Source organism: Mycolicibacterium arseniciresistens, from assembly GCF_030519285.1.
Lineage (GTDB): Bacteria > Actinomycetota > Actinomycetes > Mycobacteriales > Mycobacteriaceae > Mycobacterium > Mycobacterium arseniciresistens.
Map to the genome: position 1 here is coordinate 1 of NZ_JAUMSQ010000027.1, position 56986 is coordinate 56986.

The following is a 56986-nucleotide window of genomic DNA, read 5'->3' on the forward strand; positions in this document are numbered from 1 at the left end:
GGGCATCAACTTCAGCTACACCACGCCCAACATCGCCTTCGACGGTCTGGACTCGGACTTCGAGGGTGGCCTCATCGAGGGCATCCAGACCCCGCCGCTGTTCCCCGGCGTGTCGATCTCGGCTGACCTTGGCAACGGCCCCGGCATCCAGGAAGTCGCGACGTTCTCGGTGGACGTGGAAGGCGCCGACGGTTCGGTCGCGGTCTCGAACGCCCATGGCACCGTCACCGGTGCGGCCGGCGGTGTGCTGCTGCGTCCGTTCGCCCGGCTGATCGCCTCGACCGGTGACAGCGTCACCACCTACGGCGAACCGTGGAACATGAACTGACCCAGCTCTGACGGAAACGGCCCCCGGTGTCATCCACCGGGGGCCGTTCTCGTGTCCGGGTGTCCGTTACTCCTCGGAGTGGTCCTCCCGCTGGCTGTGTGCGCCGGGTGCGGCGCCCGCGCCCGCGGCATCGGCGCGAAGCAGATCGCGGATCTCGGTCAGCAGCGTCAACTCGGTCTCGCTGGTCTCGACCTTCGCGTCCCGCTCCTTGAGCTTCTTGAACGGCAGCACGATCACGAAGTAGATCACCGCGGCGACGATGAGGAAGTTGATCGCGGCCGAAAGCACGGCATTGAGGTCGACGAATTGGTCGCCTCCGAGCGGGATGCGCAAGACGCCGTACTCCGCGTCGGGTCCCGCGCCGATGCGGTCGATCAACGGTTGGATGACGTTCTGGGTGAACGCGGTGACGAGGCCGGTGAACGCCGCGCCGATGACCACCGCGACCGCCAGATCGATGACGTTGCCCCGAGCGATGAATTCCTTGAACCCCTTGAGCATGTGCATGACCCTTTCGTCGTTTCCTGTGGCTCGCTCCAGGGGAACGGTAGCGGTCGATGACCTTGTTCGGACGGCGAAACCGACCCGTCGGCCGTGCTGTCTCCGACGTCGGAGAAAGCGGCGACGACGTGGCCGGACGCCGTCGGCCACAAGCATCCGTATCGCGTGAAAATCGGTGGCCGGCTGGGCAGGCGGGGACGCGTCGGCACTGCTAGTCTTTGGAGGTCGCGAACCTACCGGGCTCCGTCCCGTCTACCAACAAAGGGGAATGCTGATGGCAGCACACGCCAAGGCGCTCACTCGTCGTGCGAAGAAGCTGGGCATCGTGGGAGCCGGGTCGTTTGCCGTCGCCGCTGCCGCCATGACGCTCGGTCTCGGCACCGCCAGCGCCGAAGTCGAAGAGGTCGCACCGTCGCCAGAGGTGACGAGCCGCGCGGCCGTTGCGGTGAACGAGGACGGCATCCGCCTCACCGACATCGGTGCCGCCCGTGGACAGGGTGGAGAGGGACGCACCGCCGACACGACCATCGTTCATGCGCAGACCAACGGTGAGAACGCCGGCGTCCGTGACTCCGTGAAAGCGGTCTCCGGCTCGGCCACCGGCCCGCTGTTTGAGGGCGAGTTCACGCCGGCCGGCGAAGGCCCGCTGACGGGCGGCGGACCCGCCCTCGGCGACTGGTGATCTGACAGTCTGACGATCCGCCCCCGGCCCTGCGGCCGGGGGCGGATTTGTTTTCCCGGCAGTGCCGATCAGTGGAACGTCAAGGTGATCGCGTGTGTCAGCGAGGCGCCCGCCACCTCGTTGGCGTCGTGCGCCGGTAGCGCCACCAGCACCACGCGGTCGCCGGCGCCCGGGCCCTGCTGCTTCCCGGACACGAGCACCACCACGGCCTCACCGGCCACCAGCCTCGGGCGGGCGTCGTCACCGGGCCCCGGACCCGAATCGGGGGCGGCCAGCACGTCGACCACATCACCCGGCCGGACGAGGTCGAGCAGCGCGGTGTCGGTCAGATGCAGCGGCACGATGCGTGCGTTCGGACCGGCGGCCGATTCGGCCAGACGCGGTCCGAGGAGGCGCACGTCGGTGAGCACCTCGCCACGCCGGGCCGGTCCGGCCAGGGTCTTGCCGACGACAGCCGCGGAGTCCGCCGATGCGCCGTCGGGAACTGTTGTCGCCGAACGGCTTTCAACGCGTAGATCGGCGTCCGCCAGCGGCTGGCCGGGACTTAGGTCATGCGCGGCGACGAGGACGTCGACGTGGTCGCCACGCGGATCCGACCGCACCGCGATCAACGCGGCCAACAGGACGAGCACAGCCGCGGCGATCCGGCGTGCCGCCACGGTGCGCGACCAGTCCGGCCGCAGTGCAGCGGTGAGCCGGTCAAGCGGCCTCGGATCGAGCGATTCCCCCATCCCGCCACGCTAGGCAGGGCAGGGACCGATCCGCGCGGTCAATCCGGCGGGCTGTGGATAACTGTCAGCTCGACGCGGCCGCAGCCGGAGCGGAACTCGACGAGCTGGACCCGGACGTCGAGCTCGAACTCTTGCCGGAGTCGCTCGAGGAGCCCGACGAGCTGGAGCTCGAGGAGTCGCTCGACGAGGAGGTGGAGCCGGCCGCGTCGGAGCTCTTCGCCGAACCGTTGCTCGTGCTCTTGGCGGCCTCGCGGCTGTCGGTGCGGTAGAAGCCACTGCCCTTGAACACCACGCCCACTTTGCCGAAGAGCTTGCGCAGCCGCCCGTCGCACTTCGGGCACTGCGAGAGCGCATCGTCGCTGAAGGCCTGCACCACGTCGAACTTGTTGTCACACGCGGTGCACGCATACGAGTAGGTAGGCAAGAAAACCTCCGAGACGGTCACAAAGTTCTTTAGCACTCTATCGTGTCAAGTGCTAGAACCGCTACGCGGCCGCCGTCATTCCGCGGTCAGCGCGGCTGGTGCGCCACACCGGTGAGGGCCAGGGCGGTGATTCGGCGGGGAGTCTCGACGAGAGTTGCGAACAGCGCCGCACGCCTGGGAAGTCGCACATACCGCCTGTTCTTGGACACGGCCTCCACGATCGCGGCAGCCACCGTTTCCCGGGGCATGTCGGCGAGCATGTGCAGCCGGTACATCCGCCGGAAGCTGTCGCGAGTCGGCGCGTAATCGTCGGCCTTCGCGAGCAGGTCGGTGGGCACCGGACCGAGTTCCACCAGCGTCGTGCCGATCGGCAGGCCCCTCAGGTCGACTCGCAAACCCCCGGTGAAGGCGGACAGCGCCGCCTTGGACGCGCCGTAGCTGACGAGGCCGGGAAAGACCGAAACGGCGGCCAGCGAAGAGATGTTGACGATGTGACCGCCGCCGCGGCTCAGCATCCGCGGAGTCGCGCGCCGGCAGAGTTCCGCCGGCGCGAGGTAGTTGACCTGCGTCACCCGCTGCAGTTCGCCGTCCGGCGCGTCCGCAAATCCCGCCGTGCTCTCGATGCCTGCGTTGTTCACCAGCACGTCGACCGGGCCGGCTTCGTCCTCGACCCGGCCGATCAAGGCGTCCACCTGGGCGGGGTCGGCCAGATCGGCGGCGTGCGCGGTGCCGCCGAGGCCGTCGGCGAGCGCCTGCAACGGCTCTGCGCTGCGTGCGACCAGCGCGACGGTCGCACCGGCTTCGGCGAACGACCGGGCCATCGCCTCGCCGATCCCACGCGACGCGCCGGTGATCAGTACTCGTTTCCCCCCGAGATCCATGGCCGAAGCGTACGGCGCGCGGCTAGCCGAGCGCGGTCAATCCGCCACCCGGCGTCAGCGCATGGGTCATCGGCACGTCGTGGGATTCGGCGGGCAGCCGGTCTACGAGTTCGTCGTCGCGGACCACCGCCGTCAGCCGCGCCGCCGGATCGGCCAGGCGCAGCGTCCGGTCGTAGAAGCCGGCGCCGCGGCCCAGCCGGGTCCCTGTGCGATCGACGGCCAGGGCCGGCACCAGCACCAGGGCCGCGGTCGCGACGGTGTCGGCGGGCAGCCATGGCGGTGGCGGTTCGAGCAGGCCGTACCGCGCCTCGACCAGGACGCCCACCCGGTATTCGCCCCAGCTCAGCGGCAGCGCGACGGCTGCGGGATCCTCCCGGGCCACCGGCAGCAGCACCCGCACCCCGAGCGCCGACAGGGCGTCGAGCATCACGACCGACCCGGGCTCCGAGCCGACCGGCACGTACGCGCACACCGTCTGCCCCGCGACCACCAGTGTCGGAAGGTGAGCGGCCAGTGCCTGCGCATCGGCGTCGTGCTCCGCGGCCGTCGTGGCGCGGCGAGCCGACAGGATCTGCGCGCGCAGCTCGGCCTTGGACGCAGTGGGCACGCGTCAACCATGACATCCGGCGACATCCGGCAGGGTTTCAACGGCACCGGCGCGGCTAGTGTGTCAGCGTGACTCGTCCCGAGGTGCCCATTCCGTCCACCGCGGTCGTGCCCGCCGCCGGGCTGGGAACACGGTTCCTGCCGGCCACCAAGACCGTGCCCAAGGAGCTGCTGCCGGTGGTCGACACGCCGGGCATCGAGCTGGTGGCCGCCGAGGCCGCCGAGGGAGGCGCCGACCGGCTGGTCATCATCACCTCCGAGGGCAAGGACGGCGTCGTCGCGCACTTCGTCGAGGATCTGGTGCTCGAGAGCACGCTCGAGGAACGCGGCAAGGACAAGATGCTCGAAAAGGTGCGCCGCGCACCCGATCTGATCAAGGTCGAGTCGGTGGTGCAGGACGAGCCACTCGGCCTCGGTCACGCGATCGGCTGCGTCGAGAAGGTCCTCGGGCCCGACGAGGACGCCATCGCGGTGCTGCTGCCCGACGACCTCGTGCTGCCCACCGGCGTGCTGGAGACGATGTCGAAGGTGCGCGCGAAGCGGGGCGGATCCGTGCTGTGCGCCATCGAGGTCGAGCCCGACAAGATCAGCGCGTACGGCGTCTTCGACGTCGAAACGGTGCCCGACGCGGCCAATCCCGACGTGCTGCGGGTCAAGGGCATGGTCGAGAAACCCAAGGCGGAGGACGCGCCGTCGCCGTACGCCGCCGCCGGCCGTTACGTGCTCGACCGGGCGATCTTCGATGCGCTGCGACGGGTGGAACCCGGGGCGGGCGGCGAGATCCAGATCGCCGACGCGATCGCACTGCTGATCGAGGAGGGCCATCCCGTGCACGTGGTCGTGCATCGCGGTTCTCGACACGACCTGGGAAATCCCGGCGGCTACCTCAAGGCTGCGGTTGACTTTGCGTTGGAACGCGACGACTACGGTCCCGAACTGCGGGAGTGGTTGATCGAACGACTAGGGCTGACCCGACCGTAGGCGAGCACTGCTCCACGGCACGGCCCGCGGATGGCAGAAAGGCGTGTTGTGCGTTCGGTTGAGGAGCAGCAGGCCCGGGTGGCCGCCGCCGCGGTGGCGCCCCGACCGGTGCGGGTGGCCATCGCCGAGTCACAGGGCCTGATGTGCGCCGAGGAGGTCGTCACGGAACGGCCGATGCCGGGGTTCGACCAGGCCGCGATCGACGGGTATGCGGTGCGCAGCGTCGACGTGCTCGGCCTCGGCCTCGGTGATCGGCCCGGCGCCGACGACGAGGACGGCGAGCGCGAGGTCAGCCTGCCGGTGATGGCGGAGATCGAGGCGGGAGCGCGCACGCCCAGCCGGCTGCAGCCCCGCCAGGCCGCGCGGGTGCAGACCGGCGCTCCGATGCCGACGCTCGCCGATGCGGTGCTTCCGCTGCGCTGGACCGACGGCGGTAAGAATCGGGTGCGGGTGTTGCGCGGCGTCCGCTCGGGGGCCTACGTGCGCCGCACGGGTGACGACGTGCAGCCCGGCGACGTCGCGGTGCGCGCGGGCACGATCATCGGCGCCGCGCAGGTCGGACTGCTCGCCGCGGTGGGCCGCGAGCGCGTGCTCGTCCATCCGCGGCCGCGGCTGACGATCATGTGCGTGGGCGGCGAATTGGTCGACATCTCCCGCACACCGGGCAACGGCCAGGTCTACGACGTCAACTCCTATGCGCTCGCCGCCGCCGCTCGCGACGCGGGCGCCGAGGTGAACCGGGTCGGCATCGTCGACACCACCGATCCCGCGGAGTTGCGGGAGATCGTCGAGGGTCAGCTCAACCGGGCCGAGGTGGTGGTGATCGCCGGCGCGGTGGGCGGTGTCGCGGCCGAGCAGGTGCGCGCCGTGCTCTCCGAGCTCGGCGAGATGGAGGTGACCCGCATCGCCATGCACCCCGGGTCGGTACAGGGCTTCGGTCAGCTGGGCCGCGACGGTGTCCCGGTCTTCCTGCTGCCCGCCAATCCGGTCAGCGCGCTGGTGGTGTTCGAGGTGATGGTGCGGCCGCTGATCCGGCTCTCGCTGGGGAAGCGCGCGCCGATGCGCCGCGTGGTGCCTGCTCGGACCCTGTCGCCGATCACGTCGGTGGCGGGCCGCAAGGGGTTCCTGCGTGGGCAGCTGATGCGCGACCAGGACACCGGCGAATACCTGGTGCAGGCCCTGGGCGGCGCCCCTGGATCGTCGTCCCATCTGCTCGCGACGCTGGCCGAGGCGAACTGCCTGGTGACGGTGCCGGCCGAGACCGAGGAAGTCCGCACCGGCGAGGTCGTCGACGTGGCATTCCTGGCGCAGCGCGGCTGACCGGCAGGCGATGAGTTTCCTGCGTGCGAGTCCGATACATCCGGGCTGGCCGACGCCGGCAGGGCCGTTGCGGGTGCCCGCCGGAGTGGTGCGGCTGCGTCCGATCCGGCTGCGTGACGCCGCGCAGTGGAGCCGGCTGCGGTTGGCCGACCGGGCGCAACTCGAACCGTGGGAGCCGACGGCGGCAGTGGATTGGCAGGTGCGACACGCGTTTTCGTCGTGGCCGACGGTCTGCTCGAGTCTGCGGGCCGAAGCGCGCAGGGGCCGGATGCTGCCGTACGTCATCGAGGTCGACGGCCAGTTCGCCGGACAGCTGACGATCGGCAACGTCACCCACGGCGCGCTGCGGTCGGCGTGGATCGGGTACTGGGTGACGAGCCAGCGCACCGGCGGGGGAGTGGCGACCGCGGCGCTCGCGCTCGGTCTCGACCACTGCTTCGGCCAGGTGATGCTGCACCGTGTCGAGGCGACGGTGCGTCCGGAGAACGCCGCCAGTCGCGCAGTGCTGGGCAAGGTGGGTTTTCGCGAGGAAGGTCTGCTCAAGCGATATCTCGAGGTCGACGGCGCCTGGCGGGACCACCTGCTGGTGGCGATCACCATCGAGGAGATGAACGGGACGGCTGCGGCCGCGCTGGTGCGTAGCGGTCGCGCGCACTGGGCCTGACCGATCGGCCGCCGACTTCTGCACGAGGGCTGTGTTGTCGCGGCGATCGCGACCCAGATGTGGAATTCGCGCGCAAATCCGTGACGCGTGTGACACGTGTTACTCGTGGTGCTTGTATCCTGTGAATTACAGGTGTGTAATTGTCCTCGGCGCGTCATCCCCGGACGCGCTGGTCACGGACCTAGCCTGAACGGGGAAAGGAGCCGGCGTCATGCCAAGCATCCCCCAATCTCTTCTCTGGATTTCTCTCGTCGTGCTCTGGCTCTTCGTGTTGGTTCCGATGTTGATCAGCAAGCGCGACGCGGTTCGCCGCACCAGCGACGTGGCGCTGGCCACGCGGGTGCTCGACACCGGACGCAGGTCGAAGCTGCGGCGCAGCGGTCCGGCCGCCGGCCACAACAGTGACCCGGACTGGCAGCCCGACGAGGACGACCTCCGAGACCTCGGCGACCACGACGGACTCGACGAGCAGGAGGCCCGGCCGCAGCGTGCGATGGTGCTCGCGGCCGCCGCCACCACCGTCGATGAACCCGACTATCTCGACGTCGACGTCGTCGACGAGGCCTCCGGCGCCCTCCCGGTGGGCAGGTCCGCGATCGACGAACCCGAGCTGCCGCTCGAGTTCCACGCCCCCGAGCCGGTGGTCGCCGAGGCAGCCGCCGACGTGGCGGAGGCCGCCGAAGTCGACGCCGTCGAAGACGAAGCCATCGAGGACGAGGCCGACGACGAAGAGGCCATCGATGACGACGCCATCGAGGACGAGGCCGACGACGAAGAGACAGACGAAGACCAAGCCGTCGAAGCGGAAGCCGACGACGAATTCGACGGCACAGACGACGAGTACGAATACGTCGCCGACTCCTCCGGTCTGGAGGCGCCGTCGGAGTCCGACCTGCACGTCGCCGACTCGATGAGCGCCGCACGCCGTCGCAGGAACGAGTCGAAGACCGCGGCCGCGGTCAGCGCCCGCAAGTACCGGTTCCGCATGCGGATGCTGGTGTCGATGGCCGTGGCGATCATGGCGTCGGCCGCCGTCGCATACCTCGCCGCACCGTGGGCGTGGTGGCTCTGTGCGACCACCGGCGCCGTCACGCTGATGTACCTCATGTACCTGCGCCGCCAGACCCGCATCGAGGAGCGGCTGCGGCGCCGGCGGGCGCAGCGGATGATGCGATCGCGGCTCGGCGTGGAGAACGCCGAGGACCAGAAGCTGGACGTGGTCCCGGCTCGACTGCGGCGCCCGGGTGCGGCGGTGCTGGAGATCGACGACGAGGATCCGGCGTTCGAACACCTCGACTACACGTCATTCGCCCGGCATTACGATCTGCCGCGCGCTGCCGGCCAGTAGTCGATTTTCGGCACTCGCGGCGCGACTGGTAGCCTTTGTCTCCGCAAGGGGCTATAGCGCAGTTGGTAGCGCGTCTCGTTCGCATCGAGAAGGTCAGGGGTTCGATTCCCCTTAGCTCCACAGAGTATGTGCAGGTCAGACGTCCGCCTGCGGCCGGTCGGCGCCCCTGTTCTCTGACGAGCATCCCCACGTCCCGAGTGCATTCCCTGTGCCGTCGTAGAGGAGCCGAATGATCAGTCAGTGGCTGGTCAGCAGCCTTCCGTCGTGGTTGCTGCTGCTGGGTCTGATCCTGGTCATCGCCGGCGGAGCGGTACTCCTACAGACGCTCGTGCGCCGAAAGTTCCCCAGCCTCAAGGGCGAGGAGCACAACGACGTCATCCGGTTCGCGTTCGGAGTGGTCGGTTTCGTGTTCGCGTTCTTCCTCGGCTTCGTCGTGTCCGCGATGTGGGGACAGATCGGCGATGCGGACGGACGGGCGCGGACGGAGGGAGCGGCGGGCGTGCAGCTCGCCAGGTACGCCACGGTGTTCGACCAGCCGGACAGCGACCGGATCCGCAAGGCGCTACTCGAATACCAGCAGGCGGCGCTGACCGAGTGGGACGAGAATGCCAAGGGCAACGCCTATCCCGAGGCCGACGAGGCGTTGACGCGACTCTATTCGGCCTACGAGGAGATCCAGGCCCGAACCGACACGCAGAAGACCGTGCTCTCAACCTCTTTCAGCAATCTGGACAGCCTCAGCCAGGCCCGGACGCAGCGGGTGCTCCAATCGCGCACGGACGTCGGCCCGCCGTGGTCGCTGTGGGCGGTGATCTGGCTGACCAGTGCCCTGCTCCTGTTGTGCGCGATCATCTACGACGTCGAGAAGCCCTCCACGCACTATTCGATGGTGGCGATCCTGGGCGTGTTGGTCGCGGTGAACCTGTTCCTGGTGATGGAGCTCTCGCACCCGTTCCTCGGCGACATCGGGACGTCCTCGGAGCCGCTGAAAGAGGTCATCCGGCAGTTGTCGTAGAGGCGCCGAAGCAAGGGCCTACGCAGCACGGGGGCGCTGCCCGTAGCGCCGCTCTCCGCCGACGGGGAATGCCCGAATATCCCGCTGTGTTGGTGACACACGCGCGACAATATTGACGCGCGTTGCGAATCCTTGAAACATGAAGAATTAGCCCTGCTAAGCTCAACGTCGGGTCATCTCTCGTCGCTCCGACCCGGAGTCTCGGGATCCGCTGTGCCGCATACATTTCGGTATGCGTTTCGGTGTGCGATGGAAAGGGTCGAGGGTGGGTGATCAGTCCGCGCGGCTGGCGTCGCTGCCACCTGTGCCCGACAACCCCCTGCCGTTCGCGCAGCGGGTGCGTGCCCTGCGGTCGTTCCACACCGGCATAGAGCAGTTGCGCGACGCAGGCGGCCCGGTCACCCGGTTCACGGTCGGACCGCGGTGGCTGATGCCGCCCGTCGTCGCGGTCACCTCGCCACAGGGGATCCGCGACATCCTCAGCAACAAGGACGGCTCGATCGACAAGACCACCCGGGTGTTCACCGAGTTCTGCCGGGTCATCGGTGGCAACCTGTTCGATCTGCCCCACGAGGCATGGCTGCCGCGGCGGCGCACCCTGCAGCCCGTCTTCACCAAGCAGCAGGTCCGCAGCTTCGGCGGGCACATGTCGGCGGCCGCCGAGTCGGTGGCGTCGACCTGGCGCGACGGCGCCACCATCGACCTCGACGCCGAATGCCGGACGCTCACCCTTCGCGCGCTTGGGCATTCGGTGCTCGGCCGCGACCTCACCGACCACACCGACGAAGTCGCGGACCCGCTGCGGATCGCAGTCACCTACGTCGCCGACCGCGCGCTGAAGCCGCTGCGGACGCCGGCTTGGCTGCCCACCCCGCGGCAACGGCAGGCCAGGGCGGCCAGCGCGACGCTGCACCGCCTGGCCCGCGAGATCCTGCACACCTGCCGCGCCGACCCCACCACCGACGCTCCGCTGGTGCAGGCGTTGATCGCCGCGACGGATCCCGAGACCGGACAGACCCTGTCGGACCGCGAGATCGCCGAAGAACTCATCGTGTTCCTCTTCGCCGGGCACGACACCACCGCGACGACGATGACCTATGCGATGTGGCAGCTCGGCCGGAACCCCGACCTCCAGAAGAAGGTCGCCGCCGAGGTGGACGCCCTGCCCGGCCGCGAACTCGAACCCGGCGACATCGCCGATCTGCCGTACACGGTGCAGGTGCTGCGTGAGGCGCTGCGGCTGTGCCCGCCCGGGCCCACCGGTTCGCGGATGACGACCCGCGACGTCGAGGTGGGCGGCTTCCGGGTGGAACGCGGCACCATGCTGATCTTCGGCCGGATGGCCGTGCAGCGCGACCCCACACTGTGGGACGACCCCCTCACGTTCGATCCCGACCGGTTCACGCCCGAGGCGATGAAGAGCCGCGACCGCTGGCAGTACGTGCCCTTCGGCGGCGGTCCGCGGTCGTGCATCGGCGACCACTTCGCCATGCTGGAGGCGACTCTCGGGCTGGCCACCTTCATCCGGCGCGTCGAGGTGACCTCGCTGGGTGACGACTTCCCGGTGGCGGTGCCGTTCACGATGGTCGCCGACGACCACATCTGGGCGCGGGTCCGGCGTCGCGAGTCCGGGGCGTCCCGGTGAGCGTCGACGACGACGGCCTCAACGTCTACGCCGCCCATCTGCTCGACCCCGAGGACTCCGCCGACCGGGCGATGCTCGACCGGCTGCGCGCGGACCCCCGCATCGAGTTCCTCGACCGGCGCGCCCAGCAGCTCGACGACCTGCACCGGCTGCGGCCCGCGCCCGATGCGGCCGTGCTCGACGAGCCCGGCCGGTGGGCGTACTTCCCGTGGCGGCGCAGCGTCGCCGCAGTGCTGGGACCGAAGGCCTTTCGCGCTGTCCGGCTCGACCGCAACCGCAACATCATCACCGCCGCCGAGCAGCAGCGGCTCGGCGCACTGCGCATCGGCGTGGCGGGACTCAGCGTCGGCCACGTCATCGCCCACACGCTCGCCGCCCAGGGCCTCTGCGGGCGGCTGCATCTCGCCGACTTCGACGGGCTCGAGCTGTCCAACCTCAACCGGGTGCCCGCCACGGTGCTCGACCTCGGCGTGAACAAGGCCCACGTCGCGGCCCGCCGGATCGCGGAGGTCGATCCGTACCTGCCGGTCCGCGTCTTCGAGGCCGGGCTCACCTCCGAGACCGTCGACGAGTTCCTCGACGGGCTGGACATCGTTGTCGAGGAATGCGATTCGCTGGACATGAAGGCGGTGCTCCGGCTCGGCGCACGGGCGCGTGGGATCCCGGTGGTGATGGCCACCAGCGACCGCGGGCTGATCGACATCGAGCGGTTCGACCTGGAACCGGACCGCCCGATCCTGCACGGACTGCTCGGCGAACTCGACGTGTCGCTGCTGCCGGGCATGAGCAGCCGCGACAAGGTCCCGCACATCCTGCGCCACCTCGAGGCGTCGCGGTTGTCGTCGCGCACCGCGGCGTCGCTGGTCGAGGTGGACCGGTCGATCTCCACATGGCCGCAGCTCGCCGGTGACGTGGCACTGGGCGCCACGGCGCTGGCCGAGGCGGTACGCCGGATCGGGCTCGGCGAGGAGCTGCGGTCCGGGCGGGTGCGCATCGACGTGAGCGGCGCGCTCGACCGGCTCGCCGAACCCGAGATGGCCCGCGGAGCCCCCGAGCCGCCGCCCGAGCAGGGCGACACCGAACTGCCCGACCTACCCGGCCTGACCGGCGTGCTCGCCGCCGCGGCGATCCGGGCGCCGTCCGGCGGCAACGTGCAGCCGTGGCGCATCGACGTCACGCCCGATGCGCTCACGATAGGTGTTGCGACAGAACGCACCTCGGCGATGGACGTCGGGCACCGGGGCAGTGCCGTCGCGCTGGGAGCGGCCCTCTTCAACGCCAGGGTCGCGGCCGCTGCGCACGACGTCCTCGGCCCCGTCACCGTGACCGAGCACACCGGCGGGGTACCGCTTCAGGCGACGCTGCGACTCGGCGACCGCAGCGACGCCGACCTCGCGGAGCTGTACCGGCCCATGCTCGCCCGCGAAAGCAACCGGCACCACGGCACGCCAGGACCCCTTGACCCGGCCACCGCCGAGGCGCTGCACGCGATCGCCACCCGACACGGCGCAACGCTGCGGTTGCTCACCACGGACACCGAATTGGCGGGAGCGGCAGGAATTCTCGCGGCCGCGGACCGGGTCCGTTACCTGACGCCGCGGCTGCACGCCGAGATGATCTCCGAGCTCCGCTGGCCAGGCGACCCGGACTTCGACGAGGGCATCGACGTGCGGAGCCTCGAGATGGACGCCGGTGACCTCGCCGTCCTCGACATCCTCCGGCGGCCCGAGGTGATGGCGCACCTCGCGGACTGGCAGGCGGGCAGCGCACTCGGCGAAGACACCCATGACCGGGTGCGGGCGAGCTGCGCGCTCGCGGTGGTGACCGTGGCGGGCGATGCCCTGCGCGACTACGCCTCAGGCGGGGAGGCCGTCGAAGCGGTGTGGATCGCCGCGCAGACGCACGGGCTCGGCGTGCAGCCGGTCTCGCCGGTGTTCCTCTACGCCCGCTCCGATGACGAACTGCGCGACCTCTCACCACAGTTCGCCGGAGAGCTCGCCGGCCTGGCGTCGGACTTCGCGCGGCTCGCAGGCACCGGCCCGGACGACGCCATCGCCCTGATCCTGCGACTGGCCGCCACGGGTCCGGCATCGGTGCGAAGCAGGCGCAGACTCGACCGCGTTCGGGCCCTGTCCCGGTGAACACGCTGTCGTAAGGTTTGACACGTGTCGCGCACACTCGAGGAGGTCGTCACCTCGGTCGCCGCTGAACTCATGGCGGCGAACGTCACGTCCGTGGTGCGCAGCAGCGAACGTGTGCTCGAGATCCTGGTGGGACAGCTCGGCGTCGACATCAGCTTCCTGCGGCACAACGACCACACCATCCACGCCACCAAGTTGATCGCGCAGTGGCCGCCCCGGCCCTACATCCCGGATCCCGATCCGATCGGGGTGGTGCACTTCGTCGACGCCGACCCGGTGTTCGCGGCGGCCGAGCACCTCAAGGCGCCGCTGGTGATGCGGCCGGAGCCGGCGAACGACGACTACCAGCGCCGGATCGAGGAGGGCACCGCGGTGCCGGCCAGCTCGATGGCCTGCGTGCCGCTGCTGTCCGGTGAGATCACCACGGGGACACTGGGATTCGTCAAGTTCGGCGATCGTGAGTGGACGCCGGCGGAACTCAACGCACTGCAGACGATCGCCACCCTGTTCGCGCAGCTCCAGGCGCGCATCGTGGCCGAGGAGCAGCTGCACTTCCTCGCCGAGCGCGATGACCTGACCGGGCTGCTGAATCGCCGCTCGCTCACCGAGCAGCTGGACCGGCGGCTGACGTCCGGCCGCGAGGAATCGGTGCCGGTGCTGTTCATCGACCTCGACCGGCTCAAGGCGGTCAACGACTACCTGGGGCACAAGGCCGGCGATACGTTCATCAAGGTCTTCGCCGATCGCCTGCGCGAAGCCGTGGACGGTCCCGCCACCCTCGCGCGCATCGGCGGCGACGAGTTCCTGGTGATGCCCGATAAGGCGATGGACGCCGACGACGCGGAGCTCTACGCCAGGGAACTGCAGACCAGGCTGCAGAAGCGGGTGGTGATCGACGGCGAGACGCTCACTCGCACCGTCAGCATCGGTGTCGCGGTCGGAATGGCGGGCCGTGACAGCACCTCCGACGTGCTGCGCTGGGCGGATCAGGCGGCGCTGTCGGCGAAGAGCGCCGGTGGCAACAACGTCTCGGTGCTCACCCCCGCCCAGTCCGAGAAGCAGGCGCTGATCAACGACGTCGAGTTGCGCCTCGAGGAGGTGATCGACGTCGACGGCGCTCTGGTGCTGCACTACCTGCCCGAGATCGACATGCGCACCGGGCGGATCCTGGCCACCGAGGCGCTGGTGCGGTGGCAGCACCCGACGCGGGGGCTGCTGCTGCCCGACTCGTTCATCGGCGTCGCCGAATCCATCAACCTGGCCGGCCGGCTCGGGCGCCGCGTGCTGCGGATGGCCTGCGAGGAGTTCACCGCGTGGCGGCGCAAGGGCCTCGGCCTGGACATCGTGCTCCGCGTGAACGTCTCGCCGGTCCAACTGGTGTCGCACGGGTTCGTCGACATCGTCGCCCGGACTCTCGGCCACTGCGGGCTCGACCCCGCCAACCTCTGCCTGGAGATCACCGAAAGCGTTGTGGTCCAGGACATCGAAGCCACCCGCAACACGCTGGCCGGCCTGCGCGACGTCGGCGTGAAGATCGCGATCGACGACTTCGGCACCGGGTACAGCGTGCTGACACACCTCAAGTCGCTGCCCGTCGACACCGTCAAGATCGATCGCGGTTTCGTCCGTGACCTGGGTAGCAACCCGCACGACCTGGCGATCGTCCGGGCGATCATGGCGTTGGCCGACGCGTTCGGCCTCGACGTCGTCGCCGAAGGCGTCGAGACCGAGTTCGCCGCGAAAACGCTGATGGACCTTGGTTGTTGGCGGGCGCAGGGCTTCCTCTTCTCGAGACCGGTCCCCGGCGACGCGATGGCGGCCCTGCTGGCCGCGGGTGCGGTACCGGTGCACCACACGGACGTGCAGCCGTCCCCGGACAACGGTCGGCTCTCGGAGAGCTGATCGCGACGGGCGCGGCGATCGTCACGGTGGTTGCCGGTCGGAGGGGCAGGCCGTAGCCTCGGGGCGTGGCCGGTGCGACAGCCGTCCGCGTGGACGAACTCGCGGCACTGGAATTCTTTGCCGGCTGCCCCATTGACGCTCTGGCGCCGCTGGCGGCCCAGTTGCGGCCGCTGACCGCCACGCCCGGCCAGATCCTCATGCGCCAGGATGAGCGGGCGGTGTCCTTCCTGCTGATCGGCTCCGGCCGGGCCCAGGTCACCCACGCGGCGGCCGACACCCATCCGCTCGTCGTCGAGGTGGCGCCGGGCATGATCGTCGGCGAGATCGCGCTGCTGCGGAACACCCCGCGCACCGCGACGGTGGTGGCGCTCGATGAACTGACCGGCTGGGTGGGTGGCCACGAGGCGTTCACCACCATGCTGGACCTGCCACCGATGATGGCCAAGCTGGTGCGCATCGCCCGCCAGCGGCTGGCCGCCTTCACCGACCCCATCCCGGTACGGGTGCGCGACGGCACCGAACTCTTCCTGCGTCCGGTGCTGCCCGGTGACAACGAGCGCACCATCAACGGCCCGGTCGAGTTCTCCAGCGAGACGCTCTACCGGCGCTTCCAGTCGGTGCGGCGCCCCACGGTGGCGTTGATGGCGTACCTGTTCGAGGTGGACTACCTCGACCATTTCGTGTGGGTGATGACCGACGGCGCCGACGGGCCGGTGGTCGCCGACGCCCGGTTCGTCCGTGACGAACAGGACCCCACCACCGCCGAGGTCGCGTTCACCGTCGGAGACGCCTACCAGGGACGTGGGATCGGCACGTTCCTGATGGAAGCGCTCGCCGTTTCCGCGGCGTACGACGGTGTGCAACGGTTCTCGGCGCGCGTGCTGTCGGACAATTTCCCCATGCGCAAGATCCTCGACCGGTTCGGCGCGTTCTGGCACCGTGAGGACCTCGGCGTGGTCACCACGGTGGTCGCCGTCCCCGACGCGTCCCGGCTGTCGTTAAAACCGCGGCTGGTCGAGCAGATCCGCGCCGTCACCCGCCAGGTGATCCGGGCGGTCGGATGACCGGCGCCGCACGCAGACCACCGCTGAGCAAGGACACCCGGCTGTGCATCTCGCTGGCCGGCAGGCCCAGCAACATCGGCACCCGGTTCCACAACCATCTCTACGACGTGCTCGGACTCGATTTCCTCTACAAGGCGTTCACCACCACCGACATCGCCGCCGCCATCGGTGGCGTGCGCGCCCTCGGCATTCGCGGTTGCTCGGTGTCGATGCCGTTCAAACAGGACGTGCTGGCGCTCGTCGACGAGGTGGAACCCTCGGCCCGGGCGATCAACGCGGTGAACACCATCGTCAACGACGTCACGGTGTCCGGCGGACGCCTCACCGCGTCGAACACCGACTACCTGGCGGTGCAGCGGCTGATCGCCGAGCATGGGCTCGACCCGGCGGCCCCGGTGCTGATCCGCGGCAGCGGCGGCATGGCCGCGGCCGTCGGATCCGCCTTCCGCGACGCGGGTTTCCGCACCGGCACCATCGTGGCGCGCAACCGCACCACCGGCGCCGAACTGGCGGACCGGCTCGGCTACGACTACGCCGGCGACGTCGGGTCGCGCACCGCCGCGGTGATCGTCAACGTGACACCCGTCGGCATGGCAGGCGGCCCGCAGGAACGCGACAGTGCCTTCGACACTGCGACGATCGCGCGGGCCGAGACGGTGTTCGACGTGGTGGCGATGCCGTCGGAGACACCGCTCATCGCGGCCGCCCGCGACGCCGGGGTACCGGTCATCACCGGCGCCGAGGTGATTGCGCTGCAGGCTGCCGAGCAGTTCGAGCGCTATACCGGCGTGCGGCCGACGCCCGGGCAGATCGCCGAGGCGTCGGCGATCTCCCGCGCGTGACCGTCAGGGGGTGATGGTGGTCTGCTCGTCGATGAGGTTCATCGCGTCCATCATCGGGCCCTCCTGGCCTTCGGGGCCGTCGGCGTTGAGTTGCAGCACGTACATGCCGTCCTGACCGGGGATCACGACGGTCTTCTGACCGATCAGCCGCGTTGCGCCGTCCTTGACGTAGGTGCCGCTCAGCTGCCACGCGTCGAAGCCGCTCATCGTGCTCGACTGCCCGTCGCTGCCGTCCCAGCCGTCGAGGTTCTTCAGCTCGTTCGGTGCGAATTCGATGATCTTGGCCGGGTCCACGTTGCCGGTCAGCTTCGACATCAGCGCGATGACGCTCGGCGGGTCGCCTGCCGCAGCGGGATCGGCGAACACGATTGCGCCCCAAGCCCATTCCGGCGCGTTCGGGCCGGCGTCCTCCCACCCGGGCGGGATGGGCAGGTCGAGAGCCGGCGAGCCCGGATCGCCGCGGTGGATCGGCGTCTCGACGATCTGGTTCTCCTTGATGTAGTCGACGATCGTGTAGTTGGCGCCATCGGCCGGCGCGGGCGAGGTCTCCGGCGCGGCCTTGGTCGTCTCGGATTTCGAGGTCGCCTTCGACGAGGTCTCCTTGGACGCACTCGGCTCGGTCGCGGTGTCGGACCCGCACCCGACCAGTGCCAGACCGAGGGTCACCGCCGCGATGGCCACGCCACTCGCGCGCCGCGAATTCTTCATGAGTTCTCCCGTCAATTCTGATGTCGGCAAGAGCCTACGGCTGGCAAATGCCCGACGAATGCTGAATCGCCGGGCAGGTTAGCCGACGGCGATTGGAACTCGATTGGAGAGTTCCGGCGCGTCCGCCGCCGGGACCACACTTCTGAACCGATTCCGAAAATCGGCCACTGTTCGCTTGCTGTGGCTGGTGGCGGGCGGTGCGGTATTTCCTGTGGAAAGTACTTGTGGTCGGTAGCCGAAAACTTCGCCGATGTCCGTTGGCAACCTGAGAATCCGATGAGAAAATGGGTTTGCCCAGCACGAAGCGGCTGTCGATTGACTCCGGCGTCATTACTGGGCTCCGGGGAAATCATTGCTGGTACTTCATGGGGGCACTCGCGTATGCGCACAAAACTTCGTTCGCTGGGACTGGCCGGGGGAGCCGTCGCAGCGGCGGTCACATTCGGTCTGGCGTCACCTCTGCCGTCGATGGTCCAACTGCTGGCCACCACCGCACTCATCATGGGCGGCACCGAACACCCGTTGGTGCAGTCCAACCACGACGGCGTCAGCAATGATCCGTTGACCGCTGACGAGCAGTGGGTGAGGGACTACCTCGACGCGATGCAGGACAACTACCTCGAGCCGACCGAAGGCGACCGAGATGACGTATCGAATGAGCCCTACCGCCTGGTGGCCGTGTACACGCCCGAGGAGTTCTTCCCGGTCGTCGGCTCGAAGACCTTCGACGACTCGGTGACCGAGGGCGCGGACAACCTCGACGGCTGCATGACCACCGGCTGTGACTCCCACGTGGTGACCGGTCCCGCCGACCCCGGCGTCAACGACGACTGGGTGATCGTCGGCTACTCGCAGAGTGCCCGCATCGCGTCGATGGAGAAGCAACGTCTGATCGACGAGTACCGCGACGAGTGGCTCGCCGGTGAAGAGACCGAGGACATCTCGTTCCTGCTCCTGTCGAACCCCAACCGTCCCAACGGCGGTGTGCTCATGCGGTTCCACGGGCTGTCGATCCCGTTCCTCGGCGTCACCATGGACGGCGCAACGCCGACCGACAGCTGCGAAGGCGACACCTGCCATCTGCCGACCGTCGACGTGGCGCAGCAGTACGACGCCCTCGGCGGCGACTTCCCGCTCTACCCGCTCAACCTGCTGGCGACGCTGAACTCACTCGCCGCCTATCTGATGCTGCACGGCGACATGCCCTATGCCGGCATGGACGAAGTCGACGAGGATCAGGGGCAGTTCGGGGACACCCACTACTACATGGTCGGCGCCGACATCCTGCCGCTGCTGATGCCGCTCGAGCAGCTCGGTGTGCCGCGCGCGCTGCTGAAGGTCATCGACGCACCGCTGCGCGTGCTCATCGAGACGGCCTACCGTCGCGACATCAGCCCGGGAGAGCCGGTGCCGGCGCAGCTGGTGCCCGTGATCAATCCGGTCTCGCTGTTGGCCAACCTGCTCGCCTCGATCCCCGTCGGCATCGACGACGGTATCGAGGAGATCACCGGAGAGCGGCCGCTCGGCACGCAACCGGCCGGGATCTACGGCGTCGGTGGCGAGGACGAGGATCTCGAGGGTGCACCGGTGGGGTTCATCCCGCTGGGCAAGCCCGATCCCACGACGTCCACGGAGGTCGAGTCGGCCGAAACCGGTTCGCTGACAGCGGGTACCGAGATCGCAGGCGACGAGCCGCCCACCTCGCAAGCGGTCGTCCCTGCGGCTGCGGCCGTCCCCGAGACGCCGAAGGCGGAAGTGCCGAAGGCGGCAGAGGAACCACAGTCGCGCGGCAATCTGCACACGTTCTTCCGGGAGCGCGACAACACCGACGGCGAGCAGGAAAATCCCAAGCCGCGCTCGGAGCGCCGCCCGGGAAGTCACCTGCGGAACTTCGTCAAGCGGCTGACAGGTCAGCGTCCGGAACGCTCGAACACCGGCACCGCACCTGAGTCCGGCGACGCAGAGACCGCCGATCCGTCGAATTCTCCGGACAACAAGGACGCCGCCGCCTGAGTCAGCACTTCGCGGTGAGCAACAGCGTGGCCGACTCGCCGTGGCCCTCGGTGCTCATCGGCTGTGTCGGGCCCCCGCCGGGTTGCACGGCGGCCACCGAGCACTGGTCCAGCGGTAGATCGCCGACCTTGTCCACGACCACTCGGTAGCCACTGCGCTCGAGCACCGCGGCGGTCTCCTCGGCCGACCCGACACCGGCCGGTGCGGCCAACGCGGTGGGCGTCCCGAGTGCCAGTGCAGCCATCGTCCCGCCCACGATCGCGGCGAGGTACAACTTGTTCATTTGTCATGCCTTTCGAGTTCTGATCTTGTAAACGTGGTTTCAATCGAATTGATTCCGAACGAATTTGAGGGCGCAGGCGTGCTCGGCCGTTTACAGCGGGTCGGCTGTGGTATCAACGGCGCGTGCGCCTCTACGCGGCCGTCGCACCGACGGTGCTGTGTCTGGCGGCCTGTGCCGCGCCGGCCGAGGCGCCACCTGCGGCCATCGCCTCGTCCACCCCGACGGTCGGCGTGGTCGACCCGGCACGGGTCGACCGGGTCCGGGCCGAACTGCCCGCGGGCTACGAGGTGGCCGATCTCACCGACCGGCCTGCTCCGGTGGCGCTGTGGGGTTTCGGTCCCGGGTGGATCGCCGATCCGCCGCAGTGCGGTGCGTTGGCCGATCCTGCGCTCGACGCCGCCTCGCTGAGGGGGTGGTCGGCATCGGGTGGCGGCGGCATCGTCTACACCTTCGCCGCGGACGGCGCGGTGACGCCGGATCCGGCGCTCGTCGACGGCTGCACGCGGTGGACGTTGGCGGCGGGACCCACGTCGGGCACGGTCAGCCGCGTCGACGCGCCAGAGGTCGAAGGCGCCGCCACCCTCGCCATGGCCGCCGACGTGGTCACCACCGTCGAGGGCGGCACCGCAACGCGTTCACACGCCGACACGACGTACGCGTTCGTCGACGGCCACGTGGTGGTGGTGGCCGTGGTGACCGATCCGGGTTCGGTCGAGACTCCGCTCGACGCGGGCTTCGCCGCGGCCCTGCTGACGAAAACCGTGGCGGCGTTGCGGGGTTGACCGCCCGGCGGCGGGTAGATTGGCGCCGATGCTGCTTCTGAGGGCGACGATCGTCGCCGGCCTCGCCGTGCTGCTCGCCGCATGCGGATCGGGCGAGCCGACCGCGGACATCAACCGGATCGACCAGGTCGGGTCGAGTTTCGGCCCGGAGTTCAAGGTGACGAACGTGCCGTCGAGCGGCATCGACCCGAAGCTGCTCGCGCCCCAGAAGCTGCCCGCGGGCATCGCCTTCACACCGCCGGACTGCGCCAAGTTCGCCGAGGGTCAGCTGCTGCCCGAGGGGCTCAAGGGCAACATGGCCGCCACGTTCGCCGAGGGTGAGGGCAACCGCTTCATCGCGATGGCCGTCGAGACCTCCGAGCCGGTGCCGTCCGCGGACCCCGGGGAGAACTGCAAGAAGGTCGAGTTCGCGGGTGGGCAGTTCCGCGGGCTGGCCGAGACCGTCGACGTCCCGCAGATCGAGGGCGTGACGACACGGGGCACCCACCGCGTGCTGCAGACGATCGTCGACAGGCAGCCGCGCACCGGGGAGCTGTACAACTACGTCGCCAGCTTCGACGACTACCTGGTGATCGTCACCGCGAACCCGTTGGTGGTGCCCGGCAAACCGGTCGCGCCGGTGAACACGCAGCGGGCCCGCGACCTGCTGACCGCGGCGGTCGCGGCCGTACGCGGGTGAGTGCTCACCGCACGTCGTGCGGGCGGAACTGGATGCTGATCCGTGGTCCCGTCGGCCTCGTGGTCTTCGGCACCGCATGCTCCCAGGTCCGCTGACACGACCCGCCCATCACCAGCAGGTCGCCGTGGTGGTGATGCAGCCGCAGTGACCGTCCGCCGCCGCGGGGACGCAGCGCGAACACCCGGGTGGCGCCGAGGCCGACGATGGCGACCATCGTGTCCTGGCTGCTGCTGCGGCCGATGGTGTCGCCGTGCCAGGCGACGCTGTCGTTGCCGTCCCGGTACAGGCAGAGTCCCGCCGTGGTGAACGGTTCGCCGAGCTCACCGCCGTAGGTGTCGTTGAGGCGCCGGCGCAGCTGTTTGAGCCGCGGGTGCGGCACCGGCCCGTCGAGCAGGTTGTGGAAGCTGACCAGCCGGGGGACGTCGAGCACCCGGTCGTACATCTGGCGGCGCTCCGCACGCCACGGCACGGCGTCGCGGAGTTCGTCGAAGAGGGTGTCGGCGTCGGTCAGCCAGCCGGATCGCACGTCGAGCCAGGCGCCGTTTCCGAGCTGGCGGCGTTCGGCGTGCTCGAACAGCGAGTCCTGAAGGGCCACCTCCATGTTCGCGAGTGTATCGCACACCCGTTCGAAATCTCAGAGTCGAACGGCGCCGGGTCCCTGTTCGGCGAGTACGTCGCCGGGATTGGACAGGATGCAGGTCTTCAGGCTGAGGCAGCCGCAGCCGATGCACCCGGCCAGGTTGTCGCGCAGGCGCTCCAGGTGCAGGATGCGGTCGTCGATGTCCTGGCGCCAGCCCGCCGAGAGCCTGGCCCAGTCCTTGCTGGTGGGGACGCGGTCGTTGGGCAGCGTCCGCAGCGCGTCCCGGATGCGGGCGAGTGGGATGCCCAGGCGTTGCGACATCCGGATGAACGCGACGCGCCGCAGCGTCTCACGCGCGTAGCGCCGCTGGTTGCCCGACGTTCGCCGGCTCTGGATCAGGCCTTCGCGCTCGTAGAAGTGCAATGCCGACACCGCAACGCCGCTGCGCTCGGCCATCTCGCCCGGTGTCAACTCGTGCGTGTCCACACCTGAACAATAGTTGAGGTGACGTTTGGCGCTACGGTGCTAGATGTGACCGGCACCGTGTTGGGCTCCGATTCCGAGGTCGGTCCGCTGCGCGTCGTCATCCTGCACCGCCCCGGCGCGGAACTGCAGCGGCTCACACCACGCAACAACGACGCACTCCTGTTCGACGGACTGCCGTGGGTGGCCAAGGCGCAGCAGGAGCACGATGCGTTCGCCGACCTGCTGCGTTCGCGCGGGGTGGAGGTGCTGCTGCTGGCCGAACTGCTGTCCGAGGCGCTGGTCAGTGGAGCGGCCCGGATGCACGGCATCGCGGCGGCGGTGGACCCGCGACGGCTGGGCATCCCGCTGGCGCACGAGCTGTCGGCGTATCTGCGCACACTCGAACCGGCGGCGCTGGCGCATGTGCTGATGGCGGGGATGACGTTCAACGAGTTGCCGCTGGCCGGCGGTGAGTTCTCGCTCGTGCGCCGCATGCATCACGGCGGTGACTTCGTCATCGACCCGCTGCCCAATCTGCTGTTCACCCGCGACTCGTCGTTCTGGATAGGGCCGCGCGTGGCGATCACGTCTCTGTCAATGGCGGCACGGGTGCGCGAAACGTCGCTCACCGACCTCATCTACGCGCATCATCCGCGGTTCCTCGGGGTGCGACGGGCCTACGAGTCGCGCTCGGCACCGGTCGAGGGCGGCGACGTGCTGCTGCTGGCGAAGGGCGTCGTCGCCGTCGGCGTGGGGGAGCGGACCACGCCGGCCGGTGCGGAAGCCTTGGCGCGCAGCCTGTTCGACGACGACCTGGCGCACACCGTGCTGGCGGTGCCGATCGCGCAGGAGCGCGCGCAGATGCATCTCGACACGGTGTGCACGATGGTCGACGTCGACGCCGTCGTGATGTACCCCAACATCAAGGACACGCTGTCGGCGTTCACGATCCACCGCAACGGCAGCGGCGGGGTGCGGATCGACGACGCCGCGCCGTTCGTCACCGCCGCGGCCGCGGCCATGGGCATCGAGCGCTTGCGGGTGATCGACACCGGCCTCGACCCGGTGACGGCCGAGCGTGAGCAGTGGGACGACGGCAACAACACCCTCGCCGTCGCCCCCGGCGTGCTCGTCGCCTACGAACGTAACGTCGAAACCAATGCGCGCCTTGGCGACTCGGGCATCGAGGTGCTGTCGATCGCGGCGTCCGAGCTGGGCACCGGCCGCGGCGGCCCGCGCTGCATGTCGTGTCCGGCGGCGCGCGACCCGCTTTAGCGTTGGCGCGTTTTTGCGTGTAGGGCTGTTGTGGCGTCGAAGGCACAGCCCTACGCGCAATAACGAGGAGCCCACCCGCGGCGTGCGAAAGCATCGCGGACGCGTCGCAGCGTGAACAGCCTGCTGTGCTCCTTCACCACTTTGATGTCGATCCAGCCCTGGCCCTCGATGAGGTCAGCCCTGCCGATGTCGTAGACGTACTGACCGCGATCATCGAGGTGGTGCGCGCCCTCGTAGTCGAGGCCGACTTTCGGCTCCGCGTAACCCATGTCGATGTAGGCATCCGCGAACCCGTCGCTGACCAGGATCTGGGTGCACGGACGAGGCAGGCCGTCATCGATGAGCATGAGCCGCAACGCCGTCTCTCTCGGTGACTGTGCGCCGCCGTCCATCAGGTCGAGGGCCACACGCGCTCGCGGCAGGCCCCGGGCCCGCGGATGACGCGCGGCCGCTTCGAGCGCGTCGACCGCCGTGACTCCGGACGCGTGGGCGAGCGCGTCGAGATGTCGGACAGCCGCGTTGCGGGGGAGACATCTCGCCAGATCGAGTGCCGTGCGCTGCAGGTTCGTCACGGGAAGACCGGCGATGTGGACGATCTCGTCGGCGTCGATGCGCTCATTGCGCACCGTGACGCCCGGCGGCGGTCGGCCGGAGCTCCAGATCAACTCGATCGGCGTGGCCGCGTCCACCCATCGCGCTCCGTGCAGCGCCGCGGCGGCACGCCCTGCGATGACGCCGTTGCGTCCGGACCACAACCAGGCGCCGACGGTTCTCGCCTGCAGCGACAGCGTGGCAGCCTTCGGCGCGTAGACACCGGGGAAGAGCGGACGGTAGTTCCACCGGAGCTGACCGCGGGTGAGCGTGCCGAGCGCCAGCACTTCGCCGCCGATCACCACCTCGTGCATGCCGCGATGGTCGCCGCCCATGCCGACAATTCGGCCGGCTGAGCGCATTTTTGCGCACAGGGCTGTGGATAACGGCGCGCAGCAGCCCAGGATGCAAAAACCAGCTTCGGCGGCGCCAACCTCGGCGCCAACGAAGCCGCTAGCGCCAGCTGGGCAGCCAGATCTGCATGTTCCACGTCGACTGCGAGATCGGAATCCCCGTCAGGATCGGGTACATCCACGCGAAGTTCGTGATGACGAGCGCCACGTAGATGCTCACCACCAGCAGCCCCAGCGTTCGCCGCTCGGCGTTCTGACGGGGCTTGAGCAGGATGTCGCCGAGGATCATCGCGATCGCCAGCACGAGGAACGGCGCCATCACCGCGGCGTAGAAGAAGTACATCTGCCGGTCGATGTCGGCGAACCACGGCAGGAAGCCCGCCGAGTAGCCCACCAGGATCACCGCGTAGCGCCAGTCCCGCTTGACGAACGCCCGCCACACCGACCAGCCGAGCACCGGCACCGCGATGAACCACATCGCGGGCGTGCCGACCAGCATCACGGCCTTGACGCACGACTGCGCGCCGCAGCCCGCCACGTCCTGGTTGTCGATCGCATAGAGCACGGGCCGCAACGACATCGGCCACGCCCACGGCTTGGACTCCCACGGATGGTGGTTGCCGTCGGCGTTGGTGAGTCCGGAGTGGAACCGGTACGCGGCATGCGTGTAGTACCAGAGCGACCGCAGCGCATCAGGTATCGGCAGCACGCTGTCCTCGCCGATGGCCTGCCCCACCTGGTGCCGGTTCACCCCGGTCTCCGAGGCGAACCACGGCGTGTACGACGCCAGGTAGACGCCGAACGGAATCAGCACCAGCGCGTACAGCGACGGCCCGAGGTCGCGGCGCAGCGCTCCCAACCACGGCCGCCGCACCCGGTACTGCCTGCGCGCCGCGATGTCGAACGCCAGGGTCATCACGCCGAAGAACATCACGAAGTACAGGCCCGACCACTTGGTCGCACAGGCCAGCCCGAGCAGCACCCCGGCGCCGAACCGCCACCACCGCACGCCGAGCCGTGGGCCCCACGCCGTCTCACCGATCCGGCCCTCGAGCATCGCGATGTGCATCCGCTCGCGAACCTGGTCGCGGTCGACGATCAGGCAGCCGAACGCCGCCACCACGAACACCACCAGGAACCCGTCGAGCAGCGCCGTCCGGGACGCCACGAAGCTCACCCCGTCGGCGATCAGCAACAGCCCGGCGATACCGCCGACGATCGTGGACCGGCTGATTCGCCGCCCGATCCGGGCCACCAGCAGCACCACGATCACACCGCACACCGCGCCGGAGAACCGCCAGCCCAGGCCGTTGTAGCCGAACAGCGCCTCACCGATCGCGATCAGTTGTTTGCCGACCGGCGGGTGCACCACCAGTCCGTAGCCTGGGTTGTCCTCGATGCCGTGGTTGTGCAGCATCTGCCACGCCTGCGGCGCATAGTGCTTCTCGTCGAAGATCGGGGTGCCCGCGTCGGTGGGTGAGCCGAGGTTGAGGAACCTCGTCACCGCGGCCAGCGCCGTGACCACGGCGGTCATCGCCCACCCCGACAGCCGGTCCAGCGGACCGAAGTCCGCGGGCGGTGCCAGTGGCGCCGGACTGATGACGGGGACCGCGCGCGGCGCTTCGGTGGCGGGGGCGGTCACGACAGCGATCGTAGGCTGTCGGCTGTGACGAATCCTGGTCGACTACTGCTCGGCGCCACGCCCCTGGGTTTGCCCACGGATGCGTCCGCCCGCCTGATCACCGCGTTGAGCAGCGTCGACATCGTCGCGGCCGAGGACACCCGGCGGGTGCGCACCCTCGCCCAGGCGCTCGAGGTCCGGATCGCCGGCAAGGTGGTCAGCCTGTTCGACCAGAACGAGGCGACGCGCATCCCCGGCCTGCTCGACGCCATCCGCTCCGGGGCGACGGTGCTGGTGGTCAGCGACGCGGGCATGCCGCTGATCAACGATCCCGGATACCGGCTGGTCTCGGCCTGTGTCGACGCGGGTCTGCCGGTGAGCTGCCTGCCCGGGCCGTCGGCGGTGACGACGGCGCTCGCGGTGTCCGGGTTGCCGTCCGACCGGTTCTGCTTCGAGGGTTTCGCGCCCCGTAAGCACGCCGCGCGGGTGTCCTGGTTCGCCGCCCTGGCCGCCGAACCGCGCACCTGCGTGTTCTTCGAGTCGCCGCGGCGTCTGGCCGTCACCCTGCGCGACGCGGCCGAGGCGCTGGGCGGGCAGCGCCGGGCGGTGGTGTGCCGGGAGCTGACCAAGACCCACGAGGAGATCGTCCGCGGGTCGCTGAGCGAACTCGTCGACTGGGCGGAGGACGGCGTGCTCGGCGAGATCACGGTCGTGCTGGCCGGGGCGGTGCCGCAGGCCGACGAGGCGACGCTCGTCGCGGAGGTGACCGCACTCGTCGACGAGGGGATGCGGGTGAAGGACGCCTGTGCGCAGGTGGTGGCGGCCCATCCGGGGTCGCCGTCGCGCCGCGAGCTCTACGACGCGGTGCTGCGCTCGCGGGAGTGATCGGGGTCGACGATCGACGCCGCCTTGTGCAGGCATTCGTCCCACTCGCGGTCCGGGTCGGAGTCCGCGGTGATGCCGCCGCCGACCCCGAGCACCGCCTGTCCCGCGGCGTCGATCTCCACGGTCCGGATCGCCACGTTGAGCTCGCACCCGCCCACCGGTGACGCCAGACCGATTGTCCCGCAGTAGATGCCGCGGCGATGCGGCTCCCAGGACCTCAGCAGCCCGCGCGCCCGCTCCTTCGGTGTGCCGGTCACCGATGCCGGCGGGAACGTGGCGTCCAGCAGCGCCGCCATCGGCACGTCGGGGCCGACCTGCGCCGAGACCGTGGACACCAGATGCCATACCCCGGGCGCCGGCCGGACGGACAGCAGATCCGGCACGGTGACGGTGCCGATGTCGGCGACCCGTCCGAGGTCGTTGCGGACCAGGTCGACGATCATGATGTTCTCGGCGACGTCCTTCACCGACGACAGCAGTGCGGCGGGGTCGGCGGTGCGCGGGAGTGTGCCCTTGATCGGGCTCGACGTCACCGTCGTCCCGTGCCGGCGCAGGAACAACTCGGGCGAGAAGGACGCCACCGCGCCCCAGTCGCCCGCGAGGTACGCCGCCCGCGCGGGCTGAGTGCGCGTGACGGTGTCGACGAAGAAATCGATTGGGGCGCCACGCAACCGGCCGGCGAACCGGGTGCACACGCACGCCTGGTACACCTCACCCGCGGCGATCGCCTCGAGGCAGGCGAGCACACCGGTGCGGTGGGTCTCGCGGTCGGGCGACTGCCACCCGATGTCGGCGCCTGCTGCCGCGGCGGGGCGGTGTAACCCGTCGGTGATCCACTCGGGAAGCGCTGTCTCGGAGAGACTCTCGTACCACCACGCGCCGTCGACGTCCTGGCGGAGCACGCAGTCGGACCAGCCGCCGGCCGCCTCGGGGATCCGCGCACCGAGCCCGTCCGCGCCTGGATCGGGATAGGACAGGTAGCCGAACCAGCCGCCGCCGACCGTCGAACCGTCACCCGCCGCGACGTCGAACACCGAATCGGCCGACACCGACTGCACGTCGACGCTCGGCGCGATCACCGCGCGAGAGCCGAACCAGTCGCCGATCAGCGCGGCGGGCGGCGGCAGGCCGCGGCGGGTGGCGGCGCCGGCGACGGCGGCCAGCACCGTGGGCGCGTCGCCGAGGTCCCCGAGCCGCTCGATCCGCACCCGTGAAGCCTGACAGAAGCTAGCGGGTGATCTCCCGGCGGATGTCGACACCGGCCAGCTTGTCCGGGTTGCGCATCGCGTAGAAGTTCGTGATCCGGCCGTCGACGATCTCGACGGTGATCACGCCTTCGAAGCTGTCGCCGAGGTAGAGCCGCAGCGCGGGGGCGTTGTTGTACATGGCCGGCTCGATGCGGCCGCCCTCGCCGGCCTGCCGGACCAGTCCCATGACGAGCTTCGCGACGCGCTCGGCGCCCGCAACGGGTCTTCTTGCCGCGGAACGCTTGCCGTCGCTGTCGGCGGTCCAGACGACGTCGGGGGCCAGCATCGCCATCAGGTCGTCGAGGTCGCCGCTGGCGGCTGCCGCGAAGAACCGGGTGGTGAGCGCTTCCGACGTCCTCGAATCGACGGGCTCGAACCGCTTGCGCCGCGACTGCACGTGTTCCCTGGCGCGGTGCGCCAGCTGGCGCACCGCTACCGTGGATTTGCCGACGGCCGAGGCGATCTCGTCGTGGTCGAAGCCGAACACCTCGCGCAGCACGAACACCGCGCGTTCGTCGGGGCTCAGTGTCTCGAGCACCACCAGCATCGCCATCGAGACCGACTCGGCGAGGACGACGTCGGCGGCCGGGTCCCGGGTGTCCAGCAGCAGGGGTTCGGGCAGCCACGGCCCGACGTAATCCTCGCGTCGGCGTGACTGGGATCGCAGGGCGTTGAGGGCCTGCCGGGTGACGAGCTGGGCGAGGTAGGCCTTGGTGTCGCGCACCGTGTCCAGGTCCACCTCGGCCCAGCGCAGGTAGCTCTCCTGTAGCACGTCATCGGATTCCGTTGCGCTGCCCAGCATCTCGTAGGCGATGGTGAACAGCAGCGGTCGCAGCAACGTGAATCGTTCGGCGTGCTCCGAAGCACCCGGCGAGGCCGTCACGGGAGCGCGACCGCCTCGGCGAGCCGCCGCTGCCGCTTGCCGCCCTTGAGCCAGAAGTAGCTACCCGGCTTGCGCGCTTCCCGGGCCAGGAAGGCGACCGTGCCCTTGCACACCGCTTCCTTGATCGACGCCGCCACGCGCCCGCCGACGTACAACGGCATCACCCTGTCGTCGAGGTGTGCGAGCTGGATGAGCCCCGCGTCGCGGCCCATGCTGATGCACTGTCCGGTGAACGCCTGGTTGAGCACCGCGGGTTCGGTGCCGGCGATCCGGCTCAGCACCGTGTTGGCGGCCTGTGCGCCGAGGGGGATCGCCGCCTGGCAGCTCATCCGCAGCGGGACGTCAGACGGCGCCGACGCGTCGCCGGCGGCGACGATGTGGGGGTCGTCGACGCTGGTCAACGTCTCGTCGGTGAGCAGCCGGCCGATCGGGTCGGTGGTCAGGCCGCTGCGTGCGGCGAGATCGGGCACCGCGAAACCGGCGGTCCAGATGGTGACGGCGCTTGGCAGTTCGCGACCGTCGGCCAGTGTGACCGCAGCAGGACCGACCGCGGTCACCACCGCACCGGGTCCGTCCAGCACGGTCACGCCGAGCTTGGCGAACCGCTTGGCCGCGGCCCGCCGGCCCGCCGTGCTCAGGTAGGGACCGAGCACGCTGCCGCACACCAGGGTGACGCTGCGGCCCTCCTCGGCGAGTTCGGCGGCGACCTCGATACCCGTCGGTCCCGCGCCCACGACGACGATCGGCGCGTCGGCGGCGGCGCCTGCGACAGCGGCGCGCAGGGGTTCGGCGTGTTCGAAGTCGGAGATCGGGAACGCGTGCTCGGCGGCGCCGGGCACGGTCGCCGCGGCGCCGGTGCTGCCGACCGCGTAGATCAGGTAGTCGTAGTCGAGCGTCTCGCCGGAACCGAGCTCGACCCGCCGGCTCGCGGCGTCGATCCGGGTCGCCGAATCGACGACGAGCTTGATGCCCGCGCCGAGGATGCTCTGGTAGTCCACGACGGAGTCGTCGGAACCGGTGACGACCTGGTGCAGCCGGATCCGCTCCACGAAGTTCGGCCGGGGGTTGATCAGGGTGACGTCGACGGTTTCGTCGAGTCGCAGGTGGTTGGCGGCCATCACGCCGGCGTAACCGCCGCCGACCACGACCACCCTGTGCTGTTCGGTCATCTCACACTCCTCGGTTCATCCGGCGTTGCGATCGAGCCGGGTTGCCTTGGAGACACCGCACACGCCGGGAGTGTGACAGGCGCTGGTCGAGTTGTGGCGCAGATCACTCCACCTGGTAGCGCGGGAACACCCCATGGGGTGCAGGCAGCTGGGTGCCAGGAACGAGGCGCTCCTCGATCGCGGTGAAGTCGCGCCGGTCCGCAGGCTGGCCGAGCAGGTCGAGCAGCGCGCCGGACGCCGTCGGCATCACCGGCTGGCTGAGCAGCGCCGCGATCCGCACCACCTCGAGCGTCGTGTAGATCACGGTCTTGAAGCGCTGCTCGTCACTCTTGCGCAGCACCCACGGCTCCTGCGCGGAGAAGTACTTGTTGGCCGCGGCGAGCACCGACCAGATCGCCTCCAGGCCCAGGTGCAGGGCCTGCCCGTCGTAGTGCTCCCGCACTCGGTCCAGCAGTGCGCCCGCCGCGTCGAGCAGTGCGGCGTCCTCCGGGGTGAATGCGCCGGGTTCGGGCACGGCGCCGTCGAGGTTCTTGGCCACCATCGACAGCGAGCGCTGCGCCAGGTTGCCCAGCTCGTTGGCGAGGTCGGCGTTGATCCGGGCGATGATCCCTTCCTCGGTGTAGTTGCCGTCCTGCCCGAACGGCACCTCCCGCAGCAGGAAGTAGCGCACCTGGTCGACGCCGAACGTGTCGACGAGTGCGACGGGGTCCACGACGTTGCCGACCGACTTGCTCATCTTCTCGCCGCCGCTGAGCAGGTGGCCGTGGGCGAACACCCGCCGCGGCAGTTCGATGCCTGCCGACATCAGGAACGCCGGCCAGTAGACGGTGTGGAACCGGATGATGTCCTTGCCGATCATGTGCAGGTCGGCCGGCCAGTACTTCTCGAACGCCTCGGAGCCGGTGTCGGGAAAGCCGACGCCGGTCAGATAGTTGGTGAGCGCGTCGACCCACACGTACATGACGTGGTCGGGGTGGCCGGGCACCGGCACTCCCCAGTCGAAGGTGGTGCGCGAGATGGACAGGTCACGCAGGCCGCCGGAGACGAAGCTGACCACCTCGTTGCGCCGTACGTCGGGCCCGATGAACTCGGGGTGGGCCTCGTAATGGGCCAGCAACCGGTCGGCGTAGGCCGACAGCCGGAAGAAGTAGGTCTCCTCCTCGGTCCAGGTCAGTGGTGCGCCGGTCTCGGTGGCGATCCGGGTGCCGTCGTCGCGGACCGTGGTCTCGCCCTCGGTGAAGAACCGTTCGTCGCGCACCGAATACCAGCCGGAGTACGCGTCGAGGTAGATGTCGCCCGCCGCGTCCATCCGGTTCCAGATGTCGATCGACGCCTCGATGTGGTCAGGATCGGTGGTGCGGATGAACCGGTCGAAGGAGATGTCGAGCTTCTCGTAGAGGCGCTGGAACACGTCGGAGTTGCGCCGGGCGAAGTCGGGCGTGGGGAGACCCTCGCGCGTAGCGGTCTCGGCCATCTTCAGGCCGTGTTCGTCGGTGCCGGTGAGGAAGCGGACGTCGAAGCCGTCGAGCCGTTTGAAGCGGGCGATCGCGTCGGTGGCGATCTTCTCGTAGGCGTGCCCGATGTGCGGTGCGCCGTTCGGGTAGTCGATCGCCGTGGTGATGTAGAACGGGATGCTCATTTGGACACAACCTTATGGTGTTGCGGTGAGTAGTAAGCGCTCAGCCGGGCGGGAGGCGCCGCCGCCGCCGGAACCCCTGACCCCGCTGATCGACGCGCACACCCATCTCGACGCCTGCGGTGCCCAGGACGCCGACGACGTGCGCGCGATCGTGGACCGGGCCGAGGCCGTTGGCGTGCAGACCGTGGTCACCATCGCCGACGATCTGGCCTCGGCGCGCTGGGCGACCCGGGCCGCCGAGTGGGATCCGCGGGTGTACGCCGCGGTCGCCCTGCACCCGACGCGCGCGAACGCACTCACCGATGCCGCCAGGGCGGAGCTCGAACGCCTCGCGGCGCATCCGCGGGTGGTGTCAGTCGGCGAGACCGGCATGGACCTCTACTGGCCGGGCCGGCTCGAAGGCTGCGCCACGCCCGCCGAGCAGCGCGAGGCCTTCGCCTGGCACATCGACCTCGCCAAACGCACCGGCAAGCCGCTGATGATCCACAACCGCGACGCCGACGCCGAGGTGCTCGACGTGCTGCGCGCCGAGGGCACCCCGGACACCGTGATCTTCCACTGCTTCTCGTCCGACGCCGCGATGGCGCGGGCCTGCGTCGATGCGGGCTGGCTGATCAGCCTGTCGGGCACCGTCAGCTTCCGGAATGCGCACGCGCTTCGCGAGGCCGTTCCGTTGATCCCGGCCGACCAGCTGCTCATCGAGACGGACGCCCCGTTCCTCACCCCTCACCCGTTCCGGGGTGCGCCGAACGAGCCATACTGTCTGCCGTACACCGTGCGTGCGCTCGCCGAAGTCGTCGGGCGCCCGGCCGAACAACTCGCCGGCGAGACCACGGCAAACGCGAGAGGGGCCTACGGCGTGGCCTAAGTTGCCGCCAGGACACCTTTTCGTTACCGTCTTGTGATCCAGTACGGCTGAGCCCACCGCCGTCCGAAAAAGTCGGGGACTGACTCCACCTTGAATGCTCTGACCAAGCTCCATGAATCGCGCTCGCCGGTCCTGCGACTCCTCGTGGGGGCGTTGCTGCTCGCGCTGACGTTCGCCGGCGGATACGCCGTGACCGCGCACAAGACCGTGACCCTGAGCGTCGACGGCACCTCCACGACCGTCACCACGATGAAGTCCCGGGTGATCGACGTGGTGGAGGAGAACGGCTTCGACGTCGAGGACCGCGACGACCTGCGCCCCGCCGCAGACCAGACGATCGGCCAGTCCGACACCATCGAACTGCGCCGCAGCCGGCCGCTGCAAATCTCGCTCGACGGCCAGCACAGCACCCAGGTGTGGACCACGGCGTCCACCGTCGACGAGGCGCTGAGCCAGCTGCAGATGACCGACAAGGCGCCGGCCGCGGCCTCGCGTGGCAGCCGTGTCCCGCTGGCCGGGATGTCATTGCCCGTGGTCAGCCCGAAAACCGTGCGCATCGACGAGGGTGGCGCCGTGCGCACCGTCCGACTCGCGGCGCCCAACGTCGCAGCCCTGCTCGAGGCGGCGGGTGCGCCGCTGCAGCAGAGAGACAAGGTGGTGCCCCCCGCGGCGGCGCCGGTTGTCGACGGCATGGCGATCCAGGTGACGCGGATCCGGATCGAGCGGGTCACCGAGCGGCTGCCGCTCGCACCGGCCAACCAGCGCATCGAGGACGTCACCCTGAACATGAGCCGTTCGGTGGTCGAGGACCCGGGTGCGCCGGGCACGCAGGACGTCACATTCGCCATCGCGAAGGTGAACGGTGTCGAAACGGGCAGGTTGCCAGTAGCCAATGTCGTCGTGACACCGGCCCGCCCCGGGGTGCTGCGGGTGGGCGCCAAACCGGGTACCGAAGTGCCTCCGGTCAGCAACGGAGGGCAGTGGGACGCCCTTGCGCAGTGCGAAGCCGGAGGTAACTGGGGCATCAATACGGGCAACGGATATTTCGGTGGTGTCCAATTTGATCAAAACACCTGGGAGCGCAACGGTGGTCTGAGGTATGCTGGGCGCGCAGATCTGGCAACACGAGAAGAGCAGATCGCGATTGCTGAGGTGACTCGGGCGCGTCAAGGTTGGGGCGCGTGGCCGACGTGTAGTGCGAGAGTGGGGGCGTCCTGACGATTCGGCTTCTCGGGCGGACCGAGATACGACGCTTGGCGAAAGACATCGACTTTCGGCCACGCAAGTCCTTTGGGCAGAACTTCGTCCATGATGCGAACACCGTGCGCCGGATCGTCTCGGCATCGGGGATCCACCGGCACGACCACGTCCTGGAGGTGGGCCCCGGGCTGGGTTCGCTCACCTTGGCACTGCTGGACAAGGGTGCGCACGTCACCGCGGTGGAGATCGACCCGCTACTGGCGCGCCAGTTGCCCAAGACGATCGCCGACCACTCGCACAGCGAGATCAACCGGCTCACGGTGCTCAACAGCGACATCTTGACGCTGCAGCCGTCGGACCTGGAGAACGAGCCCACCGCGCTCGTCGCCAATCTGCCGTACAACGTCGCGGTTCCCGCGCTGCTGCACCTGCTCGCCGAGTTCCCGACGATCAAGTCGGTGATGGTGATGGTGCAGGCCGAGGTCGCCGAGCGACTGGCCGCCGAACCGGGCGGCAAGGACTACGGCGTGCCCAGTGCCAAGGTCAGGTTCTACGGCAAGGTGCGCCGGTACGGCATGGTGTCGCCGACGGTGTTCTGGCCGATCCCGCGGGTGTACTCCGGGCTGGTGCGGCTGGACCGTTACGAGACCTCGCCGTGGCCGACCGAGCCCGGGTTCCGCAAGCAGGTCTTCGACCTCATCGACATCGCGTTCGCGCAACGGCGTAAGACGTCGCGCAACGCATTCGCCGAGTGGGCGGGTTCGGGCAACGAGTCGGCACGCCGGCTGCTCGCCGCCAGCATCGACCCGTCGCGTCGCGGTGAGACCCTCGGGGTCGCCGACTTCGTGCGATTGCTGCAGCGCTCCGACGACTCCGAGGCGCCCGTCAGCCTCGCGTAGCAGCGCGGCTACTCCTTGTCGCCGTCACGCCGGTTGTCCTTGCCGAGCAACTCGTCGAGCAACGGCGTCTCCGCCACCACGGGGTAGTTGCCGGTGAAACCGATGCGTTCACGCGCCATCTCGAGCACCCGCCCACGGACGGCGTACCAGCCGCCGACCAGTGTCGGGATGATGATGAGCAGGGCGATCAGGTTCCAGTAGTTCTCGTAGCACATCAGCGCCACCACGCCGACGAGGAACACCAGCGTGGCGTAGCTCGTGTAAGGCGTGCCGAACAGCCGGAAGCTGGGCCGCTCCAGGATCCCCTTCTGCGACCAGCGGTACAGCTGGATCTGGCAGATGACGATCGTGCCCCACGACGCGATGATGCCCAGCGCCGACAGGTCCAGCGCGATGTTGAAGGCCTCCGCGGGCACGACCAGGTTGAGGACGACGCCGACCACGGTGAAGACCGCCGTCAGCGCGATGCCCGCCCACGGCACACCCCTGCTCGACATCTTCGCGGTGAACTTCGGCGCGCTGCCGTTCATCGACATCGACCGCAGGATGCGCCCGGTCGAGTACAACCCGGCGTTGAGACTGGACAGCGCGGCGGTGAGCACCACGAAGTTCATGATGTCGCCCGCGGCAGGGACGCCGATCTTGGAGAAGAACGTCACGAACGGGCTGGTGCCTTCCTCGTACGCGGTGTACGGCAGCAGCAGTGCCAACAGGATCAGTGAGCCGACGTAGAACACCGCGATCCGGAAGATCACCGAGTTGATCGCCTTGGGCATCACCTTCGGCGGATCCTCGGTCTCACCGGCGGCGGTGCCGACCAATTCGACTGCGGCATAGGCGAAGATGACGCCCGAGGTGATGATCACCAGCTGCAGGATTCCGGTGGGCAGGATGCCGCCGTTGTCGGCGATCACCGAGGGACCGGTGGTCTGGCCCTCGATCGCGAAGCGGCCGGCCAGGAAGACGATGCCGACGATGAGGAAGGTGACCAGTGCGACGACCTTGATCAGCGCCGCCCAGAACTCCATCTCGCCGAACCACTTGACCGAGATCATGTTCACGCTCAGCACGATCACCAGCGCGATCAACGCGATCGACCACTGCGGTATCGCCTCGAAGGCGCCCCAGTAGTGCATGTAGAGCGCGACGGCGGTGACGTCGACGATCGACGTGCACGCCCAGTTGAAGAAGTACATCCAGCCTGCGACGTACGCCGCCTTCTCGCCGAGGAACTCACGCGCGTACGAGACGAACGATCCCGACGAAGGGCGGTGCAGCACAAGCTCGCCCAGTGCGCGCAGGATGAAGAACACGAACAGTCCGCAGATCGCGTACACGATGAACAGGCCCGGTCCCGCGCTGTTGAGCCGGCCGCCTGCCCCCATGAACAGGCCGGTGCCGATCGCGCCGCCGATGGCGATCATCTGCAGCTGCCGCGGTTTGAGGCCCTTCTCGTACCCCTCCTCTTCGTGCGCGAGTGCGGAGTTGTCGTACGGCGCGGTCGCGGTCATAGGGCCGAAGTTAGCCCCGGCCGTGTAAACCGGAATCGGACGCCAGTTAAAGCTGCGTTAAGTCGGTGGCCGGACGCGGTTCACCGCAGGGTGCGGGTGATCAGCCTCACCATCTCCGAACACGAGTCGTAGCGCAGGTCGGGATCCTTCGCCAGCGCCTTCGCGATGATCGAGTCGAAAGCGTGCGGTATCCAAGCTATTCGCCGCGCCAGCCGCGGTGGGGGCGCGTTCAGGTGCTCGTCGACCAGGCCGTGCGAGGTGTTCGCGGTGAAGGGCGTTGCACCGGTGATCATCTCGACGGCGGTGCAGGCGAGCGCGTACTCGTCGACCGCCGGAGTCGGCGTGCGGCCTCGCAGCAGCTCCGGTGCGGAGTAGGGCAGCGACGCCTCGACGCGGGCCGGATGGCGGAGGGCGTCATCGGTCATCGAGTGCGCGACGCCGAAGTCGACGAGCACCACACTGGTCGGTGCGAAAGGCTCGCGCACAAGGACGTTGGCGGGTTTGACGTCGCAGTGCACGATGCCCGAGCGGTGGATGTGGTCGAGTGCGCCGGCGATCTGAGCCAGTGCCGTCAGCCGGTCGTCCATCCTGGGCAGCGTCATCGCCGTTCCGCCGCCGACGATCTCCATGGTGAGCCAGTGCGGACCGCACTCGTACACCTTCACCACGTGCGGATGTTCGGCCGCGCGGGCGAACGCGAACTCGCGCTGAAGCCGGCCGAGGTCGGCGGGCCTGCGATGACGCTCGTCGAGGATCTTGAGCGCCACGTCGGCGCCTGCGTCGTTGCGCACCCGGTAGACCTCGGCGTACCCGCCGCGACCCAGCGGTTCGTCGACGACGTAGTCCGCCACCCTGTCGCCGCGCGCGAGCATATCGGGAAGCCTAGGTTCTCCGGGCCGGCCCGCGGCGCTAGTGTCGTGCGGTGGCCGACGGCAACACCGCATCTCAGTGGGTTCCCACTGGTTCGGTGACCGTGCGCGCACCGGGGAAGGTCAACCTCTACCTCGGGGTCGGCGATCTGCGCGACGACGGGTACCACGACCTCACCACCGTCTTCCACGCCGTGTCGCTGGTCGACGAGATCACCGTCCGCAACGCCGACGTGCAGTCGCTCGAGATCGCGGGTGAGGGCGCCGAGGGACTGCCCCTCGACGAGCGGAACCTCGCGTGGCAGGCCGCCGAACTGCTCGCCGAACACGTCGGCCGCGCCCCAGACGTCGCGATCTCGATCGAGAAGGCGATACCGGTGGCGGGCGGGATGGCGGGCGGCAGTGCCGACGCCGCTGCCGTGCTCGTCGCGATGAACGCCCTGTGGGAGCTCGGCGTGCCCCGCCGCGACCTGCACACGCTGGCCGCCACTCTCGGCAGTGACGTCCCGTTCGCCCTGCACGGCGGGACGGCGCTGGGCACCGGCCGCGGGGAGGAGCTCGCGACGGTGCTCGCCCGCAGCACCTTCCACTGGGTGCTGGCGTTCGCCCACAAGGGCCTGTCCACCCCGAAGGTGTTCGGGGAGATCGACCGATTGCGCGCGGCGGCCGACGGCCAGCGCGACGCGCCGCCGCGGCTGGACGATCCCGAGCCGCTGCTCGCGGCGCTGGCCTCCGGGGACCCCGCCGAGTTGGCTCCGCTGCTGGGCAATGACCTGCAGGCCGCGGCGCTGAGCCTGTACCCGGGTCTGCGGCGCACGCTGCGGGCGGGGCGCGAGGCCGGTGCGCTGGCCGGCCTGGTGTCGGGCTCGGGCCCGACGTGTGCGTTCCTGTGCGAGTCGGCGACGGCGGCGGTCGACATCGGTGTCCGGCTGGCCGGCGCGGGCGTCTGCCGGACCGTGCGGGTGGCCAGCGGACCGGTACACGGCGCCCGGTTGGTGCCCGCGCCGACCCCTTCGGGCTGACGCGCGGAGGCGCCAGGGACACGGCGCGCCGCCGATGTGACCCACGCCTCAATCCGCGCTACAGTTTGGCGGATACTTAAGAGCCTCTTAAGATGGTGCCCGGTGAAAACTAGCGGTCAAGCAATGGGCGCGAGCCCGTCACCCGCCGGACTGCTCGGCGGGTCCGCTCGCAGCTCTACGGCAGGCTCGCCGAAGAGCACCGTCGCTTCCGGATCTGCAACCGCGCCCGGGTTTTCCCATGCATCACCGTTTCGATATGAAACCGCTCCTGAATCGTTCGTGCGCGCCTTCTCGGCAGCGCCCGGCAAACAGCGGAGCATGAGAAACCGGGCATTGTCGCCGGTCCCGAGGAGGTCGTCGTGAGCAGGTTCACCGAGAAGATGTACCGCAACGCCCGCACCGTCACCACCGGCATGGTGACCGGGGAGCCGCACGAGCCCGTGCGACACACCTGGGGTGAGGTGCACGAGCGTGCGCGGCGCATCGCCGGCGGCCTGGCCGCGGCCGGTGTCGGACTGGGGGACGCGGTGGGCGTGCTGGCGGGCTTCCCCGTCGAGATCGCGCCGACCGCGCAGGGCCTGTGGATGCGCGGCGCGAGCCTGACCATGCTGCACCAGCCGACCCCGCGCACCGACCTCGCGCTGTGGGCCGAGGACACCATGATGGTGATCGGGATGATCGAGGCGAAGGCCGTGATCGTCTCCGAGCCGTTCAACGTGGCGATCCCGGTGCTCGAGGAGAAGGGCATCACCGTCCTCACCGTCTCCGACCTGCTGGCCTCGGAGCCGATCGATCCCGTCGAGGTCGGCGAGGACGACCTGGCGCTGATGCAGCTGACGTCCGGCTCGACCGGTTCACCCAAGGCCGTGCAGATCACCCACCGCAACATCCACTCGAACGCCGAGGCGATGTTCATCGGCGCCGAGTACGACGTCGAGAAGGACGTCATGGTGAGCTGGCTGCCCTGCTTCCACGACATGGGCATGGTCGGCTTCCTCACCATCCCGATGTACTTCGGCGCAGAGCTGGTCAAGGTCACGCCGATGGATTTCCTGCGCGACACGCTGCTGTGGGCCCGGCTGATCGACAAGTACAAGGGCACGATGACCGCCGCGCCGAACTTCGCCTACGCGCTGCTGGCGAAGCGGCTGCGCAGGCAGGCCACGCCCGGCGAGTTCGACCTGTCGACGCTGCGCTTCGCGCTGTCGGGCGCCGAGCCGGTCGAACCGGCCGACGTCGAGGACCTCATCGACGCGGGCAGGCCGTTCGGGTTGCGCGCCGAGGCGATCCTGCCCGCCTACGGCATGGCCGAGACGACGCTGGCGGTGTCGTTCTCCGAGTGCGGCGCCGGCCTGGTGGTCGACGAGGTGGACGCCGACCTGCTGGCCGCTCTGCGCCGGGCCGTGACCGCCACCAAGGGCAACACCAAGCGGCTGGCCACGCTCGGCCCGCTGCTGGAGGGGCTCGAGGCCCGCATCATCGACGAGCAGGGCAACGTGATGCCCGCCCGCGGTGTCGGCGTCATCGAACTGCGCGGCGAGCCGTTGACGCCCGGCTACATCACCATGGGCGGATTCGTGCCCGCCCAGGACGAGCACGGCTGGTACGACACCGGCGACCTCGGCTACCTCACCGAAGAGGGACACGTCGTGGTCTGCGGCCGCGTCAAGGACGTCATCATCATGGCGGGGCGCAACATCTACCCGACCGACATCGAGCGGGCCGCCGGGCGCGTGGAAGGCGTGCGGCCCGGCTGCGCCGTCGCCGTCCGGCTGGACGCCGGGCATTCGCGGGAGACGTTCGCCGTCGCGGTGGAGTCCAACGCCTGGCAGGACCCGGTCGAGGTGCGCCGCATCGAGCACCAGGTCGCCCACGAGGTGGTGACCGAGGTGGACGTGCGTCCGCGCAACGTCGTGGTCCTCGGGCCCGGCACCATCCCGAAGACGCCGTCGGGCAAGCTGCGCCGCGCCAACTCGGTCTCGCTCGTCACCTAGCAGCCCTGCGCCCTCGCACCGGGGGTAACGAGGTGTCGGTGATCACCGATACCGTCGGTGACATGACACCGGCCATCGAAGCGATCGACCTGGTGAAGCAGTTCGGGGATCCCGCGGTCGTGCCACCCGCGGTCGACCACGTCAGCTTCGCCGTCCCGCCGGGCACCGTCCTCGGCCTGCTCGGGCCCAACGGCGCCGGCAAGACCACGACCGTGCGGATGATGACGACGCTGACCGAGCCGACCAGCGGGACGGCGCGGGTGGCCGGCTATGACGTGCTGCGCCAACCCGACGAGGTGCGGCGCAACATGGGCCTCACCGGGCAGGTGGCGACGGTCGACGAACTGCTGACCGGTCGCGAGAACATCCGGATGATCGGCAGCCTGTACGGCATCCGGCGCCGGGAGCTGGCCCGCATGGGCGACGAACTGCTGGAGCGGTTCTCCATCGCCGACGCCGCCGACAAGGTGGTCAAGTCCTACTCCGGCGGGATGCGGCGGCGCCTCGACCTCGCTGTCAGCCTGCTCGCGTCGCCGCCGGTGCTCTTCCTCGACGAACCGACCACCGGCCTGGATCCGCGTAGCCGCAGCGACCTGTGGGACGTGCTGCGCGGCCTCGTCGAGCAGGGCACCACCCTGCTGCTCACCACGCAGTACCTCGAGGAGGCCGACCAGCTCGCGGACAACATCGTCGTCGTCGACCGGGGCCGGATCATCGCCGAGGGATCGCCGCTGGAGCTCAAGCGCCAGGCCGGCAACGCGAGCCTGGTGGTCACCGTGACCGACGCCGACGACCTGTCGGCGGCCCAGGAGTTGCTGGCCCGCACCGGCGCCGAGGTGTTCGTCGAGGCGGGTGCGCGACAGGTCACGGCCTCCGCCGACGGGCTCGACGACGTCATCCGCGTCGCGGGCTGGCTCCGCGACAGCGGCATCGCCGTCGACGACATCGGGCTGTCCCGGCCGAGTCTCGACGATGTCTTCCTGTCGCTCACCGGGCACCGCACCGAGGAGGAGGCCAGCGCATGACAGCCCTTGCGTCGCGTACAGAGGTCGAAGCTGGGCGGCCCCGCACGCATCCGACCAACATCGCCCAGCAGTCCTGGATCATGGTCAAGCGCAACATGATCCACACCAAGCGCATGCCGGAGATGCTCAGCGACGTCACCGCGCAGCCGATCATGTTCGTGCTGCTCTTCGCGTTCGTGTTCGGCGCGTCGATCACCGACACCGGTGGCGCGTCGTACCGCGAGTTCCTGCTGCCCGGCATCCTGGCGCAGACCATCGTGTTCTCCGCGTTCGTCGTCGCCGCGGGCATCACCGCCGACGTCGAGAAGGGCATCATCGACAGGTTCCGGTCGCTGCCGATCCACCGGTCGTCGGTGCTCATCGGGCGCAGCGTCGCGAGCCTGGTGCACTCGTCCATCGGCATCGTGGTGATGGCGGTGACGGGCCTGGCGATCGGCTGGCGGATCCGCGGCGGCATCGGCGAGGCGGTGCTCGCGTTCGCGCTGCTGCTGGTGTTCGGGTTCGGCATCATCTGGTTCGGCATCTTGGTGGGCTCACTGATGCGATCGGTCGAAGCCGTCAACGGGGTGATGTTCACCGTGCTGTTCCCGGTCACCTTCCTGGCGAACACCTTCGTGCCGACCGGGCCCATGCCGCACTGGTTGCGGGTGATCGCCGAGTGGAACCCGGTGTCGTCGCTGGCGCAGGCGATGCGCGAACTGTGGGGCAACGGCCCGCCCGCGGCGCCCGAAGCCCAGCTGCCGCTGCACCATCCGGTGTTCGCGACGGTGCTGTGGTCGGTGGTGCTGACCGCGGTCATCGCGCCCGTCGCGCTGCGCGCCTACGCCCGCCGCACGGGCGGCTGAGGGCTCGCATGGCGGGCTAAGTATTTATAGCTATACTCAGCTCATGCTCAAGCCTCCCGCGCGGATCGCCGACCACCCGACCGTGCGTGCGGTGCTGTCGCGGCAGCGGGAGAAACCCGGCGCGGTCGACGCGGAATGGCTGCGCGATGTCTGTCTGGCCGCAGGCGCCGACGACGTCGCCTTCGCCAGCGTCGCCAACCCCGACCTGGCCTCGGAGGTTGAGCACGTCGAGGCGGCCCTGCCCGGCGTCAGGAGCTACATCTCGCTCGTGGTGCGGATGAACCGCGACAACGTCCGGTCGACGGCGCGCAGCGTCGCCAATCAGGAGTTCCACCGCAGCGGTGAGATCATCAACGAAGCGGCGCACCGTGTCACCCGCGCACTCGAGAACGCCGGCCACCGGGCGCTCAACCCGTCGGCGACCTTCCCGATGGAGATGGACAAGTTCCCCGGCCGGATCTGGGTGGTGGCGCACAAGCCGGTCGCGGTCGCGGCAGGGCTGGGTGTGATGGGCATCCACCGCAACGTGATCCACCCGAAGTTCGGCAACTTCATCCTGCTGGCGACGATCCTCGTCGGCGCCGAGATCACCGAATACGGCTCGCCGCTGGACTATTCGCCATGCCTGGAGTGCAAGCTCTGTGTCGCGGCCTGCCCGGTCGGCGCCATCGGCAAGAACGGCGAATTCGACTTCGTCGCGTGTTCGGTGCACAACTACCGCGAGTTCATGGGCGGCTTCACCGACTGGGCGCAGACCATCGCCGACAGCGCCGACGCCGAGGACTTCCGTTCGCGGGTCAGCGATTCGGAGAACGCGTCGATGTGGCAGAGCCTGTCGTTCAAGGCCAACTACAAGGCGGCCTACTGCCTTGCGGTGTGCCCGGCGGGCGAGGACGTCATCGAGCCGTATCTGGAGGACCGGAAAGGCTTCATGGACCTGGTGCTAAAGCCGCTGCAGGAGAAGCGCGAAACGCTCTACGTGCTGCCGAATTCGGCGGCCAAGGCGCACGCCGAACGGCGGTTCCCGCACAAGCCGGTGAAGGTGGTCGACAGCGGCATACGCGGGCGCTAGCGGCCTACCAGGCGTGGACGGTGTTCTGCGCGGGTTCGATGCCCTGCTCCAGCAACAGTTCGGTCGCATCGGCCGCCTGCTCGCAGATCGTCGGCACCTCGGCGCGCTCGGCGGCCGTGAACGCCTCGAGCACATACGCCGCCGCGTCCTTACGACCCGGCGGGCGGCCGATCCCGACGCGGACGCGCTGGAAGCCGTTGCCGCCCAGCGCGGCCGACACCGACCGCAGGCCGTTGTGGCCGGCCACGCCGCCGCCCAACTTGAGCCGGATCCGGCCGAAGTCGATGTCGAGCTCGTCGTGGATCACCACCACGTCGGCGGGCGCCACCGAATAGAACTTGGCCAGCGGGCCCACCTGGCGGCCCGACTCGTTCATGTAGCAGCGGGGCTTGGCGAGCACCACCGACCGGCCGCCGAGCCGGCCGGTGACGACCTCGGCGCCGGACTTCTTGTGCACCTTGAAGCCCGACCCCATCCGGCCCGCGAGCAGGTCGGCGACCATGAAGCCCACGTTGTGCCGGGTCTTGGCGTAGGTGGGCCCGGGATTACCCAGGCCCACCACCAGCAACGGCTCGGCCATGAGAGCTGAGTCGACCGCCTACTCGGCGGATTCGGCCGGGGCCTCGTCGCCCTCGCCGGCCTCGCCCTCGGCCTCCTCGACGGCCTCGGCGAATTCGGCGGCCTGCTCGTCGATCGACGCGCCGCCACCCTCGGCCTCGAGGTCCTCGGCGGTGGGCGCGGCCACGACGTTGACCACCAGCGCCTCGGGATCGGTGATCAGGGCGACACCCTTGGGCAGCTCGATCTGGCCCGCGGTGAACTGGGTGCCTGCCACGGCGCCCTCCACCGAGACGACGATCTGCTCGGGGATGGCCTGCACGTCCGACTCGATCTCGAGCGTGTTGGCCTCCTGCGTGACGAGGGTGCCGGGGATCGCATCGCCTTCGATGACGACGTTGACCTCGACGGACACCTTCTCGCCACGGCGGACGACCAGCAGGTCGGCGTGCTGGATGTTGCGGCGGATCGGGTGGATCTCCAGCGACTTCGTCAGCGCGAGCTGCTCGGTGCCCTCGATGTCGAGGCTCAGCACCGCGTTGGTGCCGGAGTGACGCAGCACGGCGGCGAAGTCGCGGGCGTCGATCTCGAGGTGCTGCGGGTCGGTGCCGTGGCCGTACAGGACGGCCGGGACCTTGCCTTCACGGCGTGCGCGACGCGATGCGCCCTTGCCGGTCACCGTGCGGACCGATGCGGTCAGATTGTTCGTAGAGGCCGACTTCTTGGCCATGTGCGGTGCTCCTGTGCTGGTCGAGTGGCTTCATCGCACAGCAGGGGCCGCATCCGTGAAGACGCGTGTTCCCGTCGATAACGGTGGCCGACATGCCGGCCGCCCTCGCCGTGACGCCCGCCCAGGGTAGCGCAACGCGCTGGTCAGAAAGAAATCAGCGGGGGAACGCGGTGCCGGTGAGCTGTTCGGAGAGTTCCCACAGGGCCGCTGCGGTGTCGCTGCTGCGGGCCAGCGGGCTGCGGCCCACGGACCGGGTGGGACCCATCATCGAGAACCGCGGCCCGATGAAACTGTCGCCGGGGACGTCCTGCGACACGGCGTAGAGCGTCTGGCGGGCACCGAAGTCGGCGTCGGTGGCCAGCCGGTTGCCGATCGACATCAGCGCGTCACCGAACTTGCGGCCGCTGCGGCCCTGCAGGTTCGTCGAGCTGTACCCGGGGTGGGCGGTCACCGCCCGCACCGGGGATCCCGACCGCTCGAGCCGGCGCTGCAGCTCGGTGGTGAACAGCAGGTTGGCCAGCTTGGACTGACCGTAGGCCGGCCAGGCGGAGTACGGCCGGGCCTTCCAGTTCAGGTCCTTGAGGTTGATGCGGCCGATCCAGTGCATCATCGACGACACCGAGACCACGCGGTCGGTGATCTTGGGCAGCAGCAGATTGGTCAGCGCGAAGTGGCCGAGGTGGTTGGTGCCGATCTGGCTCTCGAAGCCGTCCTTGGTCTGCGCGTACGGCACCGCCATGATGCCCGCGTTGTTCACCAGGATGTCCACCGCGTCGACACCGGCGGCGAACTCCCGCACCGACGCCAGGTCCTGCAGGTCGAGCTTGCGGACGGTGACGTCGCCGGTCATGCCGGCAGCCGCCTCGTCGCCCTTGGCGGTGTTGCGAACGGCGAGCACCACCGACGCGCCTGCGCGCGCGAGTTCGCGGGCGGTGATCAGTCCCAGACCGCTGTTGGCGCCGGTCACGATGACCGTGCGGCCGGTGTAGGAGGGCAAATCGGCGGCGGTCCAACCAGTCATGGCACCACCCTATCGACGTCGCCTCGCCGTGGCGTCCTCACTTGGGCGGTGGCTTGGGGGCGACGGTGAACCCGGCGATGATGGTCTCGATGTCCTTGCCGTTCGCCTGGGCTTCGTCGGCGAAGCTGGTGACGGTGAGCTGAACCAGGTAGCGCTGATTGGCCGGCGGCGATCCGGTGGCGATCACGACGCGGTTGTAGCTCTGCATCCGCTGGCCGTTGAGGTCGTAGCTGCCCTCGATCATCGACGACGGGAATCCGCGCCAATCCTTGTCGGAGGCGTTGAGCCGCTTGAAGTTCTCCGACAGCTCCGCATCACCCGTGCCGTGCTTGACCGCCTCGGCGGCGTCGAACTCGCCTGTGAGTTCGAGCACCACCAGCATCGCGATCGGGTAGGTGTCGCCCTTGACGATGGTGCGGGTGCCGGGCTCGAAGTTGGGATTGGTGTAGGGCTTCCAGCCCGGCGGCGTCGGCACGGTGACCGTGAGGTCCGGCAGGCGGTCGGGGGCCACCGGTTTGCCGTCGACACCGATGCTCTCCAGGTACTGCGACAGCGGCACCGGCGCTTCGGTGCTCGTCGGGGCCGCCGATGTGGTGCTGCTCGTCGTCGACCAGACCGCTTCGTAGTCAGGCGTTTCCGCGCCGCATCCGACGGCGGCGGCAACCGTGATCAGCGCGAGCGTTGCCGCCACGCAGCGGCGGGCGGTCACAGAATCTCGCGCACCGTGTCGATCGGCCGGGCCAGCCGGGTGCCCTTCGCGGTGACGACGAAGGGCCGCTCGATCAGGATCGGGTGCTCGGCGAGGGCGTCCAGCAGTTCGTCGTCGCTCGCGTCGGCCAGATTCAGCTCGCCATAGAGGGATTCGCGCTTACGCACCGCGGCGCGCACCTCGATACCCGCGTCGCGGATCATTGCGGACAGCTCGTCACGCGACGGCGGCGTCTTAAGGTACTGCACCACGGTCGGCTCGATGCCGTTGTCCCGCAACAGTTCCAGCGTCTTACGCGACGTACTGCACCGGGGGTTGTGGTAGACGGTGGCGGTCTGCGCCATCTACGCCGACCCGTCGAACAGGCTGGTCACCGAACCGTTGTCGAACACGGCGCGGATGGTGTTGGCCAGCAGCGGCGCGATCGACAGCACGGTGAGCTGCGGGAACTGCTTCTCCTCGCCGATCGGCAGGGTGTTGGTGACGATGACCTCGCGGGCCCCGGAGTCGGCCAGCCGCTCGCGCGCCGGGTCGGACAGCACGCCGTGCGTCGCCGCAATGATCACGTCGCCCGCACCGTCCTGCTTGAGCAGCTTGACCGCACCCGCGATGGTGCCGCCGGTGTCGATCATGTCGTCGGTCAGTACGCAGGTCTTGCCGCGCACGTCGCCGACGACGCGGTTGGACACCACCTGGTTGGGCACCAGCGGATCCCGGGTCTTGTGAATGAAGGCAAGGGGAACGCCACCTAGTGCGTCGGCCCACTTCTCCGCCACGCGGACACGGCCGGAGTCGGGGGAGACCACCACCATGTCGTGATCGGCGTAGTTGTCGGCGATGTACCCGGTCAGCAGCTTCTGCGCGCGCATGTGGTCGACCGGCCCGTCGAAGAAGCCCTGGATCTGGTCGGTGTGCAGGTCCACGGTCAGGATCCGGTTCGCGCCTGCGGTCTTGAGCAGATCGGCAACCAACCGGGCCGAGATCGGTTCGCGTCCGCGGTGCTTCTTGTCCTGCCGGGCGTACGGGTAGAACGGCAGGATCGCGGTGATCCGCTTGGCGCTGCCCCGCTTGAGCGCGTCGATCATCAGCAGCTGTTCCATCAGCCACGTGTTGAGCGGCGCCGGGTGGGACTGCAGGACGAACGCGTCGCAGCCGCGAACGGACTCGTCGAAGCGGACGAAGATCTCACCGTTGGCGAAGTCCCGGGCGGTCTGCGCGGTGACCGGGGTGTCGAGCTCCTTGGCCACCTGCTCGGCGAGTTCGGGGTGCGCGCGGCCCGAGAAGAGCATCAGGTTCTTGCGGTTGTCGGTCCACTCGGTGCCCACTGTGCGCCTCTGCCGGTCGGGGGTCGATGTCGGCCCAATCGTACGTAGCGGTCCTGCAGGTGCGCTGCCGGGTTGCCGGATCGCCAACAGATTGGGTCCAGATCACGACCGTTGGTCGTCGTCCCGGTGCTCGTGAGTCTCCGCGGCGGCCTCCGCGGCCGCTGCTGCCGCCGCGGCTTCGGCGGCGGCCGAGCCCGGCCGTTTGCGGATCACCCAGCCCTCGATGTTGCGCTGCGGCCCTGCCGACACCGCGAGCGCACCCGGCGGCACGTCCTCGCGGATCACGGTGCCCGCCCCGGTGTAGGCGCCGTCGCCGATGGTGACGGGCGCGACGAACATGGTGTCCGAGCCGGTCCGCACGTGCGAGCCGATGGTGGTTCGGCTCTTGTTCTCGCCGTCGTAGTTGACGAAAACGCTGGACGCGCCGATATTCGTGTTCTCGCCGATGTCGGCGTCCCCGACGTAGGTCAGGTGCGGCACCTTGGTGCCCGCGCCGAGGGTGGCGTTCTTGGTCTCGACGAACGCGCCGAGCTTGCCCGCGGCGCCGAGCACGGTGCCCGGCCGCAGATAGCTGAAGGGGCCGACGGTCGCGCCCGACCCGATGGCCGACTGCGAACCGTGGGTGCGCACCACCGACGCCGCGTCGCCGACGGTGACGTCGGCCAGTGTGGTGTCCGGGCCGATCTGGCAGCGGCCGCCCACGCTGGTGACGCCGAGCAGCTGGGTGCCCGGTTGGATCACGGTGTCCCGGCCGATGGTCACGTCGACGTCGATCCACGTGGTCGCGGGGTCGACGACGGTGACGCCGGCCCGCTGGTGGCCGGCCACGATGCGGCGGTTCAGCTCGGCGCCGAGCGCTGCCAGCTGCACGCGGTCGTTGATGCCTGCGACCAGTGCGCTGTCGTCGACGTGGCGGGCCCGCACCACCAGGCCGTCCTGCCGCAGGATCGAGACGACGTCGGTGAGGTAGAGCTCGTGCTGGGCGTTGTCGGAACCCAGCCGGCGCAGCGCCGAGCGCAGGGCGCCGATGTCGAATGCGTACACACCGGCGTTGACCTCGCGGATCGCCAGCTGGGACGGGCTGGCGTCGGCCTGCTCGACGATGCGGGTGACCTCGTGGTCCTGGGTGCGCAAGACCCGGCCGTAGCCGGTGGGGTCGGGCAGCGTGGTGGTCAGCACGGTGGCCGCCGCGGCCTCAGAAGTGTGGGCGGCCAACAGGTCGGCGAGCGTCTCGGCGTCCAGCAGCGGCACGTCTCCCGAGGTGATGACGACGACGCCGGCGAACTCGTCGGGCAGTGCCGACAGCCCACACTCGGCGGCGTGACCGGTGCCGAGCTGCTGGTCCTGCACCGCGATGTCGACGGGACGGCCGACGTCCTGGGCGAGTGCGGCGACCGCCGGCGCGATGCGGTCGCGGTCATGGCCGAGCACGACGACGAGGTGCTGCGGCGCGACCTTGGCGATGGTGTGCAGGACGTGGGAGAGCATGCTGCGCCCGCCGAGCGTGTGCAGCACCTTGGGGGTGTCGGACCGCATCCGGGTGCCCGCGCCCGCTGCCAGCACCAGCACCGCGGCTTCGCCGTGCACCGTCATCGCCGTCCCCTCTTCTCGCAAAAGCCGACGTCTGTCCGTCCACACGCCGCTCAACGCGCCGTTCTGCGCCCGTCCGCCGCTGAGAATTGCTCCGTCGCCAGGACTCGAACCTGAACTATCTGAACCAAAATCAGAGGTGCTGCCGATTACACCACGACGGAAAGATCACCTGGAGACTCTAGTCGAAGCAGGCCAGGAGCTACCCTGAGCACGTGGCAGCACCCGACAAGGAAGTGCGTGCACCCCGCGCCCGGATGACCGGCAGTGAGCGGCGCCAGCAACTCATCGAGATCGCGAAGTCGCTGTTCGCTGCGCGTGGTTACGAGGGCACCTCGATCGAGGAGATCGCGCAGCGGGCGAACGTCTCCAAGCCGGTGGTCTACGAGCACTTCGGCGGCAAGGAAGGCCTGTACGCGGTCGTCGTCGACCGCGAGATGTCGGCGCTGCTGGACGGCATCACCTCCTCGCTGACCAACAACCGGTCGCGGGTCCGCGTCGAACGGGTGGCGCTGGCGCTGCTGACCTACGTCGAGGAACGCACCGACGGGTTCCGCATCCTGATCCGGGATTCGCCGGCGGCCATCACGTCGGGCACCTACTCGACGCTGCTCAACGACGCGGTCAACCAGGTGAGCTCGATCCTGGCCGGTGACTTCTCCCGCCGCGGCCTCGACCCGGAGCTGGCGCCGCTCTACGCGCAGGCACTCGTCGGCTCGGTGTCGATGACCGCCCAGTGGTGGCTCGATACGCGGGAACCGAAGAAGGAAGTGGTGGCCGCACACCTGGTGAACCTGATGTGGAACGGCCTGACCCACCTCGAGGCCGACCCCAGGCTGCAGGACGACGAGGGCTAGCGCCGTCGGCGAGTTGACACCCGTCAACAGGCGACGGGCGCAGGGGGAACGCGCCCGAGAGGCGTTGCCTAGGATGGACGCATCATGACCTCATCGGGGCCCACCCATGTCGAAACCCCGATCGCGGGGCTCATCTCGCTGGCGTTGCGCGATCCGGCGCTCGCCGACCTCACCCGTCGTGCCGCCGAACGGCCCGAGCGGCTCGCCGTGGTCGGACCGGCCAGTGCCCGGGTGCTGGTGGCGGCGGCGCTGGCACAGGCAGGACCGCTGCTGGTGGTCTCGGCGACGGGCCGCGAAGCCGACGACCTGACCGCTGAACTGCGCGGCTACCTCGGTGACGCCGCGGCGCTGTTCCCGTCGTGGGAGACGCTGCCCCACGAACGGCTGTCGCCGGGGGTGGACACCGTCGGCGCGCGGATGATGCTGCTGCGCAGGCTGACCCACCCGGACGACGCCCGGCTCGGCCCGCCGCTGCGCATCGTGGTGACGACGACGCGCTCCCTGGTGCAGCCGATGGCGCCGGGGCTCGCAGAGGTGGAGCCGGTGACGTTGACCGTCGGCGCCGAGCTCGACTTCGAGGCACTGGTGGCCCGGCTGGTCGACCTGGCCTACAGCCGGGTGGACATGGTCGCCCGGCGCGGCGAGTTCGCCGTGCGCGGCGGCATCCTCGACCTCTTCCCGCCCACCGCCGAACATCCGGTGCGTGTCGAGTTCTGGGGCGACGAGGTCTCGGAGATGCGGGTGTTCGCGGTCGCCGACCAGCGGTCCATCCCCGACATCGACGTCGACGCGGTGATCGCCGTGCCGTGCCGCGAACTGCTGATGACCGCGGACGTCCGCGAACGGGCGGCCAAGCTGGCCGCGGACCACCCCCGCCTGGAGAACTCGGTTCCCGGCAGCGTGCCGGACATGTTGGCCAAACTGGCCGAGGGCATCCCGGTCGACGGCATGGAGGCACTGCTGCCGGTGCTGCGCCCGGGCGAACTGTCGACGCTGGCCGACCACCTGCCCGCGGGCACGCCGGTGCTGGTGTGCGACCCCGAGAAGGTGCGCACCCGCGCTGCGGACCTGATCAAGACCGGCCGGGAGTTCCTGGAGGCGTCGTGGTCCACGGCGGCGGTCAGCGGCGACGCGCCGATCGACCTGGAGGAGCTCGGTGCGTCGGGTTTCCTGAAACTCGAGGACGTCGCTGCAGGCGCCCGAGCGGGCGGTCATCCCTGGTGGACGTTGAGCCAGCTGTCCGACGAGTCGGCGGTCGCGCTGGACATCCGGTCGGCGCCGTCGGCGCGCCAGCACGCCTCGGTCGCGGAGATCTTCGCGATGCTGCGCGCCCACGTCACCACCGGTGGTCACGCCGCCATCGTCACCCCCGGCACCGGCACCGCGCACCGGGTCTGCGAACAGCTCGCCGACGCCGAGACGCCCGCGGCGATGCTCGAGCCCGGCGCCGAGCCGAAGGCCGGCGTGGTCGGGGTGCTGCGGGGTCCACTGCACGACGGTGTGATCCTGCCGGGATCGCAGCTCGTCATCATCACCGAGAGCGACCTGACGGGTAACCGCGTCACCGCTCCCGAGGGCAAGCGGCTCGCCGCCAAGCGCCGCAACGTCGTCGACCCGCTGGCGCTCACCGCCGGCGACCTGGTGGTGCACGACCAGCACGGCATCGGCCGGTTCGTCGAGATGACCGAACGGGTGGTGGGCGGCGCACGTCGCGAGTACCTGGTGCTCGAATACGCGTCGAGCAAGCGGGGCGGCGGCTCGGACCGGCTCTACGTGCCGATGGACTCGCTCGACCAGCTGTCGCGTTACGTGGGCGGCGAGGCGCCGTCGCTGTCCAAGCTGGGCGGCAGCGACTGGGCGAACACCAAGACCAAGGCCCGTCGCGCGGTGCGCGAGATCGCCGGTGAACTGGTGTCGCTCTACGCCAAGCGGCAGGCCGCTCCCGGCTACGCGTTCGGCCCGGACACCCCGTGGCAGGCCGAGATGGAAGACGCGTTCGGCTTCACCGAGACGATCGACCAGTTGACCGCGATCACGGAGGTCAAGTCCGACATGCAGAAGCCGGTCCCGATGGACCGGGTGATCTGCGGCGACGTCGGCTACGGCAAAACCGAGATCGCGGTGCGCGCCGCGTTCAAGGCCGTGCAGGACGGCAAGCAGGTCGCCGTGCTGGTGCCGACGACGCTGCTCGCCGACCAGCACATGCAGACCTTCGCCGCACGGATGGCCGGGTTCCCCGTCGCGGTGAAGGGTCTGTCCCGGTTCACCTCGCCCGCGGAATCCAAAGCGGTGCTCGAGGGGATGAAGGGCGGGTCGGTCGACATCGTGATCGGCACCCACCGGTTGCTGCAGACCGGCGTGACGTGGAAGGACCTCGGCCTGGTCATCGTCGACGAGGAGCAGCGCTTCGGCGTCGAGCACAAGGAGCACATCAAGTCGATGCGCACCCACGTCGACGTGCTGACGATGAGTGCCACCCCGATCCCGCGCACGCTGGAGATGAGCCTGGCGGGCATCCGCGAGATGTCGACGATCCTGACCCCGCCCGAGGAGCGCTACCCGGTGCTGACCTATGTCGGCCCGCACGACGACAAGCAGGTGGCCGCGGCGCTGCGGCGCGAACTGCTGCGCGACGGTCAGGTGTTCTACATCCACAACCGGGTGCGGTCGATCGACCAGGCCGCCGCGCGGGTGCAGGCGCTGGTGCCCGAGGCGCGGGTGGTGGTCGCGCACGGTCAGATGCCCGAGGATTTGCTCGAGCGGACGGTCGAGGGTTTCTGGAATCGCGAGTACGACATCCTGGTGTGCACCACGATCGTGGAGACCGGGCTGGACATCTCCAACGCCAACACCCTGATCGTCGAGCGGGCCGACACGTTCGGCCTGTCGCAGCTGCACCAGTTGCGGGGCCGGGTGGGTCGCAGCCGCGAACGGGGATACGCCTACTTCCTGTATCCGCCCGAGATGCCGCTGACCGAGACGGCCTACGACCGGTTGGCCACCATCGCCCAGAACAACGAACTCGGCGCGGGCATGGCGGTGGCGATGAAGGACCTCGAGATCCGCGGCGCGGGCAACGTGCTCGGCGCCGAGCAGTCCGGGCACGTTGCGGGGGTCGGTTTCGACCTCTACGTCCGGCTCGTCGGCGAGGCGGTCGAGGCCTACCGGGCGGCCGCCGACGGCAAAACCGTTGCGACAGCGGAGGAACCGAAGGACGTGCGGATCGACCTGGCGGTCGACGCGCACCTGCCGCCGGACTACATCGCCAGTGACCGGCTGCGGCTGGAGGGCTACCGGAGGCTCGCCGCGGCGCACGACGACGCCGGGGTGGACGCGGTGATCGACGAGCTCGTCGACCGGTACGGACCGCTGCCGGAACCGGCGCTGCGACTGGTCGCGATGGCGCGGCTGCGGTTGCTCTGCCGGAAGTACGGCGTCACCGAGGTCAGCGGCGTGTCAGGGGCGACGGTGAAGGTGTCGCCGCTGGAATTGCCCGATTCGGCGCAGCTGCGGCTCAAGCGCTTGTATCCGTCGGCGTCCTACCGGGCGACCACTGCGACGGTTCAGGTCCCGATACCGCGGGCCGGTAGCGGCGTCGGCTCGCCGCGGATCCGCGACCTGGAACTGGTGGCGATGGTGGCGGGCTTGATATTGACGCTTAGCGGGAATGCTGTGACGGATGTTGATATAACCAAATTCGGAGGTGGCCCGGCCATGACTGACAGACGGCAGACGCCATGACAGTCGTGCTGGTCGATCCGCGTCGCCCCTCCCTGGTCCCGGTCGCAGCCATCGAGATGTTGGCCGGTGACGTGCAGTACACCGAGGAGATGCCGATCGCGGTGCCGTGGTCGCTGCCCGCGGCCCGGCCGGCCTACGACGGCGAGGACGCCGCGGTGCTGCTGTCGTCGGATCCCGAGCATCCGGCGGTCAGGGCGCGCCTTGCCGCGGGTGACCGGTTGATCGCCGCGCCGGAACCGCAGGCGGGCGAACGACTGGTCGACGCCGTCGCCATGATGGACAAGCTGCGCACGGCGGGGCCGTGGGAGAGCGAACAGACCCACGACTCGCTGCGGCGCTATCTGCTCGAGGAGACCTACGAGCTGTTCGACGCGGTGCACAGCGGCAATGCCGACGAGCTCCGCGAGGAACTCGGAGATGTGTTGCTGCAGGTGCTCTTTCACGCCCGGATCGCCGAGGACGCCCCTGAGCACCCGTTCACGATCGACGACGTCGCCGACTCGCTGGTGCGCAAGCTCGGCAACCGGGTGCCCGCGGTGCTGGCCGGCGAGTCGATCTCGCTGGACGAGCAGCTCGCGCAGTGGGAGGAGCGTAAGGCCCAGGAGCAGTCGGTCAGGTCGCGCAGGTCGTCGATGGACGACGTGCCGACCGGTCAGCCCGCGCTGGCGCTGACGCAGAAGGTGATCGCCCGGGTCGCGCAGGCGGGACTGCCGGCGGATCTGATCCCCGCCTCGCTGACCGCCGTCACGATCTCGGCCGATGTCGACGCCGAGAACCACTTGCGCACAGCGACTCTGAAATTCATGGAGACCGTGCGGCGGGTGGAGAGGGACATCGCGGCCGACCGCCGCGGCGAGGACGTGCCGGAGGAACTCGACATCGCGGCGCTCGGCGCGGTGAGCGAGGACGAGTGGCGGGCGTATTGGCCGTCGGATACCGAGCCGGACGTGGATGCCATCGCCGATGACGACGACGTCCTCGACGACGTTGCGGATGACGAAGTCACGGAAGACGTTGCGGACGAGGATGTCACGGATGACGACGTCACGGATGACGACGTAGAGCTGGAGGTCGAGATGGACACCGAACCCGCGCCGGACCGGATCCCCGAACCGTCACCGGTCGAGGTGCCCGAACCCGGTCCCGTCGAGGTGCCCGAGCCGTCGCCGGTCGACGTGCCCGAACCCGCGCCGGCCGATCCGCCTGCCGCCGGCGAGGTGAGCACCGCCGAGCGCTGACCTCAGTTGTAGGCGATCGGCAGGGTGACGGGTCCGCTCAGGCCGGTCAGCGGTTTCCACGGCGCCGGACCGGTGCGGTGCGCGCCGGGCATGCGCTGCGTCATGACGGTCAGCGCTTCGGCGATCTCCAGCCGGGCCAGGTGAGCGCCGAGGCAGTAGTGGGTCCCCGCTCCGAAGGTCTGGATGGCCGGAACGCCGTTGCGGGTGATGTCCAGCCGGTCAGGGTCGTCGTAGACCGCCGGATCACGGTTGGCGGCCGCGGTATTGGCGAGCACCAGCGTCCCGGCGGGGATGTGCACCCCGGCGATGTCGACGTCTTCGGTCGCGGTGCGTAGCGCCCCGAACACGATGGGCGAGTGCCGCATCGTCTCCTCGACCGCCTTGGCGGCGAGTTCAGGTCGACGGCCCAGCAGCGCCCACTGGTCGGGGTGCTCGCACAGCACGTGGACCGAACCGGCCACCTGGTTGCGGGTGGTGTCCGTACCCGCCGTGAGCAGACCCACCACCAGCATGCGCAGCTCGTCGGGGGTCAGGTGGTCGCCGTCCTCCTCCGCGCGGATCAGTTCGGAGACCAGGTCGTCGGTCAGGCAGTGCCTGCGCGCGGCGACCATCTCGTCGACGTAATCGTCGAGTTCGCTCCAGGCGGCCAGGATCACCGATTCGTGTGCGGCGACGTTCCAGTCGAACACCTTGAAGATGTCGTCGGTCAAGCGGGAGAACAGCTCCCAGTCGTCCGGCGGCGCGCCGAGCAGCGCGCAGATGATCGGGATCGGGTACTTCTTGGCGATGTCGGCGACCACGTCGCAGTGGCCCGCGGCGGTGTGTTCGTCGACGATCCCGGTCATCACCTCAGTGATCGTGGTGTGCAACCGTGCGGTCGCGCGAGGCGTGAACGCCTTCGACACCAGCCGCCGGAGCCGGTGGTGTGCGGCGCCGTCGATGCTGATGATGAGTGCGCTGACGCGATCCCACAGCGGTCCGGACGTGATTCCCTGGGCGGCGAGGAACATGCCCTGTGGCACGCGGAGACGGTGGTCTCGCAGGGCTGCGCGGACCACATCGTAGGTCAGCAGCTCGGGCCCGTGTGGCCCGATCGCGATCGGTGCGCGCTCGCGGGCGCGGCACAGGATGGCGTGCGCCTCGTCGGGATTCTGTGCATCGTCGTAGTCGATCGTCGGCAATCCGGCGTCGAACACATTGGGGCATGGCGCGGTGACGGTCATGGCGCCTCCTCGGGAATCGGGCGGAATCCGTCACTAAGAAGTGTTCGCGCGGAGCCCGTCGCCGACATGCGTAGTCGACTACGCCACTCCCGCCGAACGTGCGCTCAGTGCGAAATTCGGCGCCGATTTTCGCACTGAGCTCACGTTCGGTGCGTGAAGTCCGGCGCTCGCGGCTCAGGCGAAGAGGGTCGAGCCCCAGTAGGCCGACTCGTCGCCTTCGCGCAGCCCGGGCGGGCAGGCGAAGATCGCCGTCCCGGTGTGGGTGATGTACTCGTTCATCGCATCCTTGCGCGACATCTCGGCCTGCATCGGGATGAACTGGGTGATGGGATCGCGGACGAACGCGATGAAGAACAGCCCGGCGTCGAGGTGGCCGAAGCCGTCGGTGCCGTCGGTGAAGTTGTAACCGCGGCGCATGATCTCGATGCCGCCCAGGTTCTC

Annotated in this window: 54 protein-coding genes and 2 tRNA genes (1 of these 56 cut by a window edge); 29 read left to right on the forward strand and 27 right to left on the reverse strand. The window is 69.4% G+C overall.

The window, feature by feature from the left end:
- Positions 1 to 328, forward strand: a 328-nt coding sequence (locus Q2100_RS06395) for an MspA family porin (RefSeq protein ID WP_302913311.1), incomplete at its 5' end; no start/stop codon positions are given.
- Between the two features lie 66 nt (positions 329 to 394).
- Here Q2100_RS06395 and mscL read toward each other — a convergent pair.
- The gene (gene mscL, locus Q2100_RS06400) at positions 395 to 829 is read right to left on the reverse strand and encodes a large-conductance mechanosensitive channel protein MscL (protein WP_264012532.1); all 435 of its coding nucleotides are present in this window, start codon (positions 827 to 829) and stop codon (positions 395 to 397) included.
- A gap of 274 nt (positions 830 to 1103) precedes the next feature.
- Between mscL and Q2100_RS06405 the strand changes: the two genes are divergently transcribed.
- Positions 1104 to 1511 carry a hypothetical protein gene (locus tag Q2100_RS06405; RefSeq protein WP_264012531.1) on the forward strand — a complete coding sequence of 136 codons (408 nt, stop codon included), beginning with the start codon at positions 1104 to 1106 and terminating at the stop codon, positions 1509 to 1511.
- A 68-nt stretch (positions 1512 to 1579) separates the two neighbouring features.
- Here Q2100_RS06405 and Q2100_RS06410 read toward each other — a convergent pair whose 3' ends face one another.
- The 4 genes from Q2100_RS06410 to Q2100_RS06425 form a co-directional block, all read right to left on the reverse strand.
- A complete protein-coding gene (locus tag Q2100_RS06410; RefSeq protein WP_302913312.1) occupies positions 1580 to 2242 on the reverse strand; it encodes an SAF domain-containing protein in 663 nt (220 codons plus the stop codon).
- Between the two features lie 64 nt (positions 2243 to 2306).
- Entirely contained in the window at positions 2307 to 2666 is a 360-nt protein-coding gene (locus Q2100_RS06415; RefSeq protein WP_302913313.1) for an FmdB family zinc ribbon protein, read from the reverse strand.
- Positions 2667 to 2752: 86 nt separating this feature from the next.
- The gene (locus tag Q2100_RS06420; protein ID WP_264012528.1) at positions 2753 to 3547 is read right to left on the reverse strand and encodes an SDR family NAD(P)-dependent oxidoreductase; all 795 of its coding nucleotides are present in this window, start codon (positions 3545 to 3547) and stop codon (positions 2753 to 2755) included.
- Between the two features lie 22 nt (positions 3548 to 3569).
- Positions 3570 to 4154, reverse strand: a complete 585-nt coding sequence (locus Q2100_RS06425; RefSeq protein ID WP_302913314.1) for a 5-formyltetrahydrofolate cyclo-ligase — start codon at positions 4152 to 4154, stop codon at positions 3570 to 3572.
- A 68-nt stretch (positions 4155 to 4222) separates the two neighbouring features.
- Between Q2100_RS06425 and Q2100_RS06430 the strand changes: the two genes are divergently transcribed.
- The 11 genes from Q2100_RS06430 to Q2100_RS06480 all read left to right on the forward strand — a co-directional run bounded on the left by Q2100_RS06430 (position 4223) and on the right by Q2100_RS06480 (position 17075).
- The gene (locus Q2100_RS06430; protein ID WP_302913315.1) at positions 4223 to 5134 is read left to right on the forward strand and encodes a UTP--glucose-1-phosphate uridylyltransferase; all 912 of its coding nucleotides are present in this window, start codon (positions 4223 to 4225) and stop codon (positions 5132 to 5134) included.
- 48 nt (positions 5135 to 5182) lie between these two features.
- Positions 5183 to 6454 carry a molybdotransferase-like divisome protein Glp gene (glp, locus tag Q2100_RS06435; protein WP_269892580.1) on the forward strand — a complete coding sequence of 424 codons (1272 nt, stop codon included), beginning with the start codon at positions 5183 to 5185 and terminating at the stop codon, positions 6452 to 6454.
- A 10-nt stretch (positions 6455 to 6464) separates the two neighbouring features.
- Positions 6465 to 7118: a GNAT family N-acetyltransferase gene (locus Q2100_RS06440; protein WP_264012524.1), complete on the forward strand. Its 654-nt coding sequence runs from the start codon at positions 6465 to 6467 to the stop codon at positions 7116 to 7118.
- A 211-nt stretch (positions 7119 to 7329) separates the two neighbouring features.
- The gene (sepX, locus tag Q2100_RS06445; RefSeq protein WP_302913316.1) at positions 7330 to 8466 is read left to right on the forward strand and encodes a divisome protein SepX/GlpR; all 1137 of its coding nucleotides are present in this window, start codon (positions 7330 to 7332) and stop codon (positions 8464 to 8466) included.
- A 47-nt stretch (positions 8467 to 8513) separates the two neighbouring features.
- Positions 8514 to 8586, forward strand: a tRNA-Ala gene (locus Q2100_RS06450).
- A gap of 109 nt (positions 8587 to 8695) precedes the next feature.
- Positions 8696 to 9481 carry a bestrophin-like domain gene (locus tag Q2100_RS06455; protein WP_302913317.1) on the forward strand — a complete coding sequence of 262 codons (786 nt, stop codon included), beginning with the start codon at positions 8696 to 8698 and terminating at the stop codon, positions 9479 to 9481.
- A 265-nt stretch (positions 9482 to 9746) separates the two neighbouring features.
- Positions 9747 to 11126 (forward strand): cytochrome P450, encoded by a 1380-nt coding sequence (locus Q2100_RS06460; protein WP_302913318.1) that lies wholly within the window; start codon positions 9747 to 9749, stop codon positions 11124 to 11126.
- Positions 11123 to 13267: an Rv1355c family protein gene (locus Q2100_RS06465; protein WP_302913319.1), complete on the forward strand. Its 2145-nt coding sequence runs from the start codon at positions 11123 to 11125 to the stop codon at positions 13265 to 13267. Before Q2100_RS06460 ends, Q2100_RS06465 begins: the two co-directional genes overlap by 4 nt.
- Positions 13268 to 13291: 24 nt before the next feature.
- Entirely contained in the window at positions 13292 to 15169 is a 1878-nt protein-coding gene (locus Q2100_RS06470; RefSeq protein ID WP_302913320.1) for a putative bifunctional diguanylate cyclase/phosphodiesterase, read from the forward strand.
- A 65-nt stretch (positions 15170 to 15234) separates the two neighbouring features.
- Positions 15235 to 16233, forward strand: coding sequence for an acetyltransferase Pat (locus Q2100_RS06475; RefSeq protein WP_302913321.1), 999 nt, complete (start codon positions 15235 to 15237; stop codon positions 16231 to 16233).
- Positions 16230 to 17075, forward strand: coding sequence for a shikimate 5-dehydrogenase (locus tag Q2100_RS06480; protein ID WP_302913322.1), 846 nt, complete (start codon positions 16230 to 16232; stop codon positions 17073 to 17075). Before Q2100_RS06475 ends, Q2100_RS06480 begins: the two co-directional genes overlap by 4 nt.
- Before the next feature lie 3 nt (positions 17076 to 17078).
- Here the strand turns inward: Q2100_RS06480 and Q2100_RS06485 are convergent, their stop codons facing one another.
- Positions 17079 to 17783 (reverse strand): envelope biogenesis lipoprotein LpqN, encoded by a 705-nt coding sequence (locus tag Q2100_RS06485; RefSeq protein ID WP_302913323.1) that lies wholly within the window; start codon positions 17781 to 17783, stop codon positions 17079 to 17081.
- A 381-nt stretch (positions 17784 to 18164) separates the two neighbouring features.
- Between Q2100_RS06485 and Q2100_RS06490 the strand changes: the two genes are divergently transcribed.
- Complete coding sequence (locus Q2100_RS06490) at positions 18165 to 19796, forward strand: PE-PPE domain-containing protein (protein WP_302913324.1); 1632 nt, start codon at positions 18165 to 18167, stop codon at positions 19794 to 19796.
- Between the two features lies 1 nt (position 19797).
- On the opposite strand, the gene Q2100_RS06495 is transcribed toward Q2100_RS06490, so the two are convergent.
- On the reverse strand, positions 19798 to 20079 hold the full coding sequence (locus Q2100_RS06495) for a hypothetical protein (protein WP_264012403.1): 282 nt from the start codon (positions 20077 to 20079) through the stop codon (positions 19798 to 19800).
- 122 nt (positions 20080 to 20201) lie between these two features.
- Between Q2100_RS06495 and Q2100_RS06500 the strand changes: the two genes are divergently transcribed.
- Both Q2100_RS06500 and Q2100_RS06505 read left to right on the forward strand, forming a co-directional pair.
- Complete coding sequence (locus Q2100_RS06500) at positions 20202 to 20861, forward strand: DUF5642 family protein (protein WP_302913325.1); 660 nt, start codon at positions 20202 to 20204, stop codon at positions 20859 to 20861.
- Between the two features lie 28 nt (positions 20862 to 20889).
- Positions 20890 to 21540 carry a DUF5642 family protein gene (locus Q2100_RS06505; RefSeq protein WP_302913326.1) on the forward strand — a complete coding sequence of 217 codons (651 nt, stop codon included), beginning with the start codon at positions 20890 to 20892 and terminating at the stop codon, positions 21538 to 21540.
- Positions 21541 to 21544: 4 nt separating this feature from the next.
- Here the strand turns inward: Q2100_RS06505 and Q2100_RS06510 are convergent, their stop codons facing one another.
- Positions 21545 to 22141 carry an alpha-ketoglutarate-dependent dioxygenase AlkB gene (locus Q2100_RS06510; protein ID WP_302913327.1) on the reverse strand — a complete coding sequence of 199 codons (597 nt, stop codon included), beginning with the start codon at positions 22139 to 22141 and terminating at the stop codon, positions 21545 to 21547.
- Positions 22142 to 22174: 33 nt separating this feature from the next.
- Positions 22175 to 22606, reverse strand: a complete 432-nt coding sequence (soxR, locus tag Q2100_RS06515; protein WP_302913328.1) for a redox-sensitive transcriptional activator SoxR — start codon at positions 22604 to 22606, stop codon at positions 22175 to 22177.
- Positions 22607 to 22651: 45 nt separating this feature from the next.
- Here soxR and arcA point away from each other — a divergent pair, with 45 nt between their 5' ends.
- A complete protein-coding gene (gene arcA, locus Q2100_RS06520; RefSeq protein ID WP_302913329.1) occupies positions 22652 to 23860 on the forward strand; it encodes an arginine deiminase in 1209 nt (402 codons plus the stop codon).
- A gap of 50 nt (positions 23861 to 23910) precedes the next feature.
- Here the strand turns inward: arcA and Q2100_RS06525 are convergent, their stop codons facing one another.
- Both Q2100_RS06525 and Q2100_RS06530 read right to left on the reverse strand, forming a co-directional pair.
- Positions 23911 to 24765 (reverse strand): hypothetical protein, encoded by an 855-nt coding sequence (locus Q2100_RS06525; RefSeq protein ID WP_302913357.1) that lies wholly within the window; start codon positions 24763 to 24765, stop codon positions 23911 to 23913.
- Positions 24766 to 24904: 139 nt separating this feature from the next.
- A complete protein-coding gene (locus tag Q2100_RS06530) occupies positions 24905 to 26446 on the reverse strand; it encodes a dolichyl-phosphate-mannose--protein mannosyltransferase (RefSeq protein WP_302913330.1) in 1542 nt (513 codons plus the stop codon).
- 24 nt (positions 26447 to 26470) lie between these two features.
- Here Q2100_RS06530 and rsmI point away from each other — a divergent pair, with 24 nt between their 5' ends.
- Complete coding sequence (gene rsmI / locus Q2100_RS06535) at positions 26471 to 27310, forward strand: 16S rRNA (cytidine(1402)-2'-O)-methyltransferase (protein ID WP_264012397.1); 840 nt, start codon at positions 26471 to 26473, stop codon at positions 27308 to 27310.
- Here the strand turns inward: rsmI and Q2100_RS06540 are convergent.
- From Q2100_RS06540 to metG, 4 genes are all read right to left on the reverse strand, one after another.
- The gene (locus Q2100_RS06540; RefSeq protein WP_302913331.1) at positions 27280 to 28518 is read right to left on the reverse strand and encodes an aminodeoxychorismate synthase component I; all 1239 of its coding nucleotides are present in this window, start codon (positions 28516 to 28518) and stop codon (positions 27280 to 27282) included. The two genes, rsmI and Q2100_RS06540, sit on opposite strands and share 31 nt — an antisense overlap.
- Positions 28519 to 28537: 19 nt before the next feature.
- Positions 28538 to 29440: an RNA polymerase sigma-70 factor gene (locus Q2100_RS06545; protein WP_302913332.1), complete on the reverse strand. Its 903-nt coding sequence runs from the start codon at positions 29438 to 29440 to the stop codon at positions 28538 to 28540.
- Entirely contained in the window at positions 29437 to 30609 is a 1173-nt protein-coding gene (locus Q2100_RS06550) for an NAD(P)/FAD-dependent oxidoreductase (RefSeq protein ID WP_302913333.1), read from the reverse strand. The genes Q2100_RS06545 and Q2100_RS06550 overlap by 4 nt, the downstream gene beginning before the upstream one ends.
- Positions 30610 to 30712: 103 nt before the next feature.
- Positions 30713 to 32248 (reverse strand): methionine--tRNA ligase, encoded by a 1536-nt coding sequence (gene metG / locus Q2100_RS06555; RefSeq protein WP_302913334.1) that lies wholly within the window; start codon positions 32246 to 32248, stop codon positions 30713 to 30715.
- Here metG and Q2100_RS06560 point away from each other — a divergent pair.
- The 3 genes from Q2100_RS06560 to rsmA all read left to right on the forward strand — a co-directional run bounded on the left by Q2100_RS06560 (position 32241) and on the right by rsmA (position 35215).
- Complete coding sequence (locus Q2100_RS06560; protein WP_302913335.1) at positions 32241 to 33116, forward strand: TatD family hydrolase; 876 nt, start codon at positions 32241 to 32243, stop codon at positions 33114 to 33116. The genes metG and Q2100_RS06560 overlap by 8 nt on opposite strands.
- Positions 33117 to 33206: 90 nt before the next feature.
- Complete coding sequence (locus Q2100_RS06565; RefSeq protein ID WP_302913336.1) at positions 33207 to 34334, forward strand: resuscitation-promoting factor; 1128 nt, start codon at positions 33207 to 33209, stop codon at positions 34332 to 34334.
- Positions 34331 to 35215: a 16S rRNA (adenine(1518)-N(6)/adenine(1519)-N(6))-dimethyltransferase RsmA gene (gene rsmA, locus Q2100_RS06570; protein WP_302471748.1), complete on the forward strand. Its 885-nt coding sequence runs from the start codon at positions 34331 to 34333 to the stop codon at positions 35213 to 35215. Before Q2100_RS06565 ends, rsmA begins: the two co-directional genes overlap by 4 nt.
- A gap of 8 nt (positions 35216 to 35223) precedes the next feature.
- On the opposite strand, the gene Q2100_RS06575 is transcribed toward rsmA, so the two are convergent.
- Positions 35224 to 36726 (reverse strand): amino acid permease, encoded by a 1503-nt coding sequence (locus tag Q2100_RS06575; protein ID WP_302913337.1) that lies wholly within the window; start codon positions 36724 to 36726, stop codon positions 35224 to 35226.
- 80 nt (positions 36727 to 36806) lie between these two features.
- On the reverse strand, positions 36807 to 37598 hold the full coding sequence (locus tag Q2100_RS06580) for a serine/threonine-protein kinase (protein ID WP_302913338.1): 792 nt from the start codon (positions 37596 to 37598) through the stop codon (positions 36807 to 36809).
- 50 nt (positions 37599 to 37648) lie between these two features.
- On the opposite strand from Q2100_RS06580, the gene Q2100_RS06585 reads away from it, so the two are divergent.
- The 5 genes from Q2100_RS06585 (at position 37649) to Q2100_RS06605 (ending at position 43553) form a co-directional block, all read left to right on the forward strand.
- A complete protein-coding gene (locus Q2100_RS06585) occupies positions 37649 to 38617 on the forward strand; it encodes a 4-(cytidine 5'-diphospho)-2-C-methyl-D-erythritol kinase (RefSeq protein ID WP_264012388.1) in 969 nt (322 codons plus the stop codon).
- A 359-nt stretch (positions 38618 to 38976) separates the two neighbouring features.
- On the forward strand, positions 38977 to 40611 hold the full coding sequence (locus tag Q2100_RS06590; RefSeq protein ID WP_302913339.1) for a fatty acyl-AMP ligase: 1635 nt from the start codon (positions 38977 to 38979) through the stop codon (positions 40609 to 40611).
- Positions 40612 to 40673: 62 nt separating this feature from the next.
- Positions 40674 to 41636 carry an efflux ABC transporter ATPase subunit, DrrA-related gene (locus tag Q2100_RS06595; protein WP_302913358.1) on the forward strand — a complete coding sequence of 321 codons (963 nt, stop codon included), beginning with the start codon at positions 40674 to 40676 and terminating at the stop codon, positions 41634 to 41636.
- A complete protein-coding gene (locus Q2100_RS06600) occupies positions 41633 to 42481 on the forward strand; it encodes an ABC transporter permease (RefSeq protein ID WP_302913340.1) in 849 nt (282 codons plus the stop codon). The genes Q2100_RS06595 and Q2100_RS06600 overlap by 4 nt, the downstream gene beginning before the upstream one ends.
- A gap of 43 nt (positions 42482 to 42524) precedes the next feature.
- Positions 42525 to 43553: an epoxyqueuosine reductase gene (locus tag Q2100_RS06605; protein ID WP_302913341.1), complete on the forward strand. Its 1029-nt coding sequence runs from the start codon at positions 42525 to 42527 to the stop codon at positions 43551 to 43553.
- A gap of 4 nt (positions 43554 to 43557) precedes the next feature.
- Here the strand turns inward: Q2100_RS06605 and pth are convergent, their stop codons facing one another.
- The 8 genes from pth to Q2100_RS06645 form a co-directional block, all read right to left on the reverse strand.
- Complete coding sequence (gene pth / locus Q2100_RS06610) at positions 43558 to 44133, reverse strand: aminoacyl-tRNA hydrolase (protein ID WP_302913342.1); 576 nt, start codon at positions 44131 to 44133, stop codon at positions 43558 to 43560.
- Positions 44134 to 44151: 18 nt separating this feature from the next.
- Positions 44152 to 44841 (reverse strand): 50S ribosomal protein L25/general stress protein Ctc, encoded by a 690-nt coding sequence (locus Q2100_RS06615; RefSeq protein ID WP_302913343.1) that lies wholly within the window; start codon positions 44839 to 44841, stop codon positions 44152 to 44154.
- A gap of 154 nt (positions 44842 to 44995) precedes the next feature.
- Positions 44996 to 45862: an oxidoreductase gene (locus Q2100_RS06620; protein ID WP_302913344.1), complete on the reverse strand. Its 867-nt coding sequence runs from the start codon at positions 45860 to 45862 to the stop codon at positions 44996 to 44998.
- 37 nt (positions 45863 to 45899) lie between these two features.
- A complete protein-coding gene (locus Q2100_RS06625) occupies positions 45900 to 46571 on the reverse strand; it encodes an LpqN/LpqT family lipoprotein (RefSeq protein ID WP_302913345.1) in 672 nt (223 codons plus the stop codon).
- On the reverse strand, positions 46568 to 46915 hold the full coding sequence (arsC, locus tag Q2100_RS06630; protein WP_302913346.1) for an arsenate reductase (glutaredoxin): 348 nt from the start codon (positions 46913 to 46915) through the stop codon (positions 46568 to 46570). Before arsC ends, Q2100_RS06625 begins: the two co-directional genes overlap by 4 nt.
- Positions 46916 to 47896, reverse strand: a complete 981-nt coding sequence (locus Q2100_RS06635) for a ribose-phosphate diphosphokinase (protein WP_264012379.1) — start codon at positions 47894 to 47896, stop codon at positions 46916 to 46918.
- Between the two features lie 102 nt (positions 47897 to 47998).
- A complete protein-coding gene (gene glmU / locus Q2100_RS06640) occupies positions 47999 to 49489 on the reverse strand; it encodes a bifunctional UDP-N-acetylglucosamine diphosphorylase/glucosamine-1-phosphate N-acetyltransferase GlmU (protein ID WP_302913347.1) in 1491 nt (496 codons plus the stop codon).
- 89 nt (positions 49490 to 49578) lie between these two features.
- Positions 49579 to 49650, reverse strand: a tRNA-Gln gene (locus Q2100_RS06645).
- 93 nt (positions 49651 to 49743) lie between these two features.
- Here Q2100_RS06645 and Q2100_RS06650 point away from each other — a divergent pair.
- The 3 genes from Q2100_RS06650 (at position 49744) to Q2100_RS06660 (ending at position 55322) form a co-directional block, all read left to right on the forward strand.
- Positions 49744 to 50343 (forward strand): TetR/AcrR family transcriptional regulator, encoded by a 600-nt coding sequence (locus Q2100_RS06650; RefSeq protein ID WP_264012410.1) that lies wholly within the window; start codon positions 49744 to 49746, stop codon positions 50341 to 50343.
- 84 nt (positions 50344 to 50427) lie between these two features.
- Positions 50428 to 54084, forward strand: coding sequence for a transcription-repair coupling factor (gene mfd, locus Q2100_RS06655; RefSeq protein WP_302913348.1), 3657 nt, complete (start codon positions 50428 to 50430; stop codon positions 54082 to 54084).
- A complete protein-coding gene (locus Q2100_RS06660) occupies positions 54081 to 55322 on the forward strand; it encodes a nucleoside triphosphate pyrophosphohydrolase (protein WP_302913349.1) in 1242 nt (413 codons plus the stop codon). The genes mfd and Q2100_RS06660 overlap by 4 nt, the downstream gene beginning before the upstream one ends.
- Positions 55323 to 55324: 2 nt before the next feature.
- Here the strand turns inward: Q2100_RS06660 and Q2100_RS06665 are convergent, their stop codons facing one another.
- Positions 55325 to 56545, reverse strand: a complete 1221-nt coding sequence (locus Q2100_RS06665) for a cytochrome P450 (RefSeq protein ID WP_302913350.1) — start codon at positions 56543 to 56545, stop codon at positions 55325 to 55327.
- Positions 56546 to 56719: 174 nt separating this feature from the next.
- Positions 56720 to 56986, reverse strand: partial view of an iron uptake transporter deferrochelatase/peroxidase subunit gene (gene efeB, locus Q2100_RS06670; protein WP_302913351.1) — the final stretch only. 1056 nt of this gene lie beyond the right edge of the window; 267 of the gene's 1323 nt are visible here — the last part of the coding sequence; its start codon lies beyond the right edge, outside the window — the gene reads right to left on this strand; it ends in the stop codon at positions 56720 to 56722.

What these genes read in the sequence shown, in the direction of transcription:
- Q2100_RS06665 (WP_302913350.1), bottom strand. Translation starts at nt 56,545, where the DNA reads ATGACCGTCACCGCGCCATGCCCCAATGTGTTCGACGCCGGATTGCCG.
- Q2100_RS06575 (WP_302913337.1), bottom strand. Translation starts at nt 36,726, where the DNA reads ATGACCGCGACCGCGCCGTACGACAACTCCGCACTCGCGCACGAAGAG.
- Q2100_RS06550 (WP_302913333.1), bottom strand. Translation starts at nt 30,609, where the DNA reads ATGACCGAACAGCACAGGGTGGTCGTGGTCGGCGGCGGTTACGCCGGC.
- glmU (WP_302913347.1), bottom strand. Translation starts at nt 49,489, where the DNA reads ATGACGGTGCACGGCGAAGCCGCGGTGCTGGTGCTGGCAGCGGGCGCG.
- Q2100_RS06420 (WP_264012528.1), bottom strand. Translation starts at nt 3,547, where the DNA reads ATGGATCTCGGGGGGAAACGAGTACTGATCACCGGCGCGTCGCGTGGG.
- metG (WP_302913334.1), bottom strand. Translation starts at nt 32,248, where the DNA reads ATGAGCATCCCGTTCTACATCACCACGGCGATCGACTACCCGAACGGC.
- sepX (WP_302913316.1), top strand. Translation starts at nt 7,330, where the DNA reads ATGCCAAGCATCCCCCAATCTCTTCTCTGGATTTCTCTCGTCGTGCTC.
- Q2100_RS06455 (WP_302913317.1), top strand. Translation starts at nt 8,696, where the DNA reads ATGATCAGTCAGTGGCTGGTCAGCAGCCTTCCGTCGTGGTTGCTGCTG.
- Q2100_RS06620 (WP_302913344.1), bottom strand. Translation starts at nt 45,862, where the DNA reads ATGACTGGTTGGACCGCCGCCGATTTGCCCTCCTACACCGGCCGCACG.
- Q2100_RS06505 (WP_302913326.1), top strand. Translation starts at nt 20,890, where the DNA reads ATGCTGCTTCTGAGGGCGACGATCGTCGCCGGCCTCGCCGTGCTGCTC.
- Q2100_RS06410 (WP_302913312.1), bottom strand. Translation starts at nt 2,242, where the DNA reads ATGGGGGAATCGCTCGATCCGAGGCCGCTTGACCGGCTCACCGCTGCA.
- Q2100_RS06615 (WP_302913343.1), bottom strand. Translation starts at nt 44,841, where the DNA reads ATGGCCAAGAAGTCGGCCTCTACGAACAATCTGACCGCATCGGTCCGC.
- Q2100_RS06480 (WP_302913322.1), top strand. Translation starts at nt 16,230, where the DNA reads ATGACCGGCGCCGCACGCAGACCACCGCTGAGCAAGGACACCCGGCTG.
- Q2100_RS06485 (WP_302913323.1), bottom strand. Translation starts at nt 17,783, where the DNA reads ATGAAGAATTCGCGGCGCGCGAGTGGCGTGGCCATCGCGGCGGTGACC.
- Q2100_RS06405 (WP_264012531.1), top strand. Translation starts at nt 1,104, where the DNA reads ATGGCAGCACACGCCAAGGCGCTCACTCGTCGTGCGAAGAAGCTGGGC.
- Q2100_RS06595 (WP_302913358.1), top strand. Translation starts at nt 40,674, where the DNA reads ATGACACCGGCCATCGAAGCGATCGACCTGGTGAAGCAGTTCGGGGAT.
- arsC (WP_302913346.1), bottom strand. Translation starts at nt 46,915, where the DNA reads ATGGCGCAGACCGCCACCGTCTACCACAACCCCCGGTGCAGTACGTCG.
- Q2100_RS06650 (WP_264012410.1), top strand. Translation starts at nt 49,744, where the DNA reads ATGACCGGCAGTGAGCGGCGCCAGCAACTCATCGAGATCGCGAAGTCG.
- Q2100_RS06605 (WP_302913341.1), top strand. Translation starts at nt 42,525, where the DNA reads ATGCTCAAGCCTCCCGCGCGGATCGCCGACCACCCGACCGTGCGTGCG.
- Q2100_RS06490 (WP_302913324.1), top strand. Translation starts at nt 18,165, where the DNA reads ATGCGCACAAAACTTCGTTCGCTGGGACTGGCCGGGGGAGCCGTCGCA.
- Q2100_RS06660 (WP_302913349.1), top strand. Translation starts at nt 54,081, where the DNA reads ATGACAGTCGTGCTGGTCGATCCGCGTCGCCCCTCCCTGGTCCCGGTC.
- Q2100_RS06525 (WP_302913357.1), bottom strand. Translation starts at nt 24,765, where the DNA reads ATGCACGAGGTGGTGATCGGCGGCGAAGTGCTGGCGCTCGGCACGCTC.
- Q2100_RS06510 (WP_302913327.1), bottom strand. Translation starts at nt 22,141, where the DNA reads ATGGAGGTGGCCCTTCAGGACTCGCTGTTCGAGCACGCCGAACGCCGC.
- Q2100_RS06495 (WP_264012403.1), bottom strand. Translation starts at nt 20,079, where the DNA reads ATGAACAAGTTGTACCTCGCCGCGATCGTGGGCGGGACGATGGCTGCA.
- Q2100_RS06560 (WP_302913335.1), top strand. Translation starts at nt 32,241, where the DNA reads ATGCTCATTTGGACACAACCTTATGGTGTTGCGGTGAGTAGTAAGCGC.
- mfd (WP_302913348.1), top strand. Translation starts at nt 50,428, where the DNA reads ATGACCTCATCGGGGCCCACCCATGTCGAAACCCCGATCGCGGGGCTC.
- Q2100_RS06600 (WP_302913340.1), top strand. Translation starts at nt 41,633, where the DNA reads ATGACAGCCCTTGCGTCGCGTACAGAGGTCGAAGCTGGGCGGCCCCGC.
- pth (WP_302913342.1), bottom strand. Translation starts at nt 44,133, where the DNA reads ATGGCCGAGCCGTTGCTGGTGGTGGGCCTGGGTAATCCCGGGCCCACC.
- Q2100_RS06580 (WP_302913338.1), bottom strand. Translation starts at nt 37,598, where the DNA reads ATGCTCGCGCGCGGCGACAGGGTGGCGGACTACGTCGTCGACGAACCG.
- mscL (WP_264012532.1), bottom strand. Translation starts at nt 829, where the DNA reads ATGCTCAAGGGGTTCAAGGAATTCATCGCTCGGGGCAACGTCATCGAT.
- Q2100_RS06440 (WP_264012524.1), top strand. Translation starts at nt 6,465, where the DNA reads ATGAGTTTCCTGCGTGCGAGTCCGATACATCCGGGCTGGCCGACGCCG.